This window comes from Actinomycetota bacterium (assembly GCA_040754375.1).
Classification (GTDB): domain Bacteria; phylum Actinomycetota; class Acidimicrobiia; order Acidimicrobiales; family AC-14; genus JBFMCT01.
This window is the reverse complement of record JBFMCT010000023.1, coordinates 1-51,781: the sequence shown is the minus strand read 5'-3', so window position 1 is coordinate 51,781 and position 51,781 is coordinate 1. Positions and strand designations below refer to the sequence as shown.

General features: G+C 67.3%; 45 protein-coding genes and 3 pseudogenes. 19 read left to right on the top strand and 29 right to left on the bottom strand.

What is annotated here, in order from left to right; translation table 11 throughout:
- On the top strand, positions 1–187 hold a 187-nt coding region (locus AB1673_11000; GenBank protein ID MEW6154498.1), incomplete at its 5' end, for a hypothetical protein.
- Here the strand turns inward: AB1673_11000 and AB1673_10995 are convergent.
- On the bottom strand, positions 184–363 hold the full coding sequence (locus AB1673_10995; protein MEW6154497.1) for a hypothetical protein: 180 nt from the start codon (positions 361–363) through the stop codon (positions 184–186). The genes AB1673_11000 and AB1673_10995 overlap by 4 nt on opposite strands.
- Before the next feature lie 65 nt (positions 364–428).
- Complete coding sequence (locus tag AB1673_10990; protein ID MEW6154496.1) at positions 429–2,270, bottom strand: DUF4012 domain-containing protein; 1,842 nt, start codon at positions 2,268–2,270, stop codon at positions 429–431.
- A 145-nt stretch (positions 2,271–2,415) separates the two neighbouring features.
- Between AB1673_10990 and AB1673_10985 the strand changes: the two genes are divergently transcribed.
- A complete protein-coding gene (locus tag AB1673_10985; protein MEW6154495.1) occupies positions 2,416–2,778 on the top strand; it encodes a hypothetical protein in 363 nt (120 codons plus the stop codon).
- Positions 2,779–2,979: 201 nt separating this feature from the next.
- On the opposite strand, the gene AB1673_10980 is transcribed toward AB1673_10985, so the two are convergent.
- Positions 2,980–4,560, bottom strand: a complete 1,581-nt coding sequence (locus AB1673_10980) for a polysaccharide biosynthesis tyrosine autokinase (protein ID MEW6154494.1) — start codon at positions 4,558–4,560, stop codon at positions 2,980–2,982.
- 741 nt (positions 4,561–5,301) lie between these two features.
- Here AB1673_10980 and AB1673_10975 point away from each other — a divergent pair.
- Genes AB1673_10975 through AB1673_10955 form a run of 5 tightly spaced genes read left to right on the top strand, consistent with a single transcriptional unit; the run spans position 5,302 to position 10,798 of the window.
- Positions 5,302–6,042 carry a class I SAM-dependent methyltransferase gene (locus tag AB1673_10975; GenBank protein MEW6154493.1) on the top strand — a complete coding sequence of 247 codons (741 nt, stop codon included), beginning with the start codon at positions 5,302–5,304 and terminating at the stop codon, positions 6,040–6,042.
- Positions 6,043–6,065: 23 nt separating this feature from the next.
- Entirely contained in the window at positions 6,066–6,665 is a 600-nt protein-coding gene (locus AB1673_10970; GenBank protein ID MEW6154492.1) for a sugar transferase, read from the top strand.
- Positions 6,666–6,711: 46 nt separating this feature from the next.
- The gene (locus AB1673_10965) at positions 6,712–8,415 is read left to right on the top strand and encodes a carbamoyltransferase C-terminal domain-containing protein (protein MEW6154491.1); all 1,704 of its coding nucleotides are present in this window, start codon (positions 6,712–6,714) and stop codon (positions 8,413–8,415) included.
- On the top strand, positions 8,412–9,575 hold the full coding sequence (locus AB1673_10960) for a DegT/DnrJ/EryC1/StrS family aminotransferase (protein ID MEW6154490.1): 1,164 nt from the start codon (positions 8,412–8,414) through the stop codon (positions 9,573–9,575). The genes AB1673_10965 and AB1673_10960 overlap by 4 nt, the downstream gene beginning before the upstream one ends.
- A complete protein-coding gene (locus AB1673_10955; protein ID MEW6154489.1) occupies positions 9,569–10,798 on the top strand; it encodes a glycosyltransferase in 1,230 nt (409 codons plus the stop codon). Before AB1673_10960 ends, AB1673_10955 begins: the two co-directional genes overlap by 7 nt.
- On the opposite strand, the gene AB1673_10950 is transcribed toward AB1673_10955, so the two are convergent.
- On the bottom strand, positions 10,782–11,924 hold the full coding sequence (locus tag AB1673_10950) for an O-antigen ligase family protein (GenBank protein MEW6154488.1): 1,143 nt from the start codon (positions 11,922–11,924) through the stop codon (positions 10,782–10,784). The two genes, AB1673_10955 and AB1673_10950, sit on opposite strands and share 17 nt — an antisense overlap.
- Positions 11,925–12,187: 263 nt before the next feature.
- Here AB1673_10950 and AB1673_10945 point away from each other — a divergent pair, with 263 nt between their 5' ends.
- From AB1673_10945 to AB1673_10920, 6 genes are all read left to right on the top strand, one after another.
- Positions 12,188–13,951 (top strand): carbamoyltransferase C-terminal domain-containing protein, encoded by a 1,764-nt coding sequence (locus AB1673_10945; GenBank protein ID MEW6154487.1) that lies wholly within the window; start codon positions 12,188–12,190, stop codon positions 13,949–13,951.
- A complete protein-coding gene (locus AB1673_10940) occupies positions 13,948–14,652 on the top strand; it encodes a PIG-L deacetylase family protein (GenBank protein MEW6154486.1) in 705 nt (234 codons plus the stop codon). Before AB1673_10945 ends, AB1673_10940 begins: the two co-directional genes overlap by 4 nt.
- Entirely contained in the window at positions 14,653–15,369 is a 717-nt protein-coding gene (locus AB1673_10935) for an HAD family hydrolase (GenBank protein MEW6154485.1), read from the top strand.
- 191 nt (positions 15,370–15,560) lie between these two features.
- Entirely contained in the window at positions 15,561–16,514 is a 954-nt protein-coding gene (locus AB1673_10930; GenBank protein ID MEW6154484.1) for a glycosyltransferase, read from the top strand.
- Positions 16,400–17,455: a polysaccharide deacetylase family protein gene (locus AB1673_10925; protein ID MEW6154483.1), complete on the top strand. Its 1,056-nt coding sequence runs from the start codon at positions 16,400–16,402 to the stop codon at positions 17,453–17,455. Before AB1673_10930 ends, AB1673_10925 begins: the two co-directional genes overlap by 115 nt.
- A gap of 65 nt (positions 17,456–17,520) precedes the next feature.
- On the top strand, positions 17,521–18,396 hold the full coding sequence (locus tag AB1673_10920; protein ID MEW6154482.1) for a sulfotransferase: 876 nt from the start codon (positions 17,521–17,523) through the stop codon (positions 18,394–18,396).
- A 731-nt stretch (positions 18,397–19,127) separates the two neighbouring features.
- On the opposite strand, the gene AB1673_10915 is transcribed toward AB1673_10920, so the two are convergent.
- From AB1673_10915 to AB1673_10905, 3 genes are all read right to left on the bottom strand, one after another.
- Entirely contained in the window at positions 19,128–20,624 is a 1,497-nt protein-coding gene (locus AB1673_10915) for a lipopolysaccharide biosynthesis protein (protein ID MEW6154481.1), read from the bottom strand.
- Between the two features lie 740 nt (positions 20,625–21,364).
- Entirely contained in the window at positions 21,365–21,574 is a 210-nt protein-coding gene (locus AB1673_10910) for an integrase core domain-containing protein (GenBank protein ID MEW6154480.1), read from the bottom strand.
- Positions 21,571–21,756: a hypothetical protein gene (locus tag AB1673_10905; protein ID MEW6154479.1), complete on the bottom strand. Its 186-nt coding sequence runs from the start codon at positions 21,754–21,756 to the stop codon at positions 21,571–21,573. The genes AB1673_10910 and AB1673_10905 overlap by 4 nt, the downstream gene beginning before the upstream one ends.
- Positions 21,757–22,480: 724 nt before the next feature.
- On the opposite strand from AB1673_10905, the pseudogene AB1673_10900 reads away from it, so the two are divergent.
- Positions 22,481–22,660, top strand: a pseudogene (locus tag AB1673_10900) (IS21 family transposase).
- 354 nt (positions 22,661–23,014) lie between these two features.
- On the opposite strand, the gene AB1673_10895 reads toward AB1673_10900, so the two are convergent.
- Positions 23,015–23,248: a hypothetical protein gene (locus AB1673_10895; protein ID MEW6154478.1), complete on the bottom strand. Its 234-nt coding sequence runs from the start codon at positions 23,246–23,248 to the stop codon at positions 23,015–23,017.
- Between the two features lie 593 nt (positions 23,249–23,841).
- On the opposite strand from AB1673_10895, the gene AB1673_10890 reads away from it, so the two are divergent.
- Positions 23,842–24,729: a sulfotransferase gene (locus tag AB1673_10890; protein ID MEW6154477.1), complete on the top strand. Its 888-nt coding sequence runs from the start codon at positions 23,842–23,844 to the stop codon at positions 24,727–24,729.
- Between the two features lie 125 nt (positions 24,730–24,854).
- Here AB1673_10890 and AB1673_10885 read toward each other — a convergent pair whose 3' ends face one another.
- From AB1673_10885 to AB1673_10870, 4 genes and pseudogenes are all read right to left on the bottom strand, one after another.
- Positions 24,855–25,235, bottom strand: a complete 381-nt coding sequence (locus AB1673_10885) for an IS30 family transposase (protein MEW6154476.1) — start codon at positions 25,233–25,235, stop codon at positions 24,855–24,857.
- A gap of 41 nt (positions 25,236–25,276) precedes the next feature.
- Positions 25,277–25,729, bottom strand: a pseudogene (locus AB1673_10880) (IS30 family transposase).
- A gap of 19 nt (positions 25,730–25,748) precedes the next feature.
- Positions 25,749–25,853: pseudogene (locus AB1673_10875) on the bottom strand (helix-turn-helix domain-containing protein).
- 119 nt (positions 25,854–25,972) lie between these two features.
- A complete protein-coding gene (locus tag AB1673_10870; GenBank protein ID MEW6154475.1) occupies positions 25,973–26,845 on the bottom strand; it encodes a hypothetical protein in 873 nt (290 codons plus the stop codon).
- A 477-nt stretch (positions 26,846–27,322) separates the two neighbouring features.
- Between AB1673_10870 and AB1673_10865 the strand changes: the two genes are divergently transcribed.
- The gene (locus AB1673_10865; protein MEW6154474.1) at positions 27,323–28,501 is read left to right on the top strand and encodes a glycosyltransferase; all 1,179 of its coding nucleotides are present in this window, start codon (positions 27,323–27,325) and stop codon (positions 28,499–28,501) included.
- 37 nt (positions 28,502–28,538) lie between these two features.
- On the top strand, positions 28,539–29,315 hold the full coding sequence (locus AB1673_10860) for a cytidylyltransferase (GenBank protein MEW6154473.1): 777 nt from the start codon (positions 28,539–28,541) through the stop codon (positions 29,313–29,315).
- 21 nt (positions 29,316–29,336) lie between these two features.
- Here AB1673_10860 and AB1673_10855 read toward each other — a convergent pair whose 3' ends face one another.
- The 12 genes from AB1673_10855 to AB1673_10800 form a co-directional block, all read right to left on the bottom strand.
- Positions 29,337–30,227: an NAD(P)-dependent oxidoreductase gene (locus AB1673_10855; protein ID MEW6154472.1), complete on the bottom strand. Its 891-nt coding sequence runs from the start codon at positions 30,225–30,227 to the stop codon at positions 29,337–29,339.
- 10 nt (positions 30,228–30,237) lie between these two features.
- Positions 30,238–31,206, bottom strand: coding sequence for a phosphoglycerate dehydrogenase (locus AB1673_10850; protein ID MEW6154471.1), 969 nt, complete (start codon positions 31,204–31,206; stop codon positions 30,238–30,240).
- Positions 31,207–31,452: 246 nt separating this feature from the next.
- Positions 31,453–32,421 carry a glycosyltransferase family 2 protein gene (locus tag AB1673_10845; GenBank protein ID MEW6154470.1) on the bottom strand — a complete coding sequence of 323 codons (969 nt, stop codon included), beginning with the start codon at positions 32,419–32,421 and terminating at the stop codon, positions 31,453–31,455.
- An 11-nt stretch (positions 32,422–32,432) separates the two neighbouring features.
- Positions 32,433–33,164 (bottom strand): hypothetical protein, encoded by a 732-nt coding sequence (locus tag AB1673_10840; GenBank protein MEW6154469.1) that lies wholly within the window; start codon positions 33,162–33,164, stop codon positions 32,433–32,435.
- Between the two features lie 112 nt (positions 33,165–33,276).
- Positions 33,277–35,058: an ATP-binding cassette domain-containing protein gene (locus tag AB1673_10835; protein MEW6154468.1), complete on the bottom strand. Its 1,782-nt coding sequence runs from the start codon at positions 35,056–35,058 to the stop codon at positions 33,277–33,279.
- Between the two features lie 25 nt (positions 35,059–35,083).
- A complete protein-coding gene (locus tag AB1673_10830) occupies positions 35,084–36,025 on the bottom strand; it encodes a hypothetical protein (protein ID MEW6154467.1) in 942 nt (313 codons plus the stop codon).
- On the bottom strand, positions 35,944–36,861 hold the full coding sequence (locus AB1673_10825) for a nucleotidyltransferase family protein (protein ID MEW6154466.1): 918 nt from the start codon (positions 36,859–36,861) through the stop codon (positions 35,944–35,946). The genes AB1673_10830 and AB1673_10825 overlap by 82 nt, the downstream gene beginning before the upstream one ends.
- Positions 36,862–36,898: 37 nt before the next feature.
- Positions 36,899–37,150, bottom strand: a complete 252-nt coding sequence (locus AB1673_10820) for a lasso RiPP family leader peptide-containing protein (GenBank protein ID MEW6154465.1) — start codon at positions 37,148–37,150, stop codon at positions 36,899–36,901.
- Positions 37,039–38,805, bottom strand: a complete 1,767-nt coding sequence (locus AB1673_10815) for an asparagine synthase-related protein (protein MEW6154464.1) — start codon at positions 38,803–38,805, stop codon at positions 37,039–37,041. Before AB1673_10815 ends, AB1673_10820 begins: the two co-directional genes overlap by 112 nt.
- Entirely contained in the window at positions 38,802–39,164 is a 363-nt protein-coding gene (locus AB1673_10810; GenBank protein MEW6154463.1) for a lasso peptide biosynthesis B2 protein, read from the bottom strand. The genes AB1673_10815 and AB1673_10810 overlap by 4 nt, the downstream gene beginning before the upstream one ends.
- On the bottom strand, positions 39,157–39,444 hold the full coding sequence (locus tag AB1673_10805; GenBank protein ID MEW6154462.1) for a PqqD family protein: 288 nt from the start codon (positions 39,442–39,444) through the stop codon (positions 39,157–39,159). The genes AB1673_10810 and AB1673_10805 overlap by 8 nt, the downstream gene beginning before the upstream one ends.
- Positions 39,445–39,467: 23 nt before the next feature.
- Complete coding sequence (locus AB1673_10800) at positions 39,468–41,258, bottom strand: nucleoside-diphosphate sugar epimerase/dehydratase (GenBank protein ID MEW6154461.1); 1,791 nt, start codon at positions 41,256–41,258, stop codon at positions 39,468–39,470.
- Between the two features lie 213 nt (positions 41,259–41,471).
- Here AB1673_10800 and AB1673_10795 point away from each other — a divergent pair, with 213 nt between their 5' ends.
- Entirely contained in the window at positions 41,472–42,404 is a 933-nt protein-coding gene (locus tag AB1673_10795) for an NAD-dependent epimerase/dehydratase family protein (protein MEW6154460.1), read from the top strand.
- A gap of 317 nt (positions 42,405–42,721) precedes the next feature.
- Here AB1673_10795 and AB1673_10790 read toward each other — a convergent pair whose 3' ends face one another.
- Positions 42,722–44,476 (bottom strand): polysaccharide biosynthesis tyrosine autokinase, encoded by a 1,755-nt coding sequence (locus tag AB1673_10790; protein MEW6154459.1) that lies wholly within the window; start codon positions 44,474–44,476, stop codon positions 42,722–42,724.
- Between the two features lie 54 nt (positions 44,477–44,530).
- Here AB1673_10790 and AB1673_10785 point away from each other — a divergent pair, with 54 nt between their 5' ends.
- Complete coding sequence (locus tag AB1673_10785) at positions 44,531–45,667, top strand: glycosyltransferase (GenBank protein ID MEW6154458.1); 1,137 nt, start codon at positions 44,531–44,533, stop codon at positions 45,665–45,667.
- Between the two features lie 90 nt (positions 45,668–45,757).
- On the opposite strand, the gene AB1673_10780 is transcribed toward AB1673_10785, so the two are convergent.
- From AB1673_10780 to AB1673_10765, 4 genes are all read right to left on the bottom strand, one after another.
- Positions 45,758–46,888 (bottom strand): glycosyltransferase family 4 protein, encoded by a 1,131-nt coding sequence (locus tag AB1673_10780; protein MEW6154457.1) that lies wholly within the window; start codon positions 46,886–46,888, stop codon positions 45,758–45,760.
- A gap of 775 nt (positions 46,889–47,663) precedes the next feature.
- Positions 47,664–49,436, bottom strand: coding sequence for a deaminase (locus AB1673_10775; GenBank protein MEW6154456.1), 1,773 nt, complete (start codon positions 49,434–49,436; stop codon positions 47,664–47,666).
- Positions 49,437–49,696: 260 nt separating this feature from the next.
- On the bottom strand, positions 49,697–50,941 hold the full coding sequence (locus AB1673_10770; GenBank protein MEW6154455.1) for an MFS transporter: 1,245 nt from the start codon (positions 50,939–50,941) through the stop codon (positions 49,697–49,699).
- Positions 50,942–50,993: 52 nt separating this feature from the next.
- On the bottom strand, positions 50,994–51,548 hold the full coding sequence (locus tag AB1673_10765; protein MEW6154454.1) for a MerR family transcriptional regulator: 555 nt from the start codon (positions 51,546–51,548) through the stop codon (positions 50,994–50,996).
- Positions 51,549–51,781: the final 233 nt, after the last annotated feature.

The following is a 51,781-nucleotide window of genomic DNA, read 5'->3' as shown; positions in this document are numbered from 1 at the left end:
CCCGAGCCCGGCCCAGCCGAGGCGGGCGGCCCGAGCCCGGCCCAGCCGAGGCGGGCGGCCCGAGCCCGGCCCAGCCGAGCCCGGCCCCAGCCGGGCCCGGGCCTCGGACGACCGTCCCCTGGCGGCGGTCGACGTGTCTCTGAGCGGCGACCTCGGCTCGGTGATCTCGCCGAGCTCGTCCTCTTAGCCGGCCACGGCCGAAGCCAAGAGGGCCGGCTTGCGGTCCCGGTGGACCATTTCCCGCAGTGCCCGGCTCACCCAGCCGCTGATCGAAGCGGCCCGTCCGGGCTCCACAGCGCGGTGGCCGGCCTCGATCAGGTCGGCGTCGACGGTGATCGTGAGGCGCTGCGTCGTCGTGTTCATCCGTTCATCAAACCGGAGTGTGACCCCAGTACAACTACGTCGAGCCAGCCCGCGGGCCGTCGGTGTCAGCCCCTGACCAGGCGCCACGAGCCCCGGACGTCGTCGTCGAGGGAGAACTGGGCGGGCGGGGGGTCGCCTTGCCACCTCCACCCCGGGGGGGGCTCGACCCGCAGGTTGAGCACGTCGCCGGTGTGGTCGGGCACCCCCAGGAAGGTGAGCGAGTAGTCCCGGGTGCCGCCCGGGCCGGGGCGGGTGATGTCCTCGGCCGTCCATGTGGCCCGCAGGGTGACGCGGCCCAGCGGGGGGGCGTTGACGAACCAGCCCCACCCCGGGTGGCCGGCCACGGCCGGTTCCTCGGACACCGGGGGGTCGGAGGCGGCCGGGTCGAGCACCGCCCCCGCCGGCCCGTACAAGGTGACGTAGCTCAGGGTGCCGGGGTTGAAGGGCGAGCGCTCGCGGGTGTTGGCCACGACCATCGTCGTCGTGATCCGGGCCGAACCGTCGTCGCGGAGCTGGACGTGATGGTCGAACGTCCGCCGGATGCCCCGGTTGAACTTGGCCGCGTAGGACCACTCCCCGTTGTAGAAGAAGTCGCCCTCGACCTCGGGCAGGGTGCCGTCCCAGTTGCGGTTGGCCAGGGCCTGGGCCACCACCTCGTCGGTCGACCACGCCATGGCCTCCCGGGCGTCGAAGCCGGCGGCCATAGCGTCGCCCAGGGCCTGCCAGCGGTTGGCCGGGGCGGCCAGCAGCCGGTCCATCACGACCTCGGCCAGCGAAGCCACGAAGCCTTTGCGCTCGACGTTGGTGATGGCCAGGTCTTCGAGCTCGTCGGTGTAGAAGTCGAAGCGCTCGATGATGTTGGCGGCCGTCACCCGCTCGCCGTAGTCGGGCACGTCGACGGGCCCCAGCACCTCGAGGATGCGGGCCATGAAGGCGGGCGTGACCGAGAAGGCGCCGTCGACGGCCGGCTCGCCGGCGCCGTTCCACAGATCGACGGCCCGCCGCCCGGCGGCCGCGAAGTCGGGGGTGCTGTTGACGTTGGCCAGGCTCATGGCCCGGGGCGGGTTGACGAAACGGAAGGGCGACCCCGCCTCGGCGGCGGGCACCACGGCCGTGGGGTGGCGCTGGAGGAAGACGTGGATGGGCTCGAACCGGTCGAGGGCGAACGCCCCCGGGCCCATGGAGATGAGGCCGTAGGTGCCGATGAACCCGCCCGTGGGACGGATCTCGTCGGGGTTCTGGCTGAGGAACAGGTAGCGGCGGTCGCCCTCCCCGCCTGCGAACCAGATGAGGGCGTCGAGGCCCTCAGCGGCCGACGTGACCTGGCGCTCAAGGTCCGGCATTCGCCCGGCCAGCACGTCGCGGGCGTCGGCCACCGGGCCGATCAGCCAGCGCCCCTCCAGGTCCTCCAATTGGGCGGCCGCGGTGCGCACGCTGGCCGCCCCCCGGGCCAGCGAGGCGTTGACCTCCCGCAGCCGCACCAGTGCCCCCGAGATGGGGCTTTCCCCGGCCCGGGTCTCCAGCAGCCCCTCGGCCGCGTCGGCCAGGTCGAGGCCGGCCGAGGTCAGGACGACCCCCGACGACTGAATCGTCTCCACCGCGATCACCTGGGAGCGCACGACCGGCACCAGCTTGGCCAGCGGTGTCAGGGGACCCAGCCGGTCGAGGTGGGCCTTCATCTCCCGCAAGCGGCCGTCGGCTGCCGTCAGCTCGTCGCGCGCCGGCCCCAGGTCACGGGCCGACAGCCGGGCCTCGGCCCGCAGCAAAGAGGCCTTGGCGTGCTGGGCCTCCCGGGCGGCGGCCGCCGTCGTAACCGCCGCGAAGGCCCCGATCCCCACGACCGCCACCAAGGCCAGGAGCAACACCGCCCGGCGGGCCCCCCGCCGGCTCCGTGACCGTCGCGCCACTCAGCGTGCCGGCCGTCTTTGGGGGGTTCCCAGGCAGGCCCGATCAGGGTAGAGTGCAGCCAAAGGCAGGCGGGGAGGGAATGCTGGCTCTCCGGCCCGCAGCGAATTACAGTGCCCGGCAGGCGGTCGGCGATCGGAGACCATCATGGAAGACCTTATCCAGGCCACACGACCCTTAGAGGCCACCAAGCCTCGCCGTCAGTGGCGGCTGGTGACCGTGCTGGCGGCCGTCGCGCTGGTCATGGGCGGCATCACTCTGGCCCGCAGTGCCGACTCGGGCGTCACGGCCGACCACCCGGCCATCGCCCACGACGCCACCGTGCCTCTCGACAGCCTGGGTTCCACGCTGGGTGAGACCCTCGGCTTCGGCGCCGCCCTGGCCCCCCAGATCAACATCCAGGCCATCGTCTGCCCGATCCTGGCCGCCCTGGCCAGCGGCCCCTTCGCCGCCTTCATCGGCCCAGTGATCAACGCCCTACGCATCGCCTTCGGCTGCATATCCGGCTAGCTGAGCAAACATCCCGGTTTCCAGCGGCCCCGCCCCGGCGGGGCCGCTACGCGTTACCAGAGGACGGCTCTTTACTTATCGAACTGGCGGAGCTCCCTGCTGGCGACGCTCTGGCTGACACGCCCGGGGAATCTGAATCGGGCTGTACTCGCCTCCGTTCACTTCCGTCGCCCCTGGGCTCGCTTGGGGGCCGGGACCAGCTCAGCCCGCTCGGCGCTCCCTCCGTCGCTCCCTGCGAGACGTTTGATGCTCGCCCACACCATTTGAGCTGAGCTCGTGTGGCCGGTAGTGATAGCGGTAGTCGTAGCCGTAACCGGCCTTCTTCTTCACCCCGTTCAACACAGCTCCCACCACCGGAGCACCCACCCGCTGTAGCAGCTCGACCGCCCGTTGGACTTCCCCACGCCGTGTTACGCCGGCTGAACACACCAGGAGCGTCACGTCCGCCCAGCGGGAGATCACCAGGGCATCGGTCACCGGCAACACGGGGGGCGAGTCGACCAGCACGAGCCGCTCCTCCACAGTGAGGGGACTGATCATCTCGGTCGCCGACTTGGAGGCCAACAGCTCCGATGGGTTGGGAGGCACCGGCCCCGATGCCAGCACCGTCAAGCGCGGAAGTTCGTCCACTGGCTGCAAGGCACTGGCCAGAGTGGTTTCTCGGAGCAACACCGACGTGAAACCGACGTCGTTGTCCATCTCGAAGAACTTGTGAAGCCGGGGCCGACGAAGGTCGCAACACATCACCGTCACCTGCCGGCCGGCCCGGGCCAACGCCACCCCCAGATTGGCGATCGTGGTTGTCTTGCCCTCGGCTGAGCTAGGAGATGTCACCTGGATCACCTTCACGGGCTTGTCGAAGCCCATGAACTGCACCGACGTCCGCATGGTCCGGTATGCCTCCGCCGCCGATGATGACGGATCATCGAGCGACTGCACGGTGGGCTGGTCCCGCCGTGTACCAGCCACCTCCGGAATGAGGCCGATCACCGGAAGACCCGAGGCTCGCTCAAGGTCATCCTTGGTCTTGATCGTGTCGTCGAGGTAATCGAGCAAGAAGACCAGACCGACGCCCAGCAACAGCCCGAGCACAAGCGCGACTGCCGCAGTGCGGATTGGTTGGGGGCTGAAGGGCCCCGACGGCACCACCGCATCCTGCACGATCTGAGCGCCGCCAGTCTTGACCCGGGAGCTCAGGATGAGGTCCTGGCGCGTCTCCAAGAGGGCGTTGCGAGCATTGCCGAGCGCCAGGCGGCTCGACTCGGGAGCGCCTGCAATCTGGGTGTCAAGTTCGGCAATGCTCTTCTCGAGCTCCGTAATGGCCGAGGCCAGGTCCGCAACCTCGGCCTCCCGCCGATGGTCGATGTAGCCCTGGGCATAGGCATTGGCGGCCGCCGCCGCCAACCCAGGATCGGCGCTCTCGACCCTCAACAGCACAATGTCGGTCTGGCTCACTGCCGAGGCCGACACTGCGGGAGCATCAGGTAGATCCCGCCGGACGCGTTCCCTTACGGGCCGGCTCTCAATCACGCGGATCTCGGTCTGAATGGCCCGGGTCGCGTCGAAGCGCGGCCCGACCTGCGAGTCGAACAGTTGCTCGGATCCACGCGGCTGCAATCGCAGTTCAGCGGTGGCCGCGTACATCGGGGTCTGTGATCTGGACAGAGCCACCGAACTCGCCACGGCGATTACCGCTAGGAGAACGAGTATCCACGCCCGGTGCCGAAGCACACGCAAGTACTCGCGCAGCTCAATGTCAGAGCCGCTGCCGTCCGCTTCCACTGGTGCAGACCTTAGCCCCTCCGCCAGCTTCGGGCCGCGCACGCGCCTCACACTCTCCGACCAAGTTCGCGGCGCCACGTCGAACTTCTTGGCAACAGCGAAACCCCGTGTAGCCGAGGACGAAGCGCCCACAACGCCACGACCCATCACCGATGAACGTCAGATGTAGGCAGGCTGCCTGGCCTTCAGTCGCCGTGTTCTGGGAGAGCAAACAGCCCGACTGACCGCCACTCCGCGACGCGGGACGCGTTTCGAACTAACCTCGCGGCAAATGGACAAGGGGCGGCGGATACAGTCTCGGTCTCAGGGGCGAGCGTCGGCGCCCTACGCTTCGCCGACATCGTCGATGGAAGACTGTTCTGGACCCACAGCGGGGGTAGGGGCGACCAGGGGTACATCGCCGAAGTGTCCCGCCTCCTGGTTTCTACATCCGAGCGCGGTCACGACCCACTACGCCCTGCGAGACGGCGACAAGCTGGAAGCGGTCCCGCTTCGGGAGAACGAGACAGACCGCCGCCTCTCACAACTGCTCATATCCCATCTCGCCGCGCCCCGGCATCGTCAAGCTGTCCTTGCTCGGCCGGATACGTTCGGGAATGTGAAGGCCCCCCACGCGGCAACAGTCCGACCCGCGCCCTTGCGAGAGACCGTCGCCCAGCAGATGGCCAGAGCGTAGCGCTGCTAGTGCGAGCCACCCCCACCGCGCGGGATCACTACAACCGTCACCCTTACGAGGTGGGGTTGGCGCAGGCGCATACGTACGCCAACGCCCCGGGACCAACGGGATCGTTCCTCCGCTCCGCATCGGGGCAGATCGCCATCGATGTCGGGTGCGGACCCGGCAACCTTCTCGCGGCTCTCGCCCAGCGTGCCCGCATCAGCGTCGGCGTCGACATCAGCGACGTGTCCGTACGCCTGGCCCGGTCTGTAGCAGAGGCCAGCGCCGACCGGGTCCGGGTCGTCCAGGGCAACGCCCTCGGCCTCCCATTCCGGTCCGCCTGCGCCGACATCGTGGTCGCCACCGGGTGCCTCCACCACACCGGGGACGCCTGGGCAGCGTTCCGCGAGGTTACGCGCCTCCTACGTCCCGGCGGTCGCGGGATCGTCACCGTCTACCGCCGGAGCTCGTACTACCACGCCCTCTACCGCACTGCCGCCCGCCTGCCCCGCTGGGCCGACGGTCGCCCGGGCTTCGACCGGGTGGTCAACCGCGGCCTGCTCATGCCTGCCTTCTGGCTCTACTTCTGGGTGGGGCGGCTGGTGACCCACCGGCGCGTCCGGCCGCCCTCCTACGGTGAAGCCCGCAACTACTTCGCCGACCAACTGCTGAACCCCGTGGTCACGTTCCACACCGAGGCCGACGTGCGGGGCTGGGCCGAGACTGCCGGCGTGGTGGTGGAGCAACTCTCGACGAGCCACGCTGGTGCGTTGCTCAACGCGACCATCGCCAGACCGGTCGGGTCGGGGAGCACGGCGGGGTGAGGCAGGTGGGGTGGCGGCGAGTGGTGAAGAGGGCCGTGGACGTTTCGGTCAGCGCCGCCGTTCTCGCCTTGGCCAGCCCCCTTCTGGCCATGGCCGCTCTGGCCATCCGGCTGTCAATGGGAAGCCCCGTCCTGTTCCGCCAAACCCGCCCCGGCCAACACGGCACGCTGTTCACAATGGTGAAGTTCCGGACCATGGAGAACGTCACCGATGCCTCCGGGCACCTCCTCCCGGACAGTGACCGGATAACCGGCCTGGGCCGGATGATGAGGTCGCTGGCAATCGACGAGTTGCCACAGTTCTGGAACGTGCTCTGCGGCGAGATGAGCCTGGTCGGGCCCCGGCCCCTCCGGCGCGAGTACCTGGAGCGATACTCGCCGGAGCAAGCCCGCCGCCACGACGTCCTCCCGGGTATCACCGGCTGGGCGCAGATCAACGGGCGCAATGCAGTCAGCTGGGACGAGAAGTTCAGCCTCGATGTGTGGTACGTAGACAACTGGAGCTTGTGGCTCGACCTTCGCATCCTGTGTCGCACGCCGCAGTGCGTGCTGCAGCGGGTCGGCGTCACGGCTCCCGGGCATGCGACCATGCCCGACTTCCAGGGGAACGAGGTGAGCCAGTGATCCATCGGCTTTTACCGGCGGTGCGGCAGGGAGCGGAGGTGCACTCGTGAGGATCCTCGGGATCTGCCACGATGTCTTCATCTGCTCGGCCGCGATCGTGGTGGACGGTGTCGTCCAAGTCGCCATCCCCGAGGAGCGGCTCGATCGCAGCAAACAGAGCCGGGGGTTCCCCGTGCTCGCCATCCGCCGCTGCCTACAGGAAGCCGGGTTGGAGCTAAGCGACTTCGACGAGATCGCCATCGGGTGGAACCCAGCCATCGAGATGGAGACACCGCCCCCTGGGTACCTCACCACGCGCCGAGCAAGGGTCGAGCACCTGTTCCAAGTACCAAGCCAGCTGTTCCAGTTCCTGGGGACACGCGCCGACGGTCCGATGACGCTGTCGAACACGTTCGTCGACTGTCCACCCATCACCTTCATCGACCACTACGACGCCCACATCGGAGCGGGCTTTCACCTAAGTCCGTTCGATCGGAGTGCGGTCCTCGTAATGGACGGGCGGGGGGAGAAGCAGACGTGCCTGCTGGCCATGGCTAACGGGGTCGAGGTGGAACGCCTCGAGGAGGTGCTCTTCCCACACTCGCTCGGGCTTCTCTACGGTGCCGTCACGCAGTACCTGGGCTTTCGGCCCGATTCCGACGAGTGGAAGGTGATGGCGCTAGCTGCCTTCGCCGAGGGCGAGAACCCCTACCGCGAGGCGTTCGCCGATCTGGTTCGCGTCGCCGACGACGGCACATTCGAGCTCGACCTCGAGTACTTCGAGTTCTACAACTTTCACGACGCCCGGATGTTCTCCGACAAGTTCGTACGGAGATTTGGCCCGCCCCGGCTCCGAGGTGAGGACCTCGTCGCGCACCACGAGCAGATCGCGGCGGCGACCCAGGCGGTCTTCGAGGAGATCCTCACCCGCATCCTGACCCGGCTCCACGCGCGCACCGGCGTACCACAGCTGAGTGTATCCGGCGGCTGCTTCATGAACAGCGTGTTCAACGGCAAGATCACCGCGGTCACCCCCTTTGAGGAAGTCTTCATCTCGAGTTGCCCGGACGACTCGGGCACGTCGCTGGGCGCCGCGCTGTACCTCAGTGCCCTTCGCACGAAGGACCGGGTGACGGATCTCCCGCAGCACAACTTCTGGGGCGTCTCCTACACCGACGAGCAGTGCCTAGAGACCGTCCGGCGCTACGGGCTGCCCAACACCCGGGTGGTGAATGACCCAGGTCAATCCGCGGCCGACGACCTCGTGGCCGGCCGGATCCTGGGGTGGTTCCAGGGGCCGATGGAGTTCGGTCAGCGGGCGCTCGGCGGGCGCTCCATCCTGCTCGACCCCAGGCGGAGCGACGGCAAGGAAGTCGTGAACTCTGCAATCAAGTTCCGGGAGGCGTTCCGGCCGTTCGCGCCCGCCATCCTGGCCGAACGGGTCCATGAGTACTTCGACTGCGTGCCCGGCACCCGGGTCCCCTACATGGAGAAGGTCCTGCGGTTCCGACCGGAGAAGGCGTCCGAAGTCCCTGCCGTCGTCCACGTTGACGGCACTGGCCGCTTACAGACGGTCGACGCCGGCGCCGCTCCCCGCTACCACAGGATGATCGAGTGTTTCGCTGAGGCGACCGGCGTCCCGCTGGTCCTCAACACAAGCTTCAACCTCAACGGCGAGCCCATAGTGTGCTCGCCCGAGGATGCCATCCGCACATTCTTCACATGCGGGCTTGATGTCCTGTACCTCGGTAACGTCCGGGTCGCCAAGTGACCCCCGCGACTGCGGGGGATCGGGAGCTGGACGACGTGCTGCCGCCTCCGCCCGGTGAACCAATGCCCGAGCCGTGGCTCCGCATGACCTACCCGCTGGCGGGTGACGAGGAGCTGAAGGCGATCGACCGGGCCCTGCGGTCAGGGGTGCTCAACAACGGCCCCGAGGTGGAGGCCTTCGAGCGTGAGTTCGCCGAGCGACACGGGACCCGCCACGCCGTGGCGCTTGCCAACGGCACCGACGCTCTCACCGCCATCTACCTGGCCCTCGGCATCGGCCGGGGCGACGAGGTCATCGTCCCCGCCATGACCTTTGTCTCCTCCGCCACGTCGATCGTGCACGCCGGGGCCACGCCGGTGTTCGCCGAAGTCGAGCCTGAGACCTTCACGCTGGACCCAGCGTCAGCCGAGGCCGCCGTCACGGCCCGTACGAGAGCCATCCTGGCCGTTCACTACGCGGGCCAGGCTGCTTCTGTGGCCGAGCTCGCGGCTGTGTCCGAACGGGCCGGAGCCGTACTGATCGAGGACGCTGCCCAGGCCCACGGCGGCACCTACCGCGGGCGCTCGGTGGGGAGTCTGGGACACGCCGCCATGTTCAGCTTCGCGCCCAACAAGAACGTGACGATGGGCGAGGGCGGGATGATCACGACCGACGACCCGGAACTGGACCGAGCCGTCCGCCTCCTCCGCAATCACGGGCAGATCTCGCAGTACGTCTACGACCGGGTCGGCTACAACTGGCGGATGTCCGAAGTCCACGGAGCGATGGGGCGGGCGCAGCTTGGGAAGCTCGACAACGTTCTGGCTGCGAAGCGCCAGAACGCGGCATGGATGGAGCGTCGGCTCGCCGCGGTCGCCGGTGTGCGCACGCCCGTGACCCGTGAGGACCGCGACCACACCTTCATGCTCTACACCCTCCTGCTCGACCGGAAGGACGACCGCGACCGGCTCATGGTGGCGCTCGGTGCCGAGGGCATCGAGAGCAAGGTCTACTTCCCACCAGTCCACCGCCAGCCCATCTTCGACCGCGGCGAGCGGTTCCTCGTCACTGAGGACCTGTGCAGCCGGATCCTCTCGATCCCCTTCCACGCAAGGGTGAGCACCGACGACCTCGAACGGATCGCGCAGATCGCAGCGCGGACGATTAGCCCCCAGTGGTGAGGGTGCCAGCAACCGCGACCCTTACGGAGCGACCGCTGCGCATCGGCCATCTCGCCTCGGCCGATTTCAGCCTGTTCCTGCTCCTGCGCACCGAGTTGGAGGTCGATCTCGCGTCGGGCGCCGAGGTGTTCGCGCTCTCGGCGCCCGGCACGTGGGCACCACATTTGAGATCGCTCGGCGTTGAGCCGGTCCATGTCCCGAGCCTGTCCCGGTCGTGGGACCTCGGGGCTGACACCAGGGCCGCCAAGGAGCTTTACCGGGCGCTCCGGCAGCTCGATCTCGATGTGCTGCACACCCACATGCCGAAGGCCGGCGTCCTCGGCCGTGTCGTCGGCCGGGTTGCCCGCGTGCCCGTTATCGTGAACACATGCCACGGGCTCTGGGCCCGCGAGGAAGATCCGCTTCTCCTGCGGTGCGGCGTAACGCTCGTCGAAGCTCTGGCAGCGCAGCTCTCCGACTTCGAGCTCTACCAGAACGCGGATGACGAGCGGGCCCTCCGATGGGCGGTCCCGCCGCAGAGGCGCGCCTACGTCGGCAATGGCGTAGACCTCACCCGGTTTCGTTTCGACGAGGAAGGCCGCACCCGGGTGCGGGAGGAGTGGGGGATCGGCGAGGACGAGATCCTGGTAGGCGCCGTGGGAAGGGTGTTGGAGTCCAAGGGGGTCCTAGTGTTCGCAGAGGTAGCCGAGCGACTGGCTTACCGGGCCCGCTTCGCGTGGGTCGGTGCCTCCGACGAGGGCCATCCAGACGCCGTCGACGTGAGATCGGAGGCGGTGCGATTCGTCGGCCTGCGGGAAGACATGGTCGACGTGCTCTCGGCGCTTGACGTGTTCGTCCATCCGTCATTCGCAAGAGAGGGTCTGTCGCGAGCGTCCATGGAGGCCGCGGCGGTTGGCCGACCGATCGTCCTCACTGACATCAAGGGATGCCGGGAGATCGGCCGTCCCTTTCGGGACCTCCTGCTCGTGCGGCCCCGCTCGGCAGACGACCTGGAGGCTGCGTTATCGCTACTGCTCGAAGATCCTGGGCTCCGGGCCCGCCTGGGCGAGGCTGCCCGCCGGCGGAGCCTCGATGCGTTCGACCAGCGTGGGGTCGCCACGCGATCGCTAGATGTCTACGCGCGCGTCGCGAAGAAGGGCGGGCGGCGCACCCGAAACCGTCGGATCGACAACTTCTCGGGCCGGGCGGAGACTGGCAGGCTGCTTCTCAACCGGCCTTCATGACTGGATCTTGAGCTGGCTGGCGCCGGTCCAGAAGGTCGCTGGCGAGCACGATGGCCAGCGCGATCCAGATGTAGCGGAAAGTGAACGTCTGGCGCACAAGACCGCCGGCCGCGAACGCCACCAGTACGACCCGGGACGCGCTCGCCGGTGGCGCTGCCCGCCAGAGGACATAGGCGATGCCCAAGAAGGCCACGAGCCCAAGCGGACCATGCTCAACCAGGAACGCCAAGGGATCGCTATGCATCTCGTCGCTAGTCCCTGCCTTCTCTGGGAGGAACTCATAGCCTCCCGGGCCGATCCCGTACGGGTGGGAGCGAAGCTGTTCGAGGCCATAGCGCCACGTATCGATACGCGACGACTCGCTGCGAGTGAGCCGGTTGGAGTCGACTCCCGATCCCACATCGAACTCCGCCAACCTGATACTGCTCACACCCCACGCTCCGACTGCCAGCAGCGCGGCGAGCGAGACGATCCGGACCAACACCCGCCCCTGGCCGCGGAAATGTGATGTCGCTCGCCAAACCACGTAAACCGTGGCCGCAAGCAGACTGAGAAGCGCTCCGAACGATCCCGTGCGGACAAGTGCCAACAGGTAGACGCCAGCCAAGGGCCAGCGGAGGGACCGCCGGAGGTTCCGGGCCGTCCCGAGGACGAGTAGGCCCATCGCGAGTAGATGAGCGGCGTAGTTCACGTTCCGGACCGTGAGCCCGGCTTGTCGTTCTCCGGCCCGCCCTCCGATCTCAAAGATGTTCGTAAGCGCCACGAACGCGACGGCCGCGAGAAAGGCGATGCGGGCCCGATCGATCGTTCGAGGCCGGCCGGCGAGCACCGCCACGAGACCTGCAAACGTAATGACGGCGAGAATCTCGCGAGCGAACGTTGAGACGAGCCAAAACGGTATGCCGACACGGATCATGGTCACGATCGTGGACACACACAGCAACCACAGCCAGGGAAGCAGACGCCGAAGTAGCTCGCTACCAGGATTCGCCCTGATCAGGACGTAGCGAAACGCCACTAAGTTTACTAGAACGAACACTGGGTCGACGATCGACAAATTACCCGGGAACGTCGGCTTCTGAAAAGCGGTCCCGATGGCCGCGGCCACCACGAGCACGTCGATCACGGTGATCGGCACCCGACTAGGCCGGGCGCGATCGTGGACCGGAGGGGCCCTGTGGACTGGACATGCGCCGTATGCCATCTTCTCCCTTTGGCCACAACCCTTGGCAGCGGGCCGACTCGGCCAACGGCCGTCTCGACCAGACCCTAGTATCGTGAGCGCTCGATCGGAGGCGGCCCAGCACCCGGGTGTCGCGGACTCTCAGGGACAGCGAGTTCGTGGGCAGCAGGTGAGGCGGGCGGTCGAACTACCAGGAGCCCACACTTATGAGCACATCCGACAGGTCCCCGGTCTTCCTCGGGATCTTCGAGGGTCACCTCGACCCCGCGGTGGCGGCGGTCCGGCACGGTAAGGTGCTGGCCTACTCGGAGGAGGAGCGGCACAACCGCTTCAAACATGCACCCTACCTCTATCCCCTTCGGGCGCTGAGGCACTGCCTGGCACAGGCCGGCGCATCAATCAGCGATGTCGCGGGCGTGGGGATCAATTGGAACCTTCCCGCATACAGCGACGGGACGATGGCGTCGTTCTTCGACTCACTCGGGGAGCGTTTCCCAGTGGATGACCGCACGGTGGCGTGGCAGCAGTCGGTCCTCAGGAAGTTCAACCAGGAGTCCCTCCAGCAGTACCACGAGTTCCACTGGCGGAGGTCGTTCGGCGACGTTGCCTTCCCGCCACTGGTTGCCGTACCACACCACTACACGCACGCGTTCCACGCAGCCATGCAGTCCCCGTTCGACCAAGCAGTGTGCTTGACCATCGACGGGTCCGGTGACCAGCACACGACTGTTCTGTGGCTGAAGGACGGCGACCGGCTCAGCCCCCTGCGGGAAGTGTTCATGCCGCACTCACTGGGTTGGGTCTACGCCGCGTTCACGGAGTACCTCGGGTTCCAGGCCTATGACGGTGAGTACAAGGTCATGGGACTCGCAGCCTACGGGCGTCCCGACCACCAACTCCGCACCAGGATCGAGGAGGTGGTGCGGGTGGCGCCCGACGGCGTCGAGTTCGAGGTGGAGCCCACGTTCATTCACTACGGCCCTCACAGCTACTCCGACCGGTTCACCGACGGCCTGGTCGACCTACTCGGTCGCCCGCCGCGCCTTCCTCACGAGGACATCACGCCCTGGCATGAGGCTGTCGCGTACGCGGTTCAGGAGATCCTCGAGGTAACCGTCGAGCGCCTGGTGCGATGGGCGATCAAGGAGACGGGGGTCCGCAACGTGTGCATCGGCGGTGGCGTCGGCCTGAACGTGAAGATGAACAGCCGGCTCTTCAGCAATCCCGAAATCGACGACATCTTCCCGATGCCGCTATGCAGCGACGGCGGCGCCGCTGTCGGGGCGGCACTCGCTGCCTGTTACCAGGCGACGGGCGCCCACCCGGAGCGCCTCGAGACCCTGGCGCTGGGGCACGAGGAGACGAACCAGCAGATCGAGCACACCCTCCAGTTGGCCCGCCTCACTTACGAGCGCGCACCTGATGTGTGTACGACGGTGGCGATGGAACTTGCCAAGGGCCGGATAGTCGGATGGTTCCAGGGGCGGATGGAGGCCGGGCCCCGTGCACTCGGCAACCGCAGCATCCTCGCGGACCCGCGCAATGTCGCCAACCGGGACAAGGTCAACGCCATCATCAAGTTCCGCGAGTACTGGCGACCATTCTGCCCATCGATGCCAGCGGAAGCGGCAGTTGACTACTTCGATCGGTACACCGACGCGCCCTTCATGATAATCGCCTTCCCCGCCAACAGCCGCCTCGCCAGCGATGCGCCTGCGGTGGTCCACGTCGACGGCACATCCCGCGTGCAGTTCGTCCACGAGCGCGTGTCCCCGCTATACCACCGTCTATTGACCCGCTTCGGCGACATCACCGGGGTGCCGGTGCTCCTCAACACCTCCTTCAATGTGAAGGGTGAGCCGATCGTGTGCACGTTCTCCGACGCCCTCCGCACTTTCTGGGCCACCGGGCTCGAAGTCCTCGCCGCCGGCGACTTCGTCATCCGCAAGCCCGGGCTCAGTCAGGGATGAGTGCCCCTGGCCGGCTCCTCGTTGTCGCCCCTCACCCCGATGACGAGATCCTGGGCGCCGGGGGGTCGATCGCACGCTTCGCTGGTGCCGGAGGCGAGGCGATAGTGCTCACTGTCGCCGCCCACATGCCCCCCCTCTACCCGGCGGATATCCACCGGCGAACAGTGGCCGAGGCGCGCCGCGCGCACGGCATCGTCGGAGTCAAGTCGTCCATCTTCCTCGACTACCCCGCTGTCTTGCTCAGGGAGGCTCCGGTGGCAGAGGTGAACGCGCGGATCCTCACTGTACTCAAGGACTTCCAACCCCAGGTTGTCCTGGTACCATATGTCGACCGCCATGTGGATCACCGGGTGGTATTCGATGCCTGCATGGTCGCATGCCGCCCGGTCGGCCCCGGGCGGGGTATCTCGGTCCTCGCCGCTTACGAAACGGTTTCCGAGACACACTGGACGGCACCACATATCGAGCCGAACTTCACCCCATCGTGGGTCGTGGACATCACCGCACATATTGAGCCTAAGATCGAGGCCATGCGAATGTACGAGAGCCAGCTGCAAGGGTATCCTGCTGCCCGTTCCGTGGAGGCCCTGCGGGCCCTTGCACTGTTCCGCGGGAGCCAGATCGGAGTCGGATTCGGAGAGGCTTTCCAGCTTATCCGTATGACGGCACCACCCGATCTGTTCAACAACGGGGGTGGATAGTTGCTAGACGACAGCTCAACCCAGAGAGGCTCCGTCCAGGGCCAGGCGCCAGTTCACCACCCTCGCCTCAACCTCGCGGCGCTGTTCCTTGACTTCGACGGCGTCATCCTAGAATCCGTCGAGGTGAAGACGGACGCATTCCGTGAGCTGTTCGCTGATCATCCTCTATGTATCACAGAGGCTGTCGTGCAGTACCACGTAGCCAACCTCGGGCTCTCGCGGTACGAGAAGTTCCGCTGGGTCTACGAGCACCTCCTCGACCAGGAGCTGACCGAGGCCACAATGGCCGAGCTCTGTCAGCGATTCGAACAGCTTGTCGTCGCTCGTGTTCTCCGCTCGCCCCTCGTACCCGGAGCCGACGCCTTCCTGCAAGCATATTCCAGCTCGGCGCCATGCTTCGTCGTTTCTGCGACACCCCAGGCTGAGATTGAGTACATCGTCTCGACCCTAGGACTGGATGTCTACTTCAAGAGCGTACACGGCTCACCCACTCCTAAAGGCACCTGGATATCACACCTCCTTGATCTCCACGATCTCGACCCAGGGCGATGTGTCATGGTGGGCGACGCCCTAAGTGATTGGAGAGCAGCAACTGAGAACGGGGTCCATTTCGTCGCACGCATCGCGACTGAAGGAGCCAGTCCACTCCACGGGACACCCTGTCTCGGTGTTATCACTGACCTGCACGGCCTGCCCTCAGCTGTATCCCAGATCTAGCCATCTCCATCGACCCTGCCTGCCGACATCACGTGCGTATTCTCTACATCTCAGAGGCTTCTGTGCCAGGCGTGCGAGCCTCCAGCGTTGCCGCTGTGAACCAAGCGGACGCTTTCGTCACAAGCGGGCACTCGGTGCAACTTACTGCGAAACGCGCAAGCGCCACTGGCTCGAGCATCACACACTACTACATGATCGGTGATGGACTCCGGATCCTGCGGCTACCGGTACCCGCTACTCGCGGACGGGAGTTTGCCTATACTGCGCAGGTGGTCTCGCATCTCCTGATGCACCATGGAGCGGTTGACTTAGTGTACTCTCGCCACCCATTCACCGCACTTGCCGCAGTGGCTATTGGCCTACCGGTGGTCCTCGAACTTCACAATCCGCCGACAAATGCTGTACGTCGCGTCTTGGAGCGCCTCGTTGAGTCGGATCGCCTTCTACGAATGATATTCATCTCTGAGGCGCTTCACCGCTTGTGGCGTGACCGGCGGTATCCTGTCAGCAAAGAGGTTCAGGTCGAGCCCAGCGCGGCGCCGGCTCGGCTCGTGGCTCAAGTGCCCGTACCGGCCCAGGGTCGCGAAGTACGTAACGCTCTCTACGTCGGCAGCTTCTATCGAGGCCGCGGTATCGACCTCATCCTCGACGTGGCCAGCGCGACTCCCGAGATGACGTTCCGCCTTGTCGGAGGCCGTCGCGACACCGCACCGTCCACTCCCCCAAATGTGGCGTTCCACGGGCAGGTGCCGCCAAGTGCTGTCGCCCAGCACTACCGCTGGAGTGACGTCGTCCTGATGCCGTACGGTCGCAACGTGGAGACCGCTCAAGGTCATAATGACACGAGCGCCTGGATGAGCCCTCTCAAGCTATTCGAGTACATGGCGACCGGCCGCCCCATACTAGCGTCCGATCATCCGGTACTGCACGAGGTCCTCACGGATGGCGATACAGCCTTCTTCGCACCCCCCGATGACCCGGCCGCTTGGATCGCCGCGCTAAAGTCGTTAATGGAGTCACCTGAGTCGGCATGGCATGTCGGTCGCAATGCCCGACAACGACTTACGGAGCGTCACACCTGGGAGCTTCGGGCGGAGCGGTGCTTGGCCGGTCTCCAGTGCGGTGCGAATCGGGCGTCGCCGTGACATCGCGTCGATACGTCCGTAGGCTCCGGACCGTCGTCCGCAGGTACGGGGCGCCGTGGTTCAGTCCTGTCGCCGCCTGGCTGCGGCGCGAGCCTCTAATCCTCCTCTACCACAGGGTAGAACCAGCTCCGTACGAGACGGGAATTCACGCCGTCACTCCTGAGACGTTCGACCACCACATGGCGCTTCTCCAACGGAGCTATGAGATAATTCACGTAGATGAGCTGTATGCGCGCTACGCCGCAGCGAAGGAGGTGCGCGGGTTGGCCGCAGTTACATTCGACGATGGCCACCGAAGCGTTCTCGATCACGCACTGCCCATACTCATGCGACGGCATATTCCTGCGACGTCCTTCCTGATCGGTGGTCTACTGCGCGGCGGGTCGTACTGGCGCCACACGATCCACCAAGTGCGGAACGCCGGGCTAAGCGCGCTGTTCACAACCTTCCTTCGCAATCCCGCAGTACGAGCAGAGTACCTGATACAAGACACGAAGGATCCCCGCCGTATAGCGAGCGATGAGATTGCTGAGGCCTGTGTTCGATTCGCCTACGAACATGCACTTTCAAGTTCCAGAGCCGATTACCCCACCGCAGACATCTATCGCTCCCTCGATACCCGTGGCCTACTTCGCTTTGGAAGTCATACTCGTCACCACTACATGCTATCGTCCGTGCCGGACCACGTCGTTGAGCTGGAGATTTCAGGAGGACGAGAGGACTTGCTCGGAAGCGGACTTCTCACATCGAGTCTCTTGGCTATTCCCTTCGGGGGCGACCACACCTTCCGAGAGTCGACCTATAGGCTTGCGATATCCTCGGGGCACACCGGGATCCTCCAGAGCCACGGGACCCGAACCACACGAGCACTTCCGCTGGCGGGGCCACAACGCCTTTACCGCTTCATGCCATCCAGCAGAGACCGCCTGATCGCACTGTGAAGAGAGCCGTCGTCCGATCAATCACGCACGCTCTTGACACAGTGCTTCACCGCGGGACAGGATCCATGATCCAGCCGCACAGCCCCCGCAGCGACGCTCTCGACCGCCTGGCTCAACTCCCCATACGGCCATCACCTTGCTTCGCTCTCGGGATGGGTCGAAGCGGTACCCATTTTCTAGCAGCATTGCTCGCGACGCACCCGCGAGTTGCCTCGTTCCATCTCGACCACAGCTTCGATCCAGTTGCTGATGCCTTTGATTGTTGGGCAGCGTGGCACCACCTGCCGGTGGACCACGGGCTGCTAGCTGAGGCCAGGGCCGAGCGGATTTATGGAGCAGCGAGCCAGGGGCGAGTGTATTTTGAGGCAAACCCACTGCTGACACCACTCACTACAGTATTGTCGCATTGCTTCGACGCTCGGTTCGTCCTTGTCTACCGTGATCCCGCTGCCGTGGTGAGGTCGCATCAGGCGAAGGGGTGGTACTCCGAGCGCCATGTGCGGCTCGACACGCGGCTCGCCCCAGGCTTCCAAGCTCCCTACCGGCGCACGAGCCACGTATTCAGCCGGCTTACGCCGAGTGGGGACGAGGAGTATCGGAGATGGGCTACTCTGACAATCGTCGGCCGGCTGGCATGGCTGTGGGCAGCGTATTACCGCAGGGCGCTAGCTGACATGAGGCAGTCTCCCGGCGAGTCGATGGTTCTTGACATCGCGAGTGTTGACCAGGATGGTCAAGAACGTCTTTGCACCTTCCTCTCAGTAGCGCCCGTGGTCAAGCCACACGATCTCCAGGCGTTGCGTCGACGGCCCCCCGGCCGTAGCCGTCGGAGCACCATGGCACCTGAATGGAATAGCCGAGAACAACGCGAGTTCGAATCGGAGACGGAGCACACACGAGCGACGCTGGAGGCATTGAGATGGAAAGGTGTTCACGGATGAGCGCTTGGTCGCCAGCAGGGATCAAGCGATCCATGCGAATATACGCCGCACGTCCTACGGATAGGCGCGCACGCTTGTGGTCCAACGAGTTCCTAAAGGCGGTTGGGCCGCTAGCGTATGGTCAAGTCCTCAATGTATCTGCGTGGGAGGATTCGGATAAGGACGGTGGCAAGTATAGGGACTACTTTCCGAATGCCGTCGCGTATCGCCGCTCCAACCTCGGCGGGCGTCGCGGGCATAGCCACGACACTGATTATGTAATTGACCTTGAAGAGCCGCTGCCAGCCGAGCTACACCGGAAGTTCGACCTCGTTCTTAACCACAGCACACTAGAGCACGCATACCACCATCTCATCGCGATTCGGAATCTTTGCGATCTAAGTCGTGATGCCGTGCTAGTGGTCGTCCCATTTGCTCAACCAGAGCACGGGCAAGAGTACGGAGACTACTGGCGATTCACACCCCAAGCGCTTCGGAGAATGTTCTCCGACAACGGGTTTACGGTGATCCATGAAGGCGAGTCTCCCTACGCATACTCAGCTGTGTACCTCGCTGCCCTAGCCGTACGTGATCCCAACCTCTGGAAGGATCGCTTCCCTCACGCATGCCGCCTTGACAAGGGCGGTCAGCACATTGGGATTGGCGGTCCCGGATACCGTGCATACGCCGCAATTCGACGGATTGCACGCGAGGCCGTACGGGCTCAGGACCGGAAGTCCTTCTTGCCTGCGTCAGCGTGGGAGGAAGCGGCGGGACAGCGGAATACTGATTGACTGGATGAGCCACACGCCGTGCTCGCCAAACAGTTGGCGTCCATAGCGCCTCGCAAGGGCCAGCAACATGATCGCCAGTAGCGCCATTGCAACCCCGAGCGTAAGGATCTGCGGCAACGCATAGTGGCGACAGAGCAGGGTCGGTGGTGCGACTACAGCTACCGATGCTAGTGCCAGCCTCACCCCCGGTGTAGATATCCCTATGAGGTCACGCCGTCGAATGCCACAGACCTTCATCGCAAGGCCAGCTGTGAGGAAGAATGAGACTGCGACGCCGACCAGGGTCGATGTGGCTACGCCACTAACACCCCACTGGGACCCGATCGCTGCGCCACCGATGACGACCATGGCGTACACGAACTCCAAGCGTGCCATCCTGTAGACCGCGCCCTTAGCCTGGAGAATGGTGCTGCTGAGCTTGAATCCAGCTCGAAGAGACATTCCGGCGGCTAGTATCTGGAAGGGTCCTATAGCAGGCGACCACTGACTCCCTAGTAGCACTCCAATGATCTCTGGAGCCAGTAGCGCAGCAACGGCGCCCGATGGGATGAAGATAACGAACGTGATGGCGAGGCCTCGTACATAACCCAGACGAAGCCGCTCGACATCCTGTTGGACCCGGGATGCTGCCGGGAACATCGCCGTTTGCACCACGCTCGCGATAAGCTGGTTAGCTTGGTCCATCAACGCGTACGCGCGCCCGTAGAGTCCGAGGGCGCTAGCGCCGAGTAGCTTACCCACCATTAAGTTGTCGCCGCGTCGGGCGCAGTACGTAAATATCTCGGTTAGAGCAAAGCCGCCACCCACCCGGACCAAGTCTCGTAGTGCCCCGCGGTCGATTTGTAGTCTAAGGCTGTGCGGTTGCGCTATAATGCAGTAGGTTGCCATCACAAATGTCTGTCCGAAGTGTGCGAACACGAGACTCCACACTCCGGCTCCAAGAACGGCCGAGACGATCCCCACGAGACCGAAGCCGAGTGCTGTCGAAAGCACATCAGCCGCACCATAGTGCCTGAACCTCATCTCGCGCTGCAGCAGTCGCTTAGAAGTTCCGGCTATCGCGTCAAGGGGGAATAGGAGCGCCATGACCCGCAGGACGGGCGGGAGCTCCTCGATTCCAAAGAATCTTCCGATGGGTTCCGCACTGATAGCGGTGGCCGCGCCGAAGATTGCTGACACTGTCATCGTGAGAGTAAATGCGGTCCTCACATGGGCCTGTGTGAGGTCCTTGACCTGGACGAGTGCGTGGTTCAGCCCCGCTTCAGCAAGCCGCTCCGCCAGTCCGATCACGACTAGCGCCGCACCAACGACTCCGAATTGTAGCGGAGTTAGTATCCGGCTAAGGACGGCAACGATCGCGATGCTAAGTATAGCTCGCACCCAGCTGCTCGCGAACAGCCAGGCTGCGCCGCGTAGCGTCCGGATGCTCAGGCTGTGCGGCGGTTGATCGCTCATGGGGACGACTCCTCGGTGTCCGAGTCCCTGTTGCAACCAGCACTTGCCTTCACTGGACGATCGGCCCGAGTCTGACAGGAGTTGTCCCCGGACGGCGACGCCCGGTCCCGACGCGGATTTGTAACTTAGGTAAGCGTTCGGAGTCAGTGTCCGTGATGCGACGTCTTATGTACCCAGACCTGCTAATACCCTGAAGCTGATTAGCTCGTTCTACTACCACACGATCCTCCCAGAACAGTCACTAGGCATCCAACACACGCGTACTCCTCTGGTTCAATGCGGTGGTTCCGAAGCGGGGGACTCGCCCGGGTTGTTCGTACTCGTAGCCATAGCCTGGACCTCGGGCGGTGCCATGCCTGCATTAGGGGTCCGCCCGACTGGCCCTTCACGGAGACATGCTCAATCACTCGCGTGGTTCTACTATCAGGACGATGAAGGGCGTGGCGAAGTTGAGCGTGCAGCTGAGTGACCGCCATTGAACGTACCCTACCTTACCCAGAAGCAGTACAGGTTCCGCGTGCAGTCGAGAGAATGATGCGCTCACACGCTTAGCCGGGGGGTGAGGTGTTTCTGAGTTCGAGATAGAGATCCCAATTCGATCAGTCAGCATCGCGGGGTCCTTTGTCGGTTGGGGTTCGGGGGGTGCTGGCGATGGTAGGTGAGGCGGCGCAGACGGGCGGTTTCGAGGCCGGCCTCCCGGGCTCTGCGGATGGGTGCCCCTCGTCCCTCGTGCTCGTCGTTCAGGGTGACGTAGCCAATGCCGGTATGGAGCCGAACACCGTATAGGCGGTGCGGATCACCTCCAGCTCCGCCCGCAGGACAGCGGGGTCGACGATCTTCAGCAGGTGCGTGAACTCGTACTTGAGGTGGCCGAAGAACGACTCGATCCAGGCCTGGTCGGTCGGGGTGCCGGGCCGGGCGAAGTGCTGGTGGATGGCCCAGAGGGTCATGAACTCCCGGGTCGATCGACGCCGGGATCGACGACCTCGTCCTGGCGGGCCTCCACCGCGGCCAGGAGCCCCTCGGCAGCCAGGGCCTCGGCGAAGACCACCTGGACCTGGGTGGAGGTCTCCTCGGCCGAGACGATGTTGGCGACCCACTTGCGGCTCACCAGGTCCTCGATGGCCGTCACCGCCACCCCCCTGTCTGTCATTCCTAAAGGAGCGCCCCAGGTCAAGAGGCGCGGACTCGAAGAGTTCGCACGTTCTCCCCCCGGAGGGCGCCGGTTCGGGAACGTCGGCCATGCCAGAGGGCGCGCGCCGGCAAGGCCCGGACGACTCGCCGTGACGTCGAGGGCGGCCAAGGCCGGCCGCAGGCCGCCCGAAGGGGAAGCCTTGACGGCCCGGTCCAGTGCCCGAGGACAATGGGGGTCGAAGCCCGCCAGGGCTTCGTGGTTGCCCCTGCCGTCGGGGGACGGGGTGCAGGGACGCGTAGCGGATCGGCTCCAGTGACCAGGCGGGATGGTCGGGGCAGCGCCGGCGGTAACCGGGTGCCGGTCATTCCTTCGCCGCGCTGAGCGGCATGGAGATCTCCGACCGCAGCCAGGGAGGGCTCAATCGGACGCTCGACCTCGCCCGAAGGGGGCCTGACAGACAACGAGCTCGCCGCCGGGGCTGCGCCCGGTCCCTCACCCTCCGCCCTGGGCCAGGCAACGGACCTCTCCGTCGCGCAGGTCGAAGCTACGGCCGGAACGCTGTCGCCCGCCAGCTGCATGGGACCACTTTGAGGTGAGTTTCGCCAGCAGCATGGGACCACCCTTTCGCCAGTGATGGGACCACCCGGGAGCATCCCACCCGCGCCGGCGCCGCTGAGGTTGGAGTCGCCACCTGACCGACAAGCGGCCAAGGCAGGTGGCGATGAGCTTCAGGGAGGTTCGAGTGCACGAGATCCGAGAGGTGCTGCGGTTGTGGTTGCGGGGCGACGGCCAGCGGAAGGTCGCCCGGCTGTCGGCGTTGGACCGCAAGACGGTCCGCCGCTACGTCGAGGCGGCGACGGCGTGCGGGCTGGTCCGCGACGGCGGGGAGGGCCAGCTCACCCTGAGCAGCCAGGACGCGCCGCACCGTCGACGGCGACACCCACACCCGTCCAGGTAGGAGCCCCGGTGGGCCAGCTTGCGATGGGAGCGGTCGACCTCAGCCCACTCGTGGTAGATGGCCACGATCTCCGCCTCCTCCTCCTCCAACAGGCCGTGCACGGGCGAGCCGCCGGGGCGGCCGTCCTCGAACTCGACGTCGGCCCGCCGGGCGGCCCAACGGTGGGCTCGGACCTCGCCCCAGCTCGAGCTCCCGGCACGCTCCCCGCCAGCTCCAACCCTCGGCGGTGGCCCGGTCCAGGAGATCCAGCAGCGCCGCCTTGGTGGCCGCATCGACGCGGGCGGGGACCCAAGCCAATCAGCCCCAGCGCCCTTCTCCCTTTACCAGCATGAGCTTGACGGCCAGGTCCTTGAGCGCCTCGCCCAGGCGGGCGGCGTCGGCTCGGGCCGACCCCAGTTCGAAGTCGCGCTCTTTGGTCCGCGCCCCGGGCCGGGAGTTGGCCAGTGCCTCCAGGGCTCCTTCCTTGGCCACCACCCGGGTACGGGAGATGGCGTTGCGGTCGACCTGCCAGCGCTCCGCCGCCTCGTTCATCGTCACCTCGTGGCGGACGAGCTGCAGGAAGATCTCGTACTTCTAGCAAGGCGCTCAAGAAGTGCTTGGCGCGCCGGCCGGCGCGGTCGGTTCCTCCCTCGGGATCGGACATGGTCAGATCGTCCTCCACGGGTCGTGGGGACCCGCGGATGCTGACTACTCCGAGGCCGATCTCTATCGTGAAGTCAGATGCAAACCAGTTGGGACAGGTGGATCGGACGTCCATACTATAACGCGAACGGGCGTAGCCGTCTCCCTCGTGCAATCCGGGTCGTATCGTTGGGGCGCGCACGCGTAAGGTAAGATCAGCTGTGATAGGCACGGCGAGAAGATGGCTTCCGGAGCGCGCCCGCTCCCGACTGCGAAGGCCCGCCGTCTCAATCCTGAACGCAGATTACTCGATAGCATCGGCTACTGGATCCTGGAACAGGAGACGGTCGCGAACGGAGGGTGAGTGGCATGGCCCCCGGTCTTGGGCGAAGGACGCATGTGCTCGCCAGCTTCGCCAGGTTCCAACCTGGGTTTGGCGATACTATGGGCGATCGCGTGCTTAGCCCGCAAGCCATCGGCGGGACGTCGGGAGGGAGGCCCCGATGACCGGAGGGTCCTCGGTCGACCGCCACGGTGCTGGCGTCCGTCGTCCATTTGGCGGGCCCCTGCGTGGCGCCAGGGCGGACATGGTGCGGGCCCGGATGGCACGTAGTATCGCTAGATCTGCGCCACGATTCTCCGAGAGGAGTCTACTGCCGCCACCGATCTTGATTATCGGTTGCGGACGAAGCGGCACTACGCTCGTTGCCGGGCTCGTCGGGTCGCATAGTCATGTGGCGATGTTCCCCGGCGAGGCGAACGAGCTATGGCACCCCGGCCTCTATCCGTGGCATCGAGCGGATGTGGATGTTCCTCCGTTCTGGCTCGATGAGAACAGGTTCCTCGCCTTGTCGAACCCGTCGCCACTCATTCCTAGCGTCCTGGGTGCATTCTGCCTTCTCAGTAAGCATAGGCGGATACTGACCAAGAGCGTGATGGTCTGTGGTATCCTTAATAGGGTCGTATCGATGTTGCCTGGAGTACGCATCGTGGAAGTGGTGCGTAACGGACTCGATGTGTCCCGCTCATACGCTCGAAAGGAGCGTGCGAAGATTGAACGTTACGCCGGTCGGTATGCCCGTTGGAATATCACCAATACTGAGCGCGAGTTAGAGGCCCTTCTATTACGACATTGGGCACGGCAGGTATCCTCAGTTGATGAGGCTAGAATATCGGGACTAGAGGTTCTTCGTGTTGTTTACGAAGAACTCCTTGTAGATCCAGTCCATATTGTACGCGGCATTCTCAATTACGTAGGCCTCGATGACGAGGGTGTAGATGGCGGGCTCTTGAAGCAGGTGAGGAGGGGACCAAGGCCCCCGGTCCTTGATTCTGCCCCGGCTATCGACCCGTCGTCTCGTGAGGTGCTGTGTAGGCTGGGATACCTTTGACAGACGACGCGGGTGGCCATCAACGGCGGCTCATAGGCGTCCTTGATTTCGACTACGGATTCTCCGACTAAGCAGCAGCTCTCCTCTCCGGGAGTATCTAGCCATACCGCCAAGGGTGGGCGAGTTCAACCGGTCATCGCGACAGCGGCATCGTAGACGCTGGCGGCCGTTGACCAGCGGAGGCTGCGGCGAGGCATCGTGTTGATGCGGTGCTCGATGAATCGGAGGTCGGCGGGGCTGTAGACGGCGAGGTTGGTGCCCTTGCCGACGTAGCGGCGCAGCAGGCCGTTGCCGTTCTCGTTGGTCGGGCGCTGCCAGGGCGAATGCGGGTCGGCGAAGTAGACGTCGATCCAGACCAACTCGGCCAGCCGGGCATGGCCGGCCATCTCGCGGCCCTGGTCCCAGGTGAGAGTGCGCCGCAGCGCCTCCGGCAACCGCTCGATGAGCTCGACGAGCCCGGCCAGGGTCGCCTCGGCCCCGTGGCCTCGGGCAGGTCGGCCAGCCACAGGTAGCGGCTGGCCCGGTCGAACACGGTGATGATCGCCGAGGCGTTGCGGGCCCCGATGATCAGGTCGCCCGCCAGGTGGCCGACCTCTTCCCGCCCGGCTGCTGCTGGCGGGCGGGCGCTGATCGGGCTGAACGCCCCGAAGGACCCACGCCGGGTGACCTGGGCTTCTTCACCGCCACGACGGTGCTTGCGGCACCGGCGACGGCGGTGCCGCCCGGTGTGCAGCCCGGCCGGCAGGCCCCGAGAGCCGTGACCGTAGACGGCCTGGTACATGGTCTCGTGGCTGACCGTGCCGGCCACGGGGTGGAGGCCGGCGGCCAGCTCCCTGGCGATGGTCATGGGGGAGTCCTTCGCCCGCAGCCGAGCCTCGACGTGAGCGCCCAACTCGGGGGCGGCCACCAGTGCCGGTTCCTTCGGTCGGCAGCGCTGGCGGTCGGCTCGACTCTGGGCGGCCGCTGCGCGGTACCCGCACGGGCCTCCGTTGCGGCGCAGGTTCGGCGCTCACCGTCGAGCGGTGCCGGCCCAGTCGGGCGGCGATCACCGCCACGGGTTCGTCACGCTCGATCCCGGCGCGGATCTCCTCGCGCGCGGGCAGGGTCAACGGTGCTGCTGGCATCCTGGCGGCCTCCACCGGTCGGGTCGTGTGTCGACAGCGGCAGCCTTGCCGCCATCACGCTCCGACCGGTGGACCTCAGCTACGTGTAGCTGTCACCCCTTGAACTCGCGGTGGTATGGCTAGTGCGGGATGCAAAGCCTGGTCGTCTCGTCGACCAGTGCTGCAACGGCATCGCCGGCGGTGCCCCGATTGGCCAAGTGGTGATTGAGGTATCCCGCAAGAGCGTCGGGCTCCTGTTCCGCGTACATCAGGTCCTCCAGATCTGCCGCCGGATCTCTACTTGGGTCTATAGCGGTCGCTACTCTGGCTTCGAGGAAGTCGTGAACGTAACCGGAGCGGGGGACTGGGACCACGCCGAGACGGGCCCCGAGCATCAACGCTTCCAGTCCGCTCGTTGATCCGTTCACGAGGACGGCGTCGGCCGCTGTCATGAGGGCGTGGGGGTCGACATCGAGGACTAGCCGCGACCTGGATCTCAAGCCCGACTCGTTGAGGACTCGTTCGTATCCTCGAACGTCCTCTCCCCGGTGGGGCTTGATGAGAAGGCGGAGGCCCCGTCGGTCAGCGACGGGGACGAGCCCTGCGAGGAGCTGCGCTACGGACGCGAGCTTCTCGTCAGTGGTGCAGTGCCCACCTGGCTTGTCGACCGGAGTGGTGAGGAACGCAAGGAGCGTGGTGCAGTTCGCTGCGTGGCGGACGCGGAGCTCAACTGCGGCGGGAGCGTAGATGTCTCGTGCATAGGAGTCGTAGCGGGGACTTCCAACGGCGTGAATGCTGGCCGGAGGGGCGCCGACCTGCGAGAAGTATGGTAGGTACGCGTCACCCCAGGCCGCGATCGCGCTCGCTCCCCGTGATCCGTAGAAGGCTACTCGCGATGGAGGCAGAGGGAGCAGAATTCCCTCTTGCATAAGTACCCATGGGATTCGCCTGATACTGAGCGTCTCGACGTACTGTCGGAGGGGGTAGGCGATGTCGTTGGGAACGACGACCACGTGGGGTCGAGTGTCGTCCAGGATCCTGGTAATCGCTGGCTTGATCCGGAGATGCCACGCGACAGTACGCGCTGCATCCCGTGGCCAACCGGTCGGGTTGGTGAGTCCTATCACACTCGCCCGAGTGCGATCCGAAGGCTCGCCAACCTTCACAAGGTGAAGGCCATTGACCGTGTCATCGGGTGTCACCTCCCCACGAAGCTCGCAAAGGGATACGAATCGGCAGTGGTGGCCGGCGGTGGCAAGCCGAGCTGCGACCGGCTTCATCATGGCCCAATGGTGCCGGGGGTTAGAAATGACAAAATCGATTGAGGCCATTAGCCCGGATCCTTCGCGCACACGGATCGCGCCGTTGGTGTCATCACTCTACGGTTCTGGCTCGGCTGGAAGTCCACAGTCTATCCCCCCTTCCCATCCCGCCTTGGGCGGACTGGTCGCACGCTAGCACAGCGACGTGATATCAAGACTGGTCTCAACATGTCTTGGTTGCCGTGGGAGTCGGTCCATGCCCATGATACTGTCGTCGCTACGATGCGACAGGGTGGGGTGAGCAGCCAGCAACGGCTCCTGATGGTCCGAACAAGGATGGGTGAAGGCGGCAATGACCGCGTTGCCAGTACCCTTCTTCGAGAGCTTCCTCGAGACCGATTCGCTGTCGATCTCGCTGTTCTGCGCACTGACGGACATTTCATGACTGCCGTGCCCGGAGACGTCGCCGTCCATTCTCTGGGTGAGATCAGGCTGTGGCGGGCGGTGGTTCCGCTTGGGCGGCTCGTCCAACGGCTGCAGCCGGATGTCGTGTTCTCGATGTCGAATGGCACCAATATCGTCGCGATCGCGGCCCGAGCCCTGTTCAGGGGCTCCTACCGGGTGGTCCTGTCGGAGCGGAACTCGATGATTCGCGCCGAGTATCGCGTGAAGAACTGGGTGCTGACCCAGCTGAAGCGGCTCACCTACGCACGGGCCGAGGTTGTCACGGCCGTCTCGGAGGGTGTCGCCCGCGAATTGGTTGACCATGTGCGAGTCGCCCCGGAGCGCGTTCGGGTCGTGTACAACCCCGTCGTCACTCCGGATGTCTCGAGCTTGGCAGCCGAGCCGGTCGACCATCCCTGGTTCGCCGCAGAGACGCAGGTGATCCTCGGCTGCGGGCGTCTGGTCCCGCAGAAGGACTTCGCCTCGTTGATTCGGGCCTTCGCCCGAATCCAGGTGTCGATTCCCTACGCAAGGCTTGTGATCCTGGGCGAGGGTAAGGAGCGGCGCCGTCTGGAGATGCTCGCGAGGGAGCTGGGGGTGTATTCGGCCGTCTGGTTGGCGGGCTACCAGACCAATCCCTTCAAGTTCATGGCCCGAAGTAGCTGCTTCGTCCTCTCATCCAGACACGAAGGGTTGCCGGGTGCCCTGATTCAAGCGATGGCCTGTGGCGCGGCGGTTGTGTCGACCGATTGCCCGTCGGGGCCGAGCGAGATCGTGACTGACGGGGTTGACGGCCTTCTGTGCCCGGTTGGCGATATCCCGCTACTGGCTGGCGCAATCGAGCGTGTTCTCGGGGACCGGGAGCTACGAGAGTCGCTGGGCGCGAACGCGTTGACGAACGCGCAGAGGTTCCATCTCGATCGCTCGTTGGGCCGCTACATCTCGGCACTCATGGACGGGTAGCCGGACGGGGTCGGATGACGAAAGGCGAGGTGATGGTGTGGCGATCTGCGCGCTGATGCTTGGTCGGGACGGCAGCCGGGGGTTTCCTGGCAAGAACGTCTATCCCCTGCTCGCACGACCGATGATGGCCTACCCGATCCTGGCTGCACGGAGGTCGCGCCACGTCGACCGCATCTACGTCTCTACAGACTCGCCCAGCATCCGAGCTGTTGCCGAGGAGAACGGTGCGGAGGTCATTGACAGACCGACCGAGCTTTCGACTCACGAGGCGCTCGGCGAGGACGCTTTCCTGCACGGCTACCGGGTGATCCAAGACCGGCTGGAGGGAGAGGGCAACACGCTTGAGTTCATGGTGTTGCTCTTCTGCAACGCGCCGACCGTCTCGCCCGATCTCATCGACGCGGGCATCGACGTGCTGCGTGGCGATGCCGGTCTCGACTCCGCGGTCTCCGTGTCCCGCTACAACATGTGGAGCCCACTACGCGCACGGAGGATCGGCGAGGATGGGCTGCTGCAGCCCTTCGTTCCCTTCGAGACCTTCGGCGATCCCGCAAGTCTCAACTGCGACCGCGACTCGCAGGGCGACGTCTGGTTCGCGGACATGGGGGTTTCGGTGGTCCGGCCCCAGTGCCTCGAGCGGATGTCAGAGGGGATGCTGCCGCAGAAGTGGATGGGGAGAAGGATTTACCCGCTGATCCAGACCGGGGGACTGGACGTGGATTACGACTGGCAGCTCCCGATGGCCGAGGAGTGGCTAAGGCGGAACGGCTACGGCGCCGACAACGAGAACACCGACAGCGCCGGCGAGCCGTAGCGAGGCCACCGACTAGTGCGCTCAGTAGGCGCGCGTTACGTTCCTCGCGAGGCTGTCATGGATCTCGCCGAGGATCTCCAAGAGTCCCTGGCCGAGGTCGAGGTAGGGATTGGCAACCACCTTCTTGGCGACCCGGGGACGGAACGAGTAGGGCGTGACGTCGTAGTGCTCGCCCGAGACGGCCCCTCGGTAGCGGACGGGGGTGTCATCACCCACCATCTCCTGCACCATCCGCAGCAGGTCTCGCACCTTCATGGGGTGGTGACCGGTCAGAACGAGAACCTCGTTGGCAAACTCGTCACCGAGTGCCTCCACGCTGAGGCGGGCGGCGTCTCGAACGTGAATGTACTCACGCACTTCCTCGCCGTCGCCAGCGTACTCGATGCTGCGGTTCACCATGGCCCCGTGGAGGACCCGGTAGATGCCGTTGCGGGTGTCGGAGCGGGGCCCGTAGAGCGAACCGAAGCGGAGAATTGTGTACTCAAGCCCCCGGACGCGCTGATAGCTCTCGACGACCATCTCGGACGCCTGCTTGCTTGAGCGGTAGAAGGATCCCGCCTGGCTGTAGACGTAGACAGAACTAGCGAAAAGGAACCGCCGGACGGCGTTGCGGCACGCCGCCTCAGCTATGAGGGTATTGCCGAGGACATTCAGACGGATCGTGTCGACGGGTCGCGCCTTGGCCTCATCGATGTCGGCGATGCCGGCGAAGTTGTACGCAACCTCACAGTCCGTCATAACATCATCGATCAGGCCCTCGTCCATGATGTCGCCAACCACGGCAGTCTGTTCGGGCCGAAGGTAGGGCGATTCTCGCGTATCAAACACTATGACATCGTGCCCGGCGTCGGACAACGCATCGCAGACGTGGCTCCCCAGGAAGCCGGCCCCACCGAAGACGACCGCTCTCATGGGGAGTCGCTCAAGTGGTGGTCGCCATTGGGCCGGGGGACACTCCGGCTGCCGCTAGGCCTCGCAGGAGATTGTCGACGGCCTCCTGCTCCATGGCAAGCCGGCACTCGACAGCGTAGGAACCCATGTGGCAGGTCAGGACGCAGTTGCGGGCGTTGAGCAGTGGTCCTCCGTACGGCTCTTGGTGGAAGGTGTCGCACGCGGCGCCTGCGAGGCGTCCGGAGTCGAGAGCCGCGACGAGGGCCTCCTCGTCAACGAGCTCACCCCGCGCCGTATTGATCAGCAGGGAGTCGGGCCGCATGAGCCCCAAGCGACGTTCGTCGAGCAAGTGGTGCAGATCCAGCGTGTAGGGGATGTGGAGGGTGACAATATCGGACTCTGAGAGGAGCGAATCCAGCGACGAGAGCCTGACTCCGTGGGCGTCAAGGAACTCTACCGTCGGTGGCAGCGGGTCGCACGCGACCAGGTCGCAGCCGAACGCGTGGAGAAGGGGGGCGAGCCGGCGGCCGACGCGCCCAAGGCCGACGATTCCCACCGTCTTACCACCGAGAAGCCGACCCATCAAAGGGGCCCAGGTCCCGGCCCGGAGCTGGTGGTCGGCTTCACTGACGCGCCGCAGGACGTCGATCATCAACCCGACCGTCAGCTCGGCCACCGACTGGGGCAGCGCCCCGGGGGCGATGTAGACGGACACGCCCGCCTGTCGTGCGGCGTCGAGATCGACGTTGTCGATACCGACGCCGCACCGGGAGATAACCCGCAAGTCGGGCGTGCCGGCCAGGACCGACGCTGAGAGCGGGCTCGTGCCGGCGATCACACCGACGGCGTCTTGGAGGAACTCCCGACTCTCCAGCTCGGTCAGCTTGCGACCGAAGGGGTTGACGGCGACCTCAAGGTCCGCTGCGAGTAACTGCTGGTGCGGTGGCTCTGCAGGGCTTGCGAAGGTCGCCGTCGTGATCGCTACTTTGTGTCGTGCCATCTACCATCCCATCGCCCAGACCAGCCATTGACACAGTCGATGGTACTGGTCTGATCTCCAATCGCCTAGTGTCGAGGGTCAGGTCAAAGGCCCCCAGAGTAGTGACGCACGTCGCCTCGTTGTGTTCGCGCACGCCCTAGTCAGCTAATCCGGCGAGCGGAGGAGCTCGACGGCTCCCAGACGCACCCCCAGCGGCTACGCGCGTAGGACTTCTAGTACCCGTCAGGCATCGGTGAGCGGCCCGGATCAGATTTCGTCGCTACGGTCCGAGGGACTGGACGTAGCCCTTCTCCCCGGCCAGCGCCGGTACGCCCGTATCATGCCCGCCGCATGGCCAGACGCTTCACGCCACGCGTCACCGGTCGGCCTGGCCATGGCAAGGAAGAGACGACCGACGAGATCGACCCCGTGCCGGCCCCAGAACCGCGCTTCCTGGCTGGTTGTGCGAGCAGGAACTAGGTCGACAAACAGGAATCGACTATTGATTACCTGATGAGCCATCCCGTCCCACGCCGGCGGGCGACCAGCACGGGCTTGGAGGTGCTCGAAGCGTGCCGCGCCCAGATCGAAGATCCGCCATTGGTGCCCGGCGCGGAGCGCGAGATGGAAGTCCTCGTTGTACGAGTACGTATGGAAGTAGGGCGAGAAGCGGTAACCCTGGTCGAAGACGGCGCGTCGCCAGACCGCGCAACCGCTACCGACGACGTCGACCCGCCGCAGCTCTTCCCCGGGGTCCTCACAAATCCTCGAGAAGATGTGACCGCTGCCCCAGTCGAAGGTGCCAGCCAACTGCCCTCGCCTGGTGCCGAGCCACTTGTGGATGGCCCACCGGAACCGGCGGAGCTGGTCACGAGGCGGATTGAGGAGGCATCCGGCGATGCACCCGGTGTCGCCCTCGGAATCCTGCGCGAACGCCGCCAGGATTCGCTCGAAGAAGGCCGGCGCGAGCCTGACGTCGTCGTCGATCAGGGCCACGAATTCTCCGGATGCCATGTCGATACCGACATTGCGCTGAAGGGCGGCGCCCCCCGTGGCCCGCAGATAGGTCACCGGGAAGGGCAGGTCCTCAGCGTCCCTAACGGCGCCCTCGGTGCGCAGATCGCCGGGAGGCGAACCATCAACGAGGATCAGCTCGTCGGGGAGGGCCGTCTGCGCCGCCAGATTGGCCAGCATCCCGGCCACCTCAGCGGGCCGGTCGAAGGTGGGGGTCACCACCGATAGCCGTCTCATCGAAGCAGCGTCTCCAGCATATCGACGCACTCGGCGAGCGCCTCGGGGCGCTTGGGGCGCTGCAGCCGCCAGGCGGGCCGGCTAGCCAGGTGGAGCAACGTCGCCGCCCGGGCGGGGCCTAGCGGCCTCAACGCATGGGGCGCCATAAGGCTGACGCGCTCTGCGGGGGGCACCGGATCGAGGGCCACGACCGGTCCCGCGCGCAGTTCGACCCACCCCCGGAAGGGAACGGCCAGGGGCACCACGTCGACGTGCAGGCGACCCCGCTCCCCGTTGCGGACCCGGGTCGTCACCTGGGCCTGGCCCACCAGCGCCGCCGCATCCGGGCGGAGGTCGAGGGTCCGAGGACCGGCCAGGGCGGTGAGCCCGTCTAGGACCAGGAGGTCGTCGGCGAGGATGGCCGCCCCACGGCCCGCCAGGGCTGCCAATAGGGTCGTCTTCCCTTCTCCCTTGGCTCCAACGATCGCCCAAGCCCCTTCTCGCGAGATGAACCCTCCGGCATGGAACGCTGCCCGCCCAAGCCACAGGGCATAGGCAGCTGCCACCCCGACGAGACCGGGATGAACGACCACGTCGCCGCCCGGTGCGACGTCGCCGGCGAACGTGGCCCGGCCGGAGACTCGGTCCACCACGTAGTGGGTGCCGTAGAGGAAGGGCCGGCACAGCCGCTCGCTGGTCGAGGCGAAGGCCGGCGGTTGCCCGTTCACGACCGTCGTCTCGATGCTCACCGGGGGCCAGCTTGCCGATCCCTCACCGACCCGGAGGAGCTGGTCGGTCAGCGGCGGGACGAGGACGGGACCACCGAGACGGAGCCCATAGGCCGCCCACGGAAACACGAGGCTACGAACCCGGACCGAATAGCGCGGTGAAGGGCCCGGCCGCCTTCGTCAGCTCCACGTGGGTGCCCGACTCGACCAGCCGGCCCTCGTGCATCACGTAGATCCTGTCGGTGCTCAGAAGGCTCTCGGCCCGGTGGCTCACCAGGACGACGGCCCGGTGGGCCGCCATCTCCCGGATCTCGCCGTAGAGCTGCTGCTCCGCCCGGGCGTCGAGGGAGGCGGTCGGCTCGTCGAGGATCACCAGATCGGCGTCGCGGAACAGGGCCCGGGCCAGCGCCACCCGCTGCCACTGCCCGGCCGACAGCTCCGCTCCCGCCTCGAAGGCCCGGCTGAGCACGGTGTCGTAGCCGGCCGGCAGCGCCGCCACTATGCCGGCCGCCCCGGCCCGCTCAGCCGCCTGGTGGATCCCGTTATGGTCGTCGACCCGCTCGACCCGCCCCGTGCCGATGTTGAGGGAGCTTGAGAGCTGGTAGCGGGCGTAGTCCTGAAACAGCACGGCGGTGCGATCCCGCAGCAGGGGGGTGTCGCCCGGGCTCACCGCCGCGCCGTTCCACTCGACCGCCCCGGTCGACGGGGAGTAGAGCCCGCACAGCAGCTTCACCAGCGTGGTCTTGCCGGAGCCGTTCTCGCCGACGAGGCCGATGACCTCGCCGCGACAGATCTCCAGGGAGACATCACGCACAACCGGCTTCTCGCAGCCGGGGTACGTGAACGTCACGCCGTCCAACCTGAGCCGGTCGAGGACCGGGAGGCTGCCCTCGGGTTCAGGCCCCGGCGGCCACTCGGCGTCGAGCGCCCGGATGTCGTCGAGGAACACCGCCGCCTCCATCAGCCCGCCGACCCCGGTGGCCAGCCCGTTGACCCGTTGGGACAGCAGGATGAGCCCGAGGAGGGCGGCGCCCGCGGCCGCCAGGTCGAGGCGGCCCAACTGGACCAGCCAGCGCACGGCGACGGCGGCCCCGATCAGGCCGAGAACAGCCATCCCCGCCGAAAGGCACGCTCTCCACATCCGGCGGGCCACCAGCTCGGTGATGGCCCCGATGCGCCGGCGATAGAGCTCCTCATAGGCGCTGCGCACGTAGCCCACCAGCCCGTAGGCCCGCACCTCCTTGCTGTACTGGACGCTGCTCAGCACGTCCTCCAGGTGGAGCCGGCGGCGGTCGTCGGCGGTGATGCGCAGAGCCAGCGCGTAGGTGTCGCCGGTGTTGCGGCGGGCGACGAGCAGGACGACGGGGAGCGAGACCAGGCCGACCGCCACGAGCAGGGGCTCGATCAGCAGGAGGGCGATGGCTACGCCTCCCGTGATCGCCGCGCCCGCCATTGCTGACACCAGCCCGACGGCGAACTGCATGGGGCGCACCAGGGCGCTGGCCCGAGCCCGCTCGAGGCGGTCGTAGAAGGCGGGGGAGTCGTAGGCGGCCTGGCTCACGCGACCGGCCACGTCGAGCACCATGCCGGTGGCCCGCCGAGCCGTCTTCTCGGCTACCAGCCGCTGGCGCTCGGACTGTACGGCCAGGCCCACGAGCACGAGGCTGTGGAGCACTAGGACGGCCACGATCCACGGCAGCGCGTCGCCTAGCCCCACCCCCCGCCGCTCGGCTTCCAGCAGCTCGGTCAGCGCCCTGCGGGCCACGAGGATCTCGGCCAGCACGGCCATGCCGGCCACCACCTGCGCTACGGCCAGGACCACGAACTCACGGGGCGCCGCCCGCCACACCATGCGGACTCCGGCCACGATCGACCTGATCATGCCCAGCCGGCCCGGGCGGGCCGTCGACGTCATCGACCTGTCAGGCGGCATCGACCTGTCAGGCGGCATCGACGCCGTGCCCGTCGGCGATCTCGTCAATGGCGCCCACCAGCCGATCGATCGCCGACCAGCTTCGGGGGGCGGTCACACGCCACATCGGGACCGTCGCCAGTTCGAGGAGACCCAGGGCGGATGGCATCACGTAGCGCTGCGCCAGGTGGGTGGCCAGCACGTCGAACCTCTCGGACGGCGGGATGGGCGCCGTCTTCACATGCGGGTGGCCCTCGTGCAGCTCGACCAGCAGCAGCCCGCTCAGCGGAGTGGCCACCGGGGCGGGACGAAGCCTGAGGCGGGCGCGGAGCTCCCCCCCGATGCCGACCCTCGCAGCGTCGGGGGCCAGCCGCTCCGCCGCGTCGAGGCGGAGCGAAAGCACGCGGGGCCCGGCCAGCACGAGGCCAGCATCGACGATCAGCAGGTCGTCGGCCAGAACAGTACGACCACGATGGTGCAGGGCGGCGAGGGTTGTGCTCTTACCGGCTTTGACGCCGCCCAGGACACCCCACGCCCCGGTCGTGCCCAGGAACGCCCCGCCGTGCAGGGCCGATCGTCCCAGCCAGCACGCCACCACCATGCCGACTCCAGCCAGGCACGGGTGCGCGAGCACGTAGTCGTCGGGGCACTGCGGAGCGACGACGGTGGCCGTCATGGTCCGCCGGTCGAACACCAGGTGCCGACCGGCCGGGGAGGCGAGGACGGCGTGGGAGGTCGTGACCGCCGTAGGAGGCTCAGCGCCTGAGCCCTGCCGGTGGTGAAGGGTCACCGTGGGCCAGCCCGGTGGCACCCGCTCGGTGTCGGGAACCAAAGCCGCCAGGCCGGGAGACACGACCGGTCCGGCGATCACCAGCCCGTACGCCGCCTTCACGGAGTGGCCGGCCCGTCCCTTCGGTGACGCCACCACCACGCTGCCGCCCCAGGGACCTCCACCGACAGGCGTGCCCACCACACCAGCCTGGCCAGGACGCGCCCGCCGGGCCACGGTGCGACCCGGCGCGCCCAGGCCCGCCGCCTGAGCTCCACGTCGGTGGGCATCAGAACAGGCCGCAGGAGGCGGCGGCGCTCCTCCCGGTCGCTGGCCGCCACGATCCGAGCCAGCTCGACGGACGCCGACGGAGCTGAGGCGGCACGGAGGCGGACGGCGGCGCTCAGTTGCCCTGGCAGGCCCAGGCGGGCAGCCATGGCATCACCGCCCGGCACCATACGGAGGCCGGCAGCCATCGTCTCGGCCGCGCCCAAGCGAGCAGCCACTTCGGCTGCCTCCTGCCACACGTCCTCGCCCATCCGGCTGACCGCCCGGATGAGATCGGCGATGGGCTTGGGTTCGGCATGCCCGTGCTGGGCGGCGTGGAGGGCGACGACGGCCACCAGCGCCGGCGGGTCGAGCATCGCCACCGCCTCTCCACCGCACGTCTGCGTCGTGGTCCGTCCCGAGAGCACCACCCAGCACTCCTCGGGGCTGCACGACGCGGTCACGAGGGACCGATGCAGGTCGACTACGACGCCGTCGGCGCGTCGGAAGGGCCTGGAGTGCTTCTCTTCGTTCGGCGGTCTAAACACGTCATCGAAACCCAAACGCTTGAGGCAACTGATCGACTTCGTCCAGTCATAAGGCGATACGAGGAGGTCGACATCGCCATAAGGACGGAACCCACCGGGGTACAGCAACCGCTGGGTGCTCACGCCCTTGAGAAGCACGCTGGGTATGCTTTCGGATCGTAAGGTGGCCGTTACCCTCCCCGCAGCGCGGTCCAGCAAGAGAACCCGGACCGCTAGCCTGATCGTTACTTCGCCTTCCTCGTCGGCTAGCTTGACTTGACTAAAGGCCGGCGCTTAAGACAACGAGGTCGACCCCAGGCGGACCATCCGCTGCTCCAAGGGTTAAGTCACTTAGGGTGCCCAACTCCCGGATGGCTGGCCTCTCGTACGGCGCCCGACACTTCGCCTTCGTCCCGTCCTTCACGTTGCCTCCGTGCTGTACGAAAGGCCCGGCCGCTGCGACCGTTGCCGCCCAAACTCGCTGAGGGATCGTAGCAGTAAGAGGAGGGCCCACGCCACGGATCGCTCGCATGAGCGGGATCGAGCAAGCCAGGACTTGTCCAAGATCGCGGCGGCCTCTGAGGGAAAGCCGGTCGGGCTCGACCTTGGCGGGCGCGGCTCTCCCCGCAGGAACGCCCCCTTGTCGGGCCGGTAGAGGTTCCGGTGGGGCACGTCGTCCCGCAGGCCGCGGCGCAACAGCGTCTTGGGACCGTCGGCCAGGACCTCCTGTGGGTGGCAGGCAGCAGCCAGTTCGAGCATGTCCCGGGTCACGAAGGGAAGCACCCGGCGCACACCGTAGGACGAGCTGATCTCCCAGTTCATCTCCAACCAGCTCACGCCACAGGGGAACCGCTCCATCAGGTTGCGGCGCGCTCGATGAGCCCCGGTGGGATAGCGGCGTTGGCCACGCCGCCACTGCTCGTACTCGGCCTGGAGCTCAGAGTTGACCGGTTCGGGCAGACGGTCCGGTAGGTCCGTCAGCCTCCATCCGAGCACGCCAGCGGCCCGGTCCCTGCACCAGCGGAGCAGCGAGGCCCGGCCATGCAGGTCGCGACCCGTCCTCGCCAGGGCCTGCCAGGGTGGCGCCGAGACGTTCCAGTCGTGCAGCACCGGCGCCCCGAACAGGTCGTCGCAGAATTCCCCACCTACATAGGTCAGCACCCCCGTCTCGTTTACCACGCGGTCGAGCACGCACAAGACGGGATGGAACTTGGGGAAGAACGACGGCGATGCGTCCCGCTGCAAGCCGTCGATGGCCCCCGGGTATGCCCCGAACTCGTAGCGCCGGGCGACGTTGAGGTGATCGAGCAGTGGGGTGATGTAGCTGTGCTCATGTTCCAGCTTGGGCCCGGGACGAGGGACCAGGCTGACCGCCACGTTGATCGGGCGCCCCGCCGGCCCGGCGGCGAGGGCCCCGATCGCCGATGAGTCCACTCCCCCGCTGGCGCTCAAGAGGTTGCGACCCCCGCGATCGAGCTCCAAGGCGAGATTGCCCACCAGTAGCTCCCGCAGCCGGGCGGCGTGGTCGGTGACGATCCGGGCGGAGCTGCTGACCGGCCGCTCGGGTCTCGGGTCCCAGTAGCGCTCCGGACGAACGGGAGCCGCCGGGGCCACCACGGCCCGGTGGCCGGAGGGCACGATCGTCGCCCCCGCCACGAACGTCCGGTTGTCGGGGGTGAAGCCCCTGCAACTCATCCACGTGGCATGCGAGAGAGGGTCGATCCTGATCTCACCGGGTAGGTGGGCGACCAGGTCCCGTTGCAGGGTGGCGATGGCTACCTCCGCGCCATCGGCCCACACGTACAGGGGCACACGCCCCGCGCACGACCGCACCACGACAGCCGACCCGTCGTCCCGGAAGTGGACGAGGCCGAAGTCGCCGGGCAGGGTGGCAAGCCGGCCGGGGCCGGCGGCCAAGACGTCGAGGAGGCCGGCGGTGTCGTCCTCGGGCCGGGCCCTGCTGATGAGGCGGTCGCGGCCTTCCACGAACACGAGCCCGGCCCGCCTCGCCGCCTCCACCGTGGGCGGTGACTCGGGCAGGGGTGCCTCGGCCACCACCCACTGGGGGTGGGGGCGCCACACCTCGGCGAACGACCGGGCGGCAATGAGGTCGGCCTCGACCTCGCCCCGTAGCCTTCGGTCGGGCGAGGAGAAGGCGAAGAGGTTGGCGAGGGGGGGAAGCGTCACCGAGGAGGCGTGTCCGTGCCGGGCAGCCGGGCCAGCTCTTCGAACGGGCCGACGGGCGGTGCGGAGGAAGTTCGCCGCGCCAGCCAGGCGTGGGCCTTGAAGCCGTCGGACGGGCGGCTGACGCCGATCACTACATCACACAAACGTCCGTGAGCCACCTCCCATGCCTGCAAGATGCGGGAACGTTCCAGGCAGGTGGCCCGGCCGAGACGCAGCATTACTCGGACGCCCCACTGCGCGTCGTCGTCGAGATCCGGCGGTGGTGGCGGCAACGCGCACAGCGCGCTGCTCGGGCGACGCAGGCCCCGCAGGGCGCCGGCCGCCCACCAGGCCGACCGCAGGCGAGGGCGGTCAACCATGCGGATCGGCATCAGGCTCGACACTTTCCACCAGACCCAGCGCGACCAGCTCGCCCAGAAATGCGACCACGTCAGTGCGCGCTGCCGACTCCTCAACCTCGTATGCCGTCACGAGGCGCTCGACCAGCTCGTCGCCAGTCGCCCCTGCGGCCAGGCCGCGCCACAGCGCGGCACCCGTGTCGTTGAAGCTGAGGTAGAGCTCCGTGCGCAGGTCGAGAACCACAACCTCGCCCTCGATGGCCCGCCATTCGCAATGATCGCTAACGCGCATGGTCTCCATGGGATCGCAGCCGAAGCTCGCGCTCACCCTAGGCGGGGAGCCCGGACGTCGCGGAAGCAGACGTCGCAGAGGACGGCGGTGAGGTGGCCGACGGTCGTCGTGGTGTCGATCTCGCGGACCAGCTCGGGGTGCAGGGGCGGGGCGGGGACGTGGGAGATGAGGGGGTGATGGCGGCACGAGCCGTCTTCGCCCTCCGCGAACAGAACCTCGTGGAGCTTCTCGCCGGGGCGCAGGCCGGTGAACTGGACGGGGATGGGGCGGGGGGAGCGGGCGGCCAGGACGTTGGCCACCTCGGCGATGCGCACGGGCTTGCCCATGTCGAGCACCATGACCTCGCCGTCGGAGCCGATGGCCCCGGCCTGGATGACGAGTTGCACAGCCTCCTCGACGGTCATGAAGTAGCGGGTGACGTCGGGGTGGGTGACGGTAATGGGCCCTCCTCGGTCGATCTGGGCCTGGAAGGTGGTGAGCACCGACCCCCGGCTGCCGAGCACGTTGCCGAACCGTACACTGAGGCACACAGTCGGGCTCTGGGCTGACATATGAGAAGTAAGCCGCTCGGTGATGCGCTTACTGAAACCAAGCACGCTCTCGGGGTCGGCGGCCTTGTCGGTCGAGATATTGACGAACCGGCCCACGCCGGCTTCCACGGCTGCCTCCAGCAGGTTGAGGGTGGCCCACACGTTGGTCTTCACGGCCTCGGCCGGGTGGCGCTCGAGCATGGCCAGGTGCTTGAGGGCGGCCGCGTGGAAGATCACATCGGGCTTGCGCCTGACGACCAGCCGCCTGACTTCGGCGTGGTCGCGCAGGTCGGCCAGCACGAGCTCGGGGGAATCGAGAAGGGCCCGGCCCGTCATCGACAGTTGAAGGGCGTGCAGGGCCGACTCGTCACGGTCGACCATGACCAGCTCGGCGGGGGCGAACTTGTCGATCTGGCGGCACAGTTCAGAACCGATCGAACCGCCGGCCCCGGTCACCAGCACCCGCTTGCCGGTCAGGTAGCCGGCGATGGCCGCGATGTCGGTGTGGACCTCGTGGCGGCCGAGCAAGTCGGCAGGGGTGATGTCGCGGATGTCGGCCGGCCCCGCCTCCTGGTCCACCAGCTCGTCGACCGAAGGCAGGACCTTCACGGCCAGGCCTGCAGCCAGGGCCAGCTCGCTGATCTCGGTCACCAGGTGCGAACCGGCGCTGGGAATGGCGATGAGCAGCACCGATGCGTCGAGGATCTTGGCCGCCTGGGCGATCTGGTGGCGGTCACCGACCACCGGCACCCGCATGATCCGCAGGTTCTTCTTGGCCGGGTCGTCGTCGAGAAGGGCCACGGGCAGGAAGCGGCCGTCGGGCTTGCACAGGAGCGACCGGATGATCTGCGAGCCCGCTTCGCCCGCCCCGAAGACGAGCAGGCGCTGGCATTCGTCGGCGCACGGCCGACGCCGGTGCTCGTGGACCGACCGGCGCAGGTAGCGGCCGGCGGCCATCAGCACCAAGGCAATGATGCCGGCCGCCGGCGGGACACTTCTCGGTAGAGGCTGAGGACCTATAGCGATGTTGGCGATATAGGCGACGCCTGAAGTGACGGCGACGACCTTGGCCAGGGCCAAGACTTCTTCGAAACCACCGAAACGCCACCGGCCGCGGTAGAGCCCGAACAACAATCCGGCCACGATCTGGGCTCCGAACAGCACCGGGAGCAGGCGCACCAGAGAGCGGAAGTCGACGAGGTTGAGCCTGAAGTCGAAGCGCAGGGTGGCTGCCACCACGAGGGCGAGGGCCCAGCACACGGCGTCGTGAGCCACCTGCGCCGTCTGGCGCATCCGCCGGTTGTGACCAGAACGCAACATGGACCCGCCCCCACCGATCGTCCACCGAGTGCCGGAGGCAGTGTAACAGCGAGTTGGAGGCTCCGGAATAGGCTGCCCGTGAATGGTCCGCGTGGTAGGAATCCCGGTACACCGCCGACCTGTGTGTTCGACCGTCCAATGTGGAAATCTGCACCGACGGTCGCTTGCCCGCTACGGTCGCGAGCCATGAGAGCCCTGGTCACCGGCGGAGCCGGCTTCATCGGATCGTCCCTTGCCACGTCCCTCGTCGAGGCCGGCCACGAGGTGAGGGTGCTCGACGACCTGTCGACGGGCTACCGGGAGAACATCCCCGAAGGGGCCGAGTTGGTCGAGGGGGACGTGGCCGACGCCGAGGTGGTGGGCAAGGCCATGGAGGGCGTGGACCACGTGTTCCACCTGGCTGCCCACCGGGCCGTGCTGCGGTCGGTCAACGACCCGGTGTCGACCGACCGGGCCAACACCCACGGCACCCTGCTGGTGCTCAAGGCGGCCCTCGACGCCGGTGCCCGGCGGGTGGTCTACTCGTCCTCCAGCAGCGTCTACGGGGGCGCCACCGTGCTGCCCACGCCCGAGTCGACACCCCTGGCCCCCCGCTCGCCCTACGCCGTGACCAAGCTGGCGGGCGAGCACTACTGCCGGGTGTTCGCCGAGCTCTACGGGCTGGAGACGGCCTCGCTGCGCTACTTCAACGTCTACGGCCCCCGCCAGCGGCCCGACTCGGCTTACGCGGCCGTGGTCCCCCTGTTCATCGAGGCGGTGCGCACCGGGGAGGCGCCCATCGTGCACGGCGACGGGCTCCAGTCACGGTCGTTCACCTACATCGACGACGTGGTGGCCGCCAACCTGGCTGCCTCGGCCGCGCCGGCGGCCGCCTGCTCGGGCCAGGCCTACAACATCGCCGGGGCGGCCACCCACAGCGTGCTCGACATCCTCCACACCGTGGCCCGGGTGCTGGGGGCCGACGTCACCCCCGTGCACACCGAGCCCCGGGCGGGCGACGTGCGCCACACCTGGGGCGACCCCACGGCCGCGGCCCAGGCCCTGGGCTACCGGGCCACCATCGAGATGGACGACGGCATGGCCCGCACGGTGGCCTGGTTCGCATCCCGGGCCGGCTGACACCGCCGACACCGCTGGGCTGACCATGGTCGTTGACCATGGTTAACCTTGAGCCAAGCTCGCAGGCTGACACCCTCGATCGCCGTGGAAGCGGTGTCCCTTGCCGGGTTCCACGGGACCCCGCCGACCGCATGATCTATGCCACAGCGGCGTTTGGGGGCCATGCCCTCGTCACCAAGGACAGGCATCCTGCGGGAGTACGCCAGCCAGCAGCGTGTCATCGCGGCGATCTGGTTAGCCCGCCTACTCGTCCCTGACCGCTGGCGCCCGTGGCGCTGGCACACGTCGGAGAGGCCCCCCAGGACCGAGGTTGGGGCTCAGCGGCGGCGGGGGGCCTTGGCTTTGGCCGGGCGGCGGGCGGCCCCGTTGGCCGGCGGCTGGCGGGCACCGTTGGCCGAGCTGTTGCGGGCCGGCGCCGCGCCGTTGCGGCCGGCTCCGTCGCCGGCCAGGTAATCGTCGTCGGTGGCGTAGTAGTAGCGGTAGTAACCGTCGCGCTTGGTGTTGTCGGCCTTGTTGAGCACCACCCCGGCGAAGGGGGCATCGACCTGTTCGAGCAGCTCGACGGCGTTACGCACGTGCTTCTTGGTGCTCTTGCCGGCCGCCACCACCAGGAGCGTGCGGTCGCAGTGGGGGGCGATCACGGCCGCGTCGGTCACGGGCAGCAGCGGTGGGGTGTCGATGAGCAGCACCGTGCCGTCGGCCTTGAGCAGGCGCAACACGTCCGCGAACCGGCTGGACGCCAGCAGCTCGGACGGGTTGGGGGGGATGGGCCCCGACGCCAGCAGGTAGAGCCGGCTCACGTCGGGCACCTTCTGGAGGGCCACCGACAGCGGGGCCTCACCGATCATCACCGACGTGAACCCGATCTCGTTGGACAGCCCGAAGAAGGTGTGGACCCGGGGGCGGCGCAGGTCGCAGTCCAAGATCACCACCCGCCGGCCGGACTCGGCCAGGACCACGGCCAGGTTGGCCAGGGTCGTGGTCTTGCCTTCGCCGGGCGAGGGGCTGGTGATCGACAGCACGGCCAGCTTCTCCTCGAGCCCGGCGAAGTGCACAGAGGTCCGCAGGGCGCGGTACGCCTCGGCCGTGGGTGATTTGGGGTCGGTTATCGACACCAGCTCGGAACGGGACGCGTCCTTCCACGCCTGGGCCGTGGGGATGACCCCCAGGACGGCTTTCTGGTGGCCCACGGCCCGCTGGAGGTCTTCGCGGGACTGGACCGAGTCGTCGAAGTACTCGAACAGAAAGGCCAGGCAGAGACCCAGGACCAGGCCCATGCCGAAGGCCTTGACCCCGTCCTCCACGGGCTTGGGGCGGATGGGCTCGGTGGGCTCGGTGGGCGAGGCCAGCACCTGGACGCCCTCGCCCGCCCTCTGGCTGCGGGCCAGCAGCTCTTGGAGGTTGCCCTCCAGCAGGAGCTGCTGGCGCTGGAAGGTGTCCCGCCGGGGGCGCAGCTCGGCCTCCACGGCGGCCGTCTCGCGGGCCAGGGCGAGCTGGCGGGCCCCGGCCTCGGCGGCCGTCTCGCCGAACACGGGCGCGTAGCGGGCCTGCACGTCGGCCAGGCGCTCGTCGAGCTGGTCCGACAGCTCCCGCACCTGGCGGTCGAGGTCGGCGATGCGGGCGTCGGTCTCCTCGGCGGCCCGCAGCAGGCGGTCGACCTCTTGCTCCTGGCGGTACTCGGTGTAGGCCTTGACGTAGGCATTGACCGTCTCGACAGCCCGGGAGGGCACGGCATCCTCGGCAGACACCCGCACGATCTTGGTGCCGATGATGCTGACCGACACCGAACCGACCCCGGGCACCTCCTCGTTGGCCCGCGCCCTGACGGCCTCGCTCTGGACCAGCCTCGACTCGGTATCGAGGTCGGGCTGCACGTCGGCCCCGGCGGACGAGACCGAGTTGATCAGGACCTCGGCCGAGGCGCGGTAGATCTTCTGCTCGCGCACAGACAGGAAGAGCCCCGTGACGAAGACGACGACGATGGCCCCGATGACGGTCAGCTTCCGTCGCCGGATGATCTCGAAGTAGTCGCGGAACTCCAACTGGAACAGACGGGAAGTCTCGTCTGCCACGCCGCGAGACTAGACGACCGCGTCGCCGGCCTTGCACCAGTACCGTCGACCGCCATGGCCCCCGCCACCCAGACCCGGCCAAGCGGGAAGACCCCGCCTGCGGGTGGGCTCACCGGCGCCCCTCTGCGGCACCTGCTCCGGCCCCCAGACCAGGCCGTTGGCCGGATCTTCTACCACAACCTGTGGTTCCGGGGACATTCCAACCCCCGCTACAGCGCCCTCCTGCCCCGGTTCGAGCGCCTCGACCCCTACGTGGTGACCTGCTCGGACAACCGCTGGGCGCGGGCCGTGCAGTACCGCGCCCACCGGGCCAGCCGCGAGGCCCGCCACCGGGCCGTGTTCGCCCTGGCCGCCCGCCACTACGTGTTCACCTTCAGCACCGACCACGAACAGGTGCGCCACGTGCGCGGCCCGGTGGTGGTCGATGTCGACGACCCCCTGTTCACCGAGGCCGAGGCCGAGTCGCTGCGCCGCCCCAACGTGCGGGCCTTCGTGGTCACCGCCGAATGGGCGGCCGAGCGCTACCGCCAGATGGGGGTGAGGGCGCCCCACCACGTCGTGCCCCAGGGGGTGGCGGCCGCCTCGGTCACCGCTGATGCCCGGGCCCGGGTGGCCGCCCTCAAGCGGCCCGGCGAGGTGGTGGTCGGCTACCAGTCGGCCTGGCTGCTGGCCGCCGGCGACCACGACGGCGCCAACCCCCTCTACAACGTCGACCACCTCCTCGACCTGTGGGACCGGGTGCGCGAACGGGCCCCCCAGGCCCGGCTGTGGCTGGTGGGCCAGGCCAGCGAGCGGGTGCGCCGCCGCGGCGCGGGACGCGACGACGTCGTGCTCTTCGGACGCCTCCCCCAGGGCGAGGCCCTGGCCCACGTGGCCAACTTCGACATCGGGCTCTACCCCCGCACGGCCGACCACGGCGTCCCCCAGGCCGTCAAGGTGACCGAGATGGTCGGCTTGGGCGTGCCCGTAGTCGCCTACGACTACCAGGTCACCTCCCTGGTGCGGGAGTCGGGGGCGGGCGTGCTGGTGGGCGGGCCCGATGAGTTCGTCGGCGCCCTGGCCCACCTGGTGGGCGACGCCGGGGCCCGGGCGGACTACGCGGCGGCCGCCGCCGCCTTCGCGCCCTCGCTGGAGTGGGACACGCTGGCGGCCCGCTACCAGCGCGACGTGCTCGACGCCTACCTGGCCTGAGCCCTGGCCTGAGGTGGGGCCTGAGCCCTGGCCGCCGGCCCGCCGCCCGCCGCCCAACCGGTGTACGAAACGCGTCGTTGCTGGCGCGTTTCACACACCGGTTCGGGACGGGCCCACCTCTCGGTAGACCTCGGCGGTGGCGTCGACCATGGCCTCGAGGCTGAAGCGGGTGGCGGCCCGGGCCGTTGCCGCTTCCCCCATGGCGGCCCGCCGGGGGCCGTCGGCCACCAGCGAGGCCAGGGCCCGGGCCAGGGCCGGGGGTTCGTTCGGGGGCACGATCAGGCCGCACTCGCCGTCGACCACCAGGTCGGCGATGGCCCCGAAAGGGGTGCCCACCACCGGGCGGGCGGCGGCCATGGCCTCCAGGGCGGCCAGGCCGAAGCCCTCCCCGAACTCGGGGGCGGTGGGGAAGGCGATCACGTCGCAGGCCAGCATGAACGTGCGGACGTCGTCGACGAAGCCCAGGAAGCGGGCACCGTCGCCCAAGCGATCCCGGGCCTGGGCCACCAGGGCGGCCTCCAGGGGGCCGGTCCCGGCCACCATGAGCCGGGCGTGGGGGTGCTCGGCCCGTACCAGGGCCATGGCGTCGACGAGCACGTCGTGGCCCTTGTGGGCGATCAGGCGGGAGGCGACCCCCACCACCACCTCGTCGGGCCCGACCCCGTAGGAGCGGCGGGCGGCCTCCACCTCCCCCTCCTGGGGGGCCCATCGGGCCTGGTCGATGCCGTAGGGGATGACGGTGAGCCGGCCAGGGAGGGCCAGGCCGAGCTCGTCGAGGAAGCTGGCCACGGCCGTCGATATGGCGATGCGATGGGCCGCGTTGCGGGCCACGGCCCGGCCCACGGCCCGCAGCGGGGGGCGGCGCAGGAACGCCGGGCAGCCGTGCACCGACGACACCAGCGGCACCCCGGTGACCCGGGCCACAGCCGTGCCGTAGACGTCGCCATGGACCAGGTGGCTATGCAGCAGGTCGGGCCGGTGCCGGCGCACCTGCGCGACCAGGCGGGCGGCCGCCACCGGGTTGGCGTCGGGGCCGGCGGCCACCGAGGTGACCTCCGCCCCTGCGGCCCGCAACTGGCGCACGTAGGACGGCCCGTCGTCGTTCACCATGACCCAGGCAGCCACGTCGAACCCCCGCCGGGCCAGAGCGGGCAGCAGCGTGAGCAGATGGCGCTCGGCCCCGTTGACCCCACTGGCCTTCTGCACATGGAGGACTCGCACGCCGTCGGGGATCCTATTTCCCGCCCGCCCCCGGGCCCGGGCCCACAGCCGCCCGGCCCGGCCTGGCCGGGCCCGGCCCGGCGCCAGGGCCCACCCGCCAGGCCTTCCCCGGCCAAAGCGGCTTGGTCGGGTGAAAGCAGAGCGGATCCGAGGAGGCCCGACACCGGGGCAGGGCCGGTAGGCAGCCCGACGCGGGCCCCGGCCCCTTGCAGCTACCCCCAACTTGACCGCCCGGCGTGGCTCGGCCATTATCGAACACGTGTTCGCCAGGTCCTTCGGGACGCACCCGCCGTCTCGGCTCGATCATCTCGGTCGCTCAGAAGAGGCCGTCAAGATTGGTTGACCGGCCATGCCAACGCGCATCGATCTCGGTGTCCAGGGGGGGTGGGGGTGGAAAGGCTCTGGATTACTAGTGGACTGAGGCACGTGCAAATGTGGATACCCGCTGGGCTAGCTCGGATTAGGGCGAAACCACTCCAAACCGTTGATCTCGGCGCTCTACCCAGACTAGGAATGGGGTTGACAGGATGGCAGTTACGACGCAAGGGGCAACCGAGATGAGCGATACCAACAGTGCAGATTCTCGTAATGCCGAATCGTCGGATACTAATGAAGAGCCAAGTGGACCGACTCCGAAGGCCACCCCGGAGCGCCGCAGGTTCGCAGTCCCGCGCGAGTTTACGAACTACGATCGGAATGCGCTTACCTGGCGGACTGGGACGGCCCTGGAGATTTTCGAGCGTTCTGCGAAGGTACGTCCCGAAACCGAGCCAGATTAGAGCTCACCCGGACCTCGCTTGTCCCGGATCATTGTGACGTACTGCTCTTCGACTGCGGCAACTTGGTTCCGGAACTCGTCGATCATCAGTCCCTCATGATCCTCGACAGCCCTCTGCTGGTCCCCAGCAAGGTCGGCCCTACCCATTCGCAAGGTATGGCGGACACTGCCGGTTGCCACGGTCCACTCACTGATCTCTCCGGTCAGGACCTTCTCGACCGTCGGCTGTACGTCATCGAGCTTCTTGGCCGCCCACGAGAATAGGTCGGCGTGCCTGAGCGGAGATACGCCCATAAACGGGGCAAATACCACTCGGCCTTCCATCGCCGTCTCCTGATGTGCCAAGGCGATCGAGTCTGGGAACATCTCGGGGACTCTGCTCTTGGGATAGGGCTCTATGTAGACCACCTCACGAATGCCAGCTGCAACGATGAGCGAGGCGCAGATATGGCATGGGAACGTAGTGCAGTAGAGCGTCGCGTTCCGGATGGAGACGCCACGGAGGGCCGCGTGGCAGATCGCAGCCATCTCTGCGTGCGCAGCGCGACCATACTCGACAATGTCGAAGAGCAGTGCCCCTCGGATGGACCTAGTCGACAGCGCAGAATCCACTGCCAGGTCGAGATCCACCTTCAGGATTAGGTCGCGAACACTCTCGTCCACTGCGCTGTCGCCACTGGAAGTGGTGCCCTCCTCGTGCTCAGCGCTGGCCGTGCCGCTTGCGGGCGAGGCGCCTCGTATGGCTTCAATCAGCCACGAAGGGTCCGCGAGCAAGCGGCAGACGATGTCGGTGAAGATCTCGCGACGGGTGCGGTCACTGGTGTCATGTCCTAGCTCGATGTCCCGCTTTGGGGGTTTGGGACCGTCGACCCAGTACTGCCCGCCGCCTGCCTTCGGGACCTCATTGGTGCCTGTGACCAACAGATTGCCGTCGTCATCGCAGATCGCCGCTCCCACCTGGCGCGACAGAGACGAGGAACGGAGCCTCGCGCTGTAGGCATGAGCCATGCCCATCTCGGACTTCGTCGGCGTGTGCTTGGGGCTGCTGAGCACCAACGAGAGCAGCCGCTCGATGTCGCCTTCGATTTGGCTGGCAGGGGCATCTGCGTCCACGAAGAAGTCCCCCAGGTCGAAGGTCTTGTCGATGCTCAAGATCTTGTGTTCAGCCACGTCGATCACCCGGCTCAACAGCTCTGATTCGTCGTAGCCCCGGCCCCGATCACGGGCCATCAACGCCTCGACCAGTTCGTCTACGTCACGGTTCATCTCGACGGCCGCGGCCGTGAGGGAGTCGCGGAGACGGCTACGTCGCGTAGCGGTGTGCGAGTAGGCCGAGATTACGAAGAGCCGTGGCCCATACACGTCGCGAAGCGAACGCACCTCGGCTGGGTGCATCAACGAGCTGAGGATGAAAGCAACCCCTCGGTCCCCTCTCTCCTCGGCGACCGCCCTTAGGTGCTGGCGCTTCGCCTTGATCTCCTCCAAGGCAAGCACTCCCACTGCCTCGGGCCTGCCCGTACAGGAACGCAGCAGGTCTCCGGCCGTCATCAAGGCGTCGTAGCGCCGATATTGGTTGGTGGACCGGTCGACCAGACCCTGGACCAGCCGTTGCTTCGCGATCTCCTCGCTCAGCTTGATCCTCTTCGGGACGAACTGGGCTTCGAGTAGCTTGCGCGAGAGGCCGTTCTCTATCGGGGCGAGGTCAGTACCGATGGCCCGTACTATGCCGAAGTACAGGTCGGGCTGCGGTTCGGGGCGGGGATCAGGCACTTGAGGGCACAGGTCCTTCCGTACAAGGGTTCAAAGGCCGGATCTGTACGCGCAACCTTACCCGACACCCGCTCCGGCGGGCTCCCTCCCAGCGGTGCGAGGCCATCGTTAGCTTTGGAAGCAGATGGGGCTCGTCGGCTCGTCGGCCCGAGGACATACCACTCGTGTTAGAGACCGCAAGCACGCCCGCACAACACCGAACCTGCTGGTCACATCTCCCCCGGCCCGGCTCCGGCTCCGCCTGGGCCGCGCCGTGGGCCTCAGGCGCCGGCCGGCCCCGGGGCGAGCCCGCCCGGGACGTCGGGGGGCCGCATACGGGTCGCGGGCACGAGGGCGAAGCCCAGGCCCCCGGCGCACAGCAGCAGGCCTCCGCCCAGCAGGTAGACGCCCCGCACCCCCAGGCCCTCGACCAGCACCGCACCGAGGCCGACGCTGGCCAGCCGTCCCACCTGCCACACCACGTCGAAGAAGGCGAAGGCCCGGCCCCGGGCCTCGTCGGGCACGGCCTGCTGCAGGAGCGTGTTGAACGTGACCCCCCCGGTGTTGGTCATCAGCCCGTAGACGGCCAGTGCCCCCAGGGCCAGACCGAAGCTGGCCGACAGGGCCAGCACGACGTCGACCGCACCCCGCACGACGAACGGCCCGAACAGCAGCACAGGGCGGCGCACGTCGGTGAACAGGCGCTGGAGAACGAGCGGGCCGACGCCCTGGCCCACGGCGATGGCCGTCAGGAGCATCCCGTAGCGCTCGGGGCCGGCCCCCAGGTGGCGCTCGGCCAACACGACCAGCAGGGCGCTGGTGGCGCCGGCCGAGAGCGCGGCCAGGGCCTGCACCTCGGCCAGGGAGCGCAGCAGGGGGCTGGAGCGGATCAGCGCCAGGCCCTCGGCCACGTCCTGGCGGTAGCTGCGGGCCGCCACCCGCTGCGGCGGCCGTGGGGCCCGGAGACGGGCGAGCAGGGCGGCCGACAGGAAGAACGTGACGGCGTTGAACGCGAAGGCCGGCCCTGGGCCGGCGATGGCGACCATCGCCCCGGCTACGGGAGCCAGGACGATCTGGGACAGGACGGCCGAGGAGGTCAGCACGGCGTTGGCCCCGACCAGGTCCTCCTCCCGCTCGACCAGGGCGGGGACAAGGCTGACGGCCGCCGGGCTGAAGAACGTCGAGAGGGCGGCCAGCCCGAAGGCGATGACGTAGACGGCCCACAGCCGGTCGTGGACCGCCACCAGGGCCAGGGCGAGCAGGCCCCGGCCGACGTCGGACGCCACCATGACCCGCGCCCGGGGCAGTCGGTCCACCACCGCCCCGGCGACGAAGCCGAACAGGATGAGGGGCACGATCTGGACGATCGTGACCACGCCCACATCGAGGCCCGAGCCCGTGAGGCGGAACACGAGCACCACCAGGGCCACCGACCGGAAGATGTCGCCCCAGCGGCTCAGGGTGCGGGCCAGCAGCAGGCGCCGGAACGGGCGCGAGGCGAGAGCCCGGCGTAGCGGCGAGCTCAACTACTGCGGGACCGGCGACAGGCGGGTGCTGCTCAGCCGGCGGCTGGCAGTGTCATCGCCGCGCCCCCTGGAGACCGGCCAGGCGGCGCTCGACCGCCTGCTTGCGGGCCTGGAGCTCGGCCACCTCCTGCTCGACGGTCGGCGGCTCGGCCGGCCGGCAGCAGCCGCACCCGGGGTCGCCCTGGGCCTCAGTGGTGGCCGTCAAAGTGTCGGTCATGTCTTGTCGGTCCTCTCTGCGGTGGCCGTTGGTCAGGGGAGCCGCCGGGTCGTGGCCCAGCAGCCGGCACAGCGCGGCGCGGATCTCGTCCAGGCGGGCACGCTGCTCGTCAATGGCCGCGATACGCCGCAACACGACCTCCCGGGTGTGCCCGCATGGGCAGTTGCCGTCCTCGAGCACGGCCAAGAGCTCGCGGATGTCCCCGAGGCTGAGCTCGAACCACTGGGCACCCTTGATGAACCGGACGCGCTCGAGGGCCGAGTCGTCGTAGTAGCGGTGGCCCGCAGCCGTCCGGCCCGTCTCGGGGAGCAGGCCGAGGCGGCCGTAGTACCGGACCGTGTCGGGGCTGATCCCGGCCTGGTCGGCGAGCTGGGACACGCTCAGGGCCACCGGCCCACGGTAAGGGTTGGAGCCAGCTCCAAGTCAAGGCCATGCTCGGCGCTGGCGCGCCGGGTTTACTCGGGGGCTGCGCCCCCGGCGCACGGCTGGGCCGTGCTCCCCCATCACGCCCGGCTCGCTGGCGCTCGCACGGTCGGGCGGCGCTGGCGCGCCTCGTTCTCTCGGGGGCTGCGCCCCCGGCGCACGGCTGGGCCGTGCTCCCCCATCACGCCCGGCTCGCTGGC

Excerpts from the sequence above, each read along its gene's own strand:
- AB1673_10995 (MEW6154497.1), bottom strand. The coding sequence starts at position 363 with ATGAACACGACGACGCAGCGCCTCACGATCACCGTCGACGCCGACCTG.
- AB1673_10985 (MEW6154495.1), top strand. The coding sequence starts at position 2,416 with ATGGAAGACCTTATCCAGGCCACACGACCCTTAGAGGCCACCAAGCCT.
- AB1673_10945 (MEW6154487.1), top strand. The coding sequence starts at position 12,188 with ATGAGCACATCCGACAGGTCCCCGGTCTTCCTCGGGATCTTCGAGGGT.
- AB1673_10940 (MEW6154486.1), top strand. The coding sequence starts at position 13,948 with ATGAGTGCCCCTGGCCGGCTCCTCGTTGTCGCCCCTCACCCCGATGAC.
- AB1673_10930 (MEW6154484.1), top strand. The coding sequence starts at position 15,561 with ATGATCGGTGATGGACTCCGGATCCTGCGGCTACCGGTACCCGCTACT.
- AB1673_10925 (MEW6154483.1), top strand. The coding sequence starts at position 16,400 with ATGGCATGTCGGTCGCAATGCCCGACAACGACTTACGGAGCGTCACAC.
- AB1673_10920 (MEW6154482.1), top strand. The coding sequence starts at position 17,521 with ATGATCCAGCCGCACAGCCCCCGCAGCGACGCTCTCGACCGCCTGGCT.
- AB1673_10915 (MEW6154481.1), bottom strand. The coding sequence starts at position 20,624 with ATGAGCGATCAACCGCCGCACAGCCTGAGCATCCGGACGCTACGCGGC.
- AB1673_10910 (MEW6154480.1), bottom strand. The coding sequence starts at position 21,574 with ATGACCCTCTGGGCCATCCACCAGCACTTCGCCCGGCCCGGCACCCCG.
- AB1673_10895 (MEW6154478.1), bottom strand. The coding sequence starts at position 23,248 with ATGAACGAGGCGGCGGAGCGCTGGCAGGTCGACCGCAACGCCATCTCC.
- AB1673_10890 (MEW6154477.1), top strand. The coding sequence starts at position 23,842 with ATGACCGGAGGGTCCTCGGTCGACCGCCACGGTGCTGGCGTCCGTCGT.
- AB1673_10865 (MEW6154474.1), top strand. The coding sequence starts at position 27,323 with ATGTCTTGGTTGCCGTGGGAGTCGGTCCATGCCCATGATACTGTCGTC.
- AB1673_10855 (MEW6154472.1), bottom strand. The coding sequence starts at position 30,227 with ATGAGAGCGGTCGTCTTCGGTGGGGCCGGCTTCCTGGGGAGCCACGTC.
- AB1673_10850 (MEW6154471.1), bottom strand. The coding sequence starts at position 31,206 with ATGGCACGACACAAAGTAGCGATCACGACGGCGACCTTCGCAAGCCCT.
- AB1673_10835 (MEW6154468.1), bottom strand. The coding sequence starts at position 35,058 with ATGACGTCGACGGCCCGCCCGGGCCGGCTGGGCATGATCAGGTCGATC.
- AB1673_10820 (MEW6154465.1), bottom strand. The coding sequence starts at position 37,150 with ATGCGAGCGATCCGTGGCGTGGGCCCTCCTCTTACTGCTACGATCCCT.
- AB1673_10810 (MEW6154463.1), bottom strand. The coding sequence starts at position 39,164 with ATGGTTGACCGCCCTCGCCTGCGGTCGGCCTGGTGGGCGGCCGGCGCC.
- AB1673_10805 (MEW6154462.1), bottom strand. The coding sequence starts at position 39,444 with ATGGAGACCATGCGCGTTAGCGATCATTGCGAATGGCGGGCCATCGAG.
- AB1673_10800 (MEW6154461.1), bottom strand. The coding sequence starts at position 41,258 with ATGCGCCAGACGGCGCAGGTGGCTCACGACGCCGTGTGCTGGGCCCTC.
- AB1673_10795 (MEW6154460.1), top strand. The coding sequence starts at position 41,472 with ATGAGAGCCCTGGTCACCGGCGGAGCCGGCTTCATCGGATCGTCCCTT.
- AB1673_10785 (MEW6154458.1), top strand. The coding sequence starts at position 44,531 with ATGGCCCCCGCCACCCAGACCCGGCCAAGCGGGAAGACCCCGCCTGCG.